Origin of the sequence: Sporosarcina luteola (assembly GCF_007991495.1) — a bacterium.
Taxonomy (GTDB): domain Bacteria; phylum Bacillota; class Bacilli; order Bacillales_A; family Planococcaceae; genus Sporosarcina; species Sporosarcina luteola.
In genome coordinates this window covers 115343-173013 of record NZ_BJYL01000003.1, presented here as the reverse complement: position 1 = coordinate 173013, position 57671 = coordinate 115343, and the positions used below count along the sequence as shown (strand labels likewise).

Genomic DNA, 57671 nt, shown 5'->3' with positions numbered 1-57671 from the left:
GCTCTAGGTTAAATCTAAATTCAGCTGTTTGACCATTTTGCACAGTGACAGGACTAGACACAGTTTTGCCATCAATAGTGAATTCAGTATTCTTTATTACGGATTCCGGCATTTTGCCTGTTTCAATTTCATTTAGGGTTGATTTCTTACCTTCTGCGTCCGCTTCTTCCCCGTCTTCGCCATTCGCTATATACGTATTTCCACCAAACGTGATTTCTTCCTTTTCACTGCCAATCACAATTGTTTCGATTGAAATTGTTTCTGATACAGGTTGGAATTTCCGTTTAGTTTCAGTCGCTTGAGCTACTGTTTTTGTCCCACGTAGAGTATTGGAAGCCGTCTCAGAGTCATCACTCTCAGTGTCAGAATTTGCGTTTTCATCGTTATCCGTGTCTTGCTCGTCAGCTTCGAGGTCATTAGGACTCCCATCTGTATCAGATTCCGTGTTTTCCTCATTACCATCTGCTGTTTCATCTGTGCTTTCGCCAGTTCCATTGTTGTCATCTTCCTTTAGCTCTGCTTTATAGGGATTTACAGAGACAATAAGCGTATTGCCTTCAGCTATATAACGACCGATTTCCTTGCCCTCAATGAAGAGTTGACCTTCTTGGACTTTTGAAGCCTGTAACTGTTCCGGCAAATCAATTGATCTTGAAATCCCTTCTGTTAAAGGACCCGAAAGCGACCATTCATAATTCAACGTAACTGTATCGCCTTCTTTAATACTCCGGCTTTCGTCAGCAACTATTAGTGTACCTTCCTTCAGCGAGAATGAAGATGATTCAATGTCCTGCGCCATCACCGTCCCCATCGGTCCCAAAATGGTCTGGCCGATCAGTAGTAGCATGAGCATGAATACATAAATCTTTTTCATAACGTTTTGTTTCCCCCTTCCTTCATTCTTGTTTTGCAATAAACTCGTTTTTCTGTTGTCTATGACTGATGCAACTCCTTTGGTATGATTCAAGTAAGTCTTGGTGCCATTCTTTATAATAGTTCAGTGTTCTTAAAGAACTCTTACACTTCTCTTAAAGCTTAGTTTTGGGCATATAAAAAACAACACTCCCAACGCGAAACTGCGTTTAAAAGTGTTGTTTTCATTTTAGTTTTTTATAGAATCACTTACCGATGAAGGATTTGTGCTTCTCAACAACATTCTCAGCCCTAGAAATATTGCCCAAGCGTTGTTTTCTTCATCAAAAAAGAAACGGATTGGCTTTTCGACGGGTAGCATAACGAGCGTTCTTTCATCACTTGCCCGTAGTTTGTATGTCTTATCGGAAATTGTCGCTATGGCTGTTTGATTTTCTATAGCAATTTTCACTTCAGCACCCTCTCCTGATCGGTATGTGCCGACCATGCGCTGGAGCAGTTCCGGTTTTATTTCAAAATAAGGCTCTTCGCTTCGTTTTTGGTCAATTGGGAGATTGAGAGCTGTATTGACAGCTGCAAGCCATATGGCGTTTGCACTTACATCACTCATGTTTGTTAATACGGCTGCTACAATTCCTCGCTCCGGGATAAAGCCGAAATTGGACGATACTCCAGGTTGCCCACCGCCGTGCTCGACCAAAGTCACACCTGAGTAATGAGGAGTCGTTTGAAGGCCATATCCATAATAACTATTTCTATTTATGCGATGGATAGGTTCCGTCATTCTCGCAATATATGGCTGAGAGACTAATTCTTTTTCATTCGCACCGACAAATACGTTCCCGTACTGAAGCAAATCAGTGACTGTCGATCGGATGCCGCCACCAACTGCATAGTTCCCTAGTGTTGGCCATGCACACGTTACTGGTTTACCATTTTCCAAAACATAGGGCGTCGTCACATTTTCAAAGCTATGTAATTCACGTAGACTGTAAGTTGTGCGGTTCATTTTGAGTGGCGCTACTAACAGCTTACGGATATAATCCTGATAATTCTCCCCGGTCACCTGTTCAATAATTGCACCTGCTAATAAAAACAGATCGTTGTTATAGCAAATAAAATCCCCGGGCTTGCCTAAATATGTTCGTTCCCTTTCATTTAGATAGCTAAGATGTTCTTCAAATCCGCGTATTTGTTCCATTCTCTCCATTGTGGCGATCCCTGTTGTATGCGATAGAAGATGGTGGATTTTTATTTCGTCAATATTGTCATATCCGACTAATCGAAAACCCTGGATATACTTGGTAACCGCATCTTCCATTTGTAATTTTCCTTCTTCCACAAGCTTCATGATGGCTAGCGCAGTAAATGATTTTGAGACGGAGGCGATGCCAAAAATCGTTTCAGAAGTGACAGGTTCGTTCGTTTCCAAATCCCTTTTACCAAAGCCCTTCTTGTAAATCGTCTTTCCATTTTCGGACAGCGCAACCGCAACTCCAGGTATTTGCTCCAATTCCATGATTTCTTTCACGTATGCTTCAAATTCTTCCCATCGACTCATTTGCACCCATCCTCCCAGTACTTTTTAAGTTTTCCCTTTATACCCATTATATCATTATAATTATTGAAAACGTATGAACATTAACATTCCTCAGTATTCAATATCTGAATTCAATTCTATTATGAACTTAAGGGTTTCGCGTAATCATGCCAATTTAACAGGAGACGATGAACTATATCCTCCATTTGGGCACCTTGGATATAGGGAGTCAGTGGTGCAACCGGCCTCAATTCTACGGAGCATTTTGAGTGGGAGGTTTTCGAATGATGAAAATTGTATTGGCGAATGAACAAATACTCATTCGCAAAGGACTAATCTTTACACTGTCATTGCCTGACGGACTTGAAGTAGTCGGTGAAGCAAAAAATAAGCAAGAATCTCTTCAATTAATTCAAAAAGAAAAACCTGATTTGTTGATCATTGATTTCATGTTGGGGCATGAAAGTGGATTGGAGATCATCGCTGAAGCGAAACTGATGAATGGCGCTTGTAAGTTTGCAATCTTGACCGATTCCCAGGACCTCATTCTGTTCGATCATGCAAGGGCAATGGGGGTGGATGGCTTCATCTCTTTAAAGGCACAACCCGAAGAGCTTATATACGCACTTCATGTGATTCACCGAGGAAGGAAGTATTATGATCCTGATATGATTGATTTGCTCCTCCAGCCACAAAGAGAGCCGTTAGTGGACAACCGTCTAATTGAACAATTGACGTTAAAGGAAAAGGAAGTACTAGGAAAGTTAGGGATGGGATTTTCCAATAAACAAATCGCCCACAATCTCTTTATTACGGAACACACGGTAAAGAAACATGTAAGCCAAATCTTAGCGAAGCTTAGCCTTGGCGATCGTACGCAGGCCGCTCTTTACGCAAATGGGATGGGATTAGTTCAATATCAGTTTGACCTACTAGTTTGACGGATAACATCTATTCATACTACAAAAGAGAGCCGATAAGCGAGCTCTCTTTTGTAGTTTTCTATGTAGACAATAAAATAATAGAAGTGTAAAATTAGAAATAATTAGTAATTATAGATAACTATTTTAATCACAGGGAGGGACGATATGACGACTATTCTTCTGTCTGCAAAAACAAAATTACCGCATCCCCTTTTGGATAGCGTTAAAAGGACGAGATTACATGATATATTTCATACTCAACGCGTAAAAAAAGTAACCATTCTTCGGGCTCCGGCGGGCTATGGCAAAACAACGCTCATCAGCCAATGGTTTAAAACGTTGGAACACGATCAGGTCGCCTATCTGTCCATCGATCCTTCTGACAATGATCCATCCCGCTTTTGGGCATATGTATTTCACGCTGTGGAGAAAGCGTGCCACTCTGATATCGGACAGGTATTAGCACCACTTTTGTATACACCGGACAACGCGGGGAATGATTTTCTAATCGAATCCTTTATTTATGAAATGAGTTTAACGGCTAAACCATTGCATATCGTATTGGATGATTACCATCTCATTGACAACGTGGTTATTGATCAAATGATGACAAAATTGGTTGAACAGTCACCGGAGCATGTGCATATATATATTTCCACTCGGACAGAGATTAATTTACCGATTGCCAAATGGCGTGCCAAACAATGGGTATATGAGCTTGACACCCCTCAACTACGATTTACACCACTAGAAGTGAAGCAGTTTTACTCCACGAAAAACTTACCCTTACCAGATCAAACACAATTAGATCTTATTTTAGATAAGACGGAAGGATGGATTGCTGGACTGCAGTTGGCAAGTTTAACATCCAACCATGGAAACCCAGTGGAATGGGAACATATTTCTCGTTCAGCTATATTCGACTTCTTATTACAAGAAATCATGGATCCGCTTCCTAAGCCTACACAAGAATTTCTCTTACGTACATCTTTGATCAATGAATTGGAGCCCTCCATCTGCAATCAACTTACACAAAGAACTGACAGCTACCAGTTACTTGTGGAATTAGAGGAGAAAGGATTCTTCGTCATCCGCCTCCAATCAAACAACCCGGTATTCCGCTACCATCATTTATTTGCCGAGGCGTTAGGATCAGAGGTCAAAAGACGCTTAACGGCTGAGGAAGTGTCAAGTCTTGCACATGACACAGCAGCTGTCTTATATGAACGCGGGGATTTCACCGCGGCAATCGAACTCTCATTGAAATATGAACTTTACGACTTAGCTGTGTCTTGGATTACCGAACATCTTGTCCAGCTCTTTGCGTCAGGACAAATCTCTACCTATTTAAGGTGGTTGCATCATTTGCGCAGCGAGCACGTTACGGCTCCGTATGAATTTCTTGTAATCGGTGTCATTGCGTCCATGTCATCATTGGATACAGATACAGCAAATTCACTTATGCAGGAACTCGAAACACGACAAATCACCGATCGGTGGATGGAAAAGGAAGAACATGCAGCTATGGTGTTTCTTTATGAGCACGCAAAAGCCATGGCAATCGTTTCAACTGGCGGGAACTTGCAAACCGCAAAGGCGATCGTTGAAAAACAGTTCAACAATAAAAACATACCTTCTCGATGGGATCAGTTGCATATGCGCTTTAACATTTTTGAGTATAAATTGTTGAGAACAAGCATTGCCTCAAAAGGAAAAATGCCATCTATGGAGGACGGAATGGCAATCGCTGAAATAATCCGCAAGCCGTTTTACCTAAAGAGAGGAATTGGGGCCTATTCCTACGGCACGTCAGCCGAATCCTTATATGAACGGAATTTACTGGACTATGCTAAAGCTGAACTTGACGTTGCGATGCAACACGGTCATGAACTCCAAGACCCCGGCTTATTCATCCCTATGTATTTATTGAAAGCGAAGATCTATTTAACTGCTAAGAAAACCACTTCAGCTCTCGCCTTATTAACGCAAGCAAAACAACTAGTAACGGAAAAGCATTGGCTAACAACACTTAGCATCATGCAAGCCGCTTGTCATATTGCAGATGGCGACATTGCCAATGCAGAAAAAGAATTGCAACCAACAAAGTCAAACCAACCTTTTTGGATGCTTGTCTATGCACGTCTATTACTGGCAAAACAGCAGCCCGACAGCGCTTTAACCATTCTGATTCAGACGAAAACGAAAGCTCAGCAAGAAATGCAAATCGCAACAATTATAGAAGCAACTGTTTTAGAGGCCATCTGCCATCAACGACTCGGCGACATGGAAACAGCACTTTCCACTTTGCTGGAAGCAATGAAAACAGCTTCCCCCTATTACTATATTCGCACGTTTTTAGACGAGGAAGAGATTTATCCTTTATTGAATAAAGTTCGGCAATTGCATAAGAACGATGAAGAAGTAAGAACATCGATTTCCGCCCATTATTTAGATCACTTTCAAGTCATCGAAAGCATTACTGAAGCGCATCCTTTGCTCACACCAAGAGAAAAAGAAGTCTACGACTTGCTAGCAGACGGCATCACCAACCGCGAAATTGCAGAGCAGCTTTTTTTATCGGAAGGTACTGTAAGGGTCTACCTCACTTCCATATATAGTAAAATAGGGGTCGATTCGCGTGCCAAGGCGATTCTTCTAAAATATAAATAGTGTAGTAGCGGGGATGTGCCTCGCTACTTTTTTCTTTGGAAAATTCACAGTTGAAACTTGGCTGTTTCATTGTGTTGAGGGAGAGTTCTCGTTTACCCCAGAAGAGTTCTCGTTAATACTTTCGAAGTTCCCGTTTATCCCGGAAGAGTTCTCGTTAATACTTACGAAGTTCCCGTTCACCCTCGAAGTGTTCTCATTTAATCCGGGAGAGTTCTCATTCTTCATTAAGAAGTTCTCATTTAATCCCAAAAAGTTCTCCTTTCTCTTTAGAGAGTTCTCATACATCACGAAAAAGTTCTCAGTATCAGCAATCCTTACGCAGCTCTCCCTTTAAATGAAGTGAAAAAAATCCAATCACAAATTGACGTGATTGGATTCTCTCCTTCTTATGCTTTTAAATGTCACACAGACACGCTTCCCCACTCATTTTTTTCAGCAGCCATCACTTCCTCATCATGCAAATGACAAGCGACAAAATGGCCTGGCTGTCTTTCTACAAATGCGGGATCCAATTTAGAACATATATCCATTGCTCTTGGACATCTTGTGTGGAAGCGGCAGCCGCTTGGAATATCGATGGGGCTTGGGACGTCGCCTTTTAAGAGAATTTGAACTCGAGAGCGCTCCATTTTAGGATCGGGCAGTGGAATCGCTGAAAGTAATGCCTCCGAGTAAGGATGCATTGGATTTTCATACAGATTTTCACTATCCGTCAACTCCACAATTCTTCCTAAATACATGACCGCTATCCGGTCGCTGATGTATTTCACCATCGACAGGTCATGCGCGATGAACAAATAAGTCAACTCTTTTTCTTCCTGGAGTGTTTTCAATAGATTAACGATTTGGGCCTGGATGGACACGTCGAGTGCTGCAATCGGTTCATCCGCCACAATGAACTGCGGATTTACGGCAAGTGCTCGTGCAATGCCAATTCGCTGTCTTTGTCCCCCGCTGAATTCATGCGGATAGCGCCCCGAATGACTTTTGTTCAAACCTACAAGTTCCAGCAACTCATTCACTTGTTGTTCGCGTTCCTTCACGGATGCATCTGGTGTATGAATGACCAGCCCTTCCGAAATGATTTCCATAACCGTCAAACGTGGATTGAGGGATGAGTATGGGTCTTGGAAAATCATCTGAATATCCCGCTTTTTCTGTTTCACTTCCGCCTTACTAAATTTCCCATGGACATCTTCATGCTCAAATAGTATTTCACCGCTTGTCGGCTCATAAATTTGAGAAATGGTTCTTCCAACTGTTGACTTACCACAGCCCGATTCACCAACAAGGCCAAGCGTTTCACCTTTTTTAATTGTAAAGCTGATGCCATCCACTGCCTTCAATGTATCTTTTTTATTGATTTTAAAATGCTTTTTCAAATCATTAATGACTAGCAAATCTTCATTTTTCTTCATCGCTGTGCACTCCCAACTGTTTCAGGTGCATGATTTTCCGGCGTACGGGAATCTTGTAACCAACATAATACAGAGTGGCTCTCACTTAACTCTGTTTTTCGTGGATGATAATCATGACACACCGCCATCGTATACGGACATCTTGCCGCAAAAGGACATCCTGTCCCCAATGTTGCTAAGTCCGGAGGGGAACCGGGAATCGGGATAAGTGGTTCTGACCTTTTGGCATTTAAATTTGGCATTGAACCGAGTAGCCCCAACGTATAAGGGTGTTGTGTTTCGTAAAATATTTCATCCAACGTGCCGTACTCCACAACTTCTCCTGCGTACATAACTGCTACTTTATCTGCCATATTTGCAACGACACCAAGATCATGCGTAATAAGGACAATTGCCGTATCCATTTTCTCTTGCAAGTTTTTCATAAGTTGCAGGATTTGCGCTTGGATGGTCACGTCTAGTGCTGTTGTCGGTTCATCGGCAATCAATACTTGAGGAATACATGCTAGTGCCATCGCGATTACGACACGTTGCCGCATCCCACCCGAAAACTGATGCGGGTAAGCATCGAGTCTTTTTTTAGCGTTCGGAATTCCAACGAGCTCCAACATTTCCAACGCTCTTTGCCTTGCCTCACTTTTGGTTAACGTTTGATGTTTCTTAAGCCCCTCCATAATTTGCTTTCCAATTTTCATTGTTGGATTTAATGAAGTCATCGGATCTTGGAATACCATTGAAATCTTGGAGCCTCGTACTTGTTGCATATCTTTTAATGATAATTCCAGTAAGTCCTGACCTTCAAACTTGATTTCGCCTTGCGGAATAACAGCACTATGTTTCGGTAATAACCGCATGATCGATTTCGCTGTAACAGACTTTCCAGAACCCGATTCACCGACAATTGCGAGGGTCTCCCCTTTTTTCAGAGAAAAACTTACGCCTTTCACCGCAGTGATTTCTCCGTTTCGGGTCTTGAATGAAACATGCAGATTATCTACGTCCAGTATATTCTCTTTCAATTTTTGACCCTCCCTATCTTCTCATTTTCGGGTCCAGCGCATCACGAAGACCATCTGCCAGCAAGTTAAACGAAATCATGATCAAACTGATAACAGCTGCCGGGAAAATAAGCTTGTATGAAAAATAACGCATAGACTTATAGCCATCTTCAATTAACACCCCAAGTGAAGCGAGCGGGGCCTGTAAACCGAGGCCAATGAAACTTAGAAATGCTTCAAAAAATATCGCTGTAGGAATCGTGAACATGACCGTCACAATGATCGGCCCCATGACGTTTGGCAATAGATGTTTACCAATCAATCTTGCGTTCGATGCCCCAAGCGTTCTAGAAGCAAGGATGAATTCCTGACCTTTTAATTGCAGGATCTGCCCACGAACGACACGCGCCATACCTACCCATCCGGTAACGACAAGCGCCAAGATGATGGAAGTAATCCCAGGTTCCAAAATGAGAATGAACAAGATAATCACAATCAAATTAGGGATCCCGACAAGCACTTCAATAATTCGTTGCATTATATTATCGAGCCGCCCTCCATAAAATGAAGAGATCCCTCCGTATAGAACGCCGATTGCCAAGTCAAGGGCGGCCGCAACAACGGCTATGAATAAAGAAATCTGTGTCCCTTTCCAAACCCTTGTCCACAAGTCCCTTCCAAACTCATCTGTTCCGAACCAATAATTTTCTTCTATATTTCTTGTTGCATAGACGTCATTACCTTTTACATCTTTCCCATCAAAACCAAGCCACTCTAATCCGGCTACTTTTGGCGGAAGGTTGGAATGTGCTATGTTTTGACTCCGATATGAGTGCTCATTAATTGCCGGCCCCACTAAAGCTAAAAGGGTTAATAAAGCAAGGACAATGAGAGAAAAAACCGCACCTTTGTTTTTAAATAGACGTTCTCTTGCTTCTTGCCAAAAAGAAATAGAAGGAGTCATGATTTCTTCACTAACGTCCCGATCCAATGGAGCAGGTACGAATAATTCATCAGGAGGCTCAGTTAGATGATTCAGCCTCGAATCGATAGGATTCACATCTTTTTTCATCTTCACGGTCATGACTGTTCCGCCCCCTTATAGTCAATTCGGGGATCAAGGAGCCCGTAAAGAATGTCAACAAGGAAAACGACTAAGATGAAGAGCCCGCTATAGAAAAGCGTAATTCCCATAATCACACTATAATCGAGGACAAGAATCGATAATGTGAACTGCTCCCCAAGTCCGGGAACGGAGAATATCTTTTCGATGACGAGCGTACCTGTCATGATAGACACCGCCAAAGGACCGAGCATTGTGACGACCGGGATGAGTGCATTACGTGTGACGTGTTTGACAATAACTGTCCACTCGCTCAATCCCTTTGCCCTGGCAGTCGTAACGTAATCTTGTCCAAGCACCTCGAGCATTTCACTTCGAATGAACCTGGCTACCGTCGCGATAACCGTTACCGACAAAGCAAACGAAGGGAGAATTGTGCTGGAATAACCTTCCCAAAGAGCAACTGGCAACCATTCCAGTTTTACCCCTACATAATATTGCAAAAGTGCTGCAAATACGAAGGATGGAATAGACATACCGAGAACCGCAATTGTTACAGACAGATAATCATATACAGAGTTATGTTTCAAAGCGGAGAAAATACCAAGTAAAAGACCTATAATTGAGCCAAAAATAAGTGCTTGCAGGCCAATAAAGGCTGATGGTCCGATTCGATCTCCAATCATGCTGAAGACAGTCCGCCCCTCGTATTGGAACGAATAGCCTAAGTCTCCTTGTAATAAATTACCGATGTATTTCAAGTATTGAATTGCTACAGGTTGATCCAATCCATATTTCGCATTAAGAATTACCAACTGTTTCTCTGTTAACTTTTCGGGATTCGTAAACGGCGTTCCCGGTATAAGCTGCATAAGAAAAAAGGTGGCGGTCACAATGACGAAAAGGGTGACAATCATGAATCCCACTCTCTTAAATATGTAACCTTTCACATTGACCCCCCTATCTTTAAATACCACTGTTGCTGGACTAATTCTGACCATAAAACAAAAAGAGGGGTGCACCAGTTGGTCACCCCTGCTTTTCTGATGCTTTCGTTTCTATTATTCTTCGATGTAAGCCCATTTGTAAGAGAATTCAGCGCCTGATGGGTGTTTGACTAAATCTTTAATGTTGCCGCGCTTAAGAATTGCAGATCCCGTTTGGTAAAGCGGTGCGATTGCAGCGTCTTCAACTAACAAGATTTTTTCAATTTCCAGTAACATTTCAAAACGTTTGCTTAGATCCGTCTCGCTATAGGCTTGCGAAACCAAATTGTTCAGTTTTGGATTATCATAATCCATACGGTTAGCCGATCCGCCTGTCACCCACATATCCAAGTAAGTCATCGGGTCACTATAGTCTGGTCCCCATGATGATAAGGAAATGTCATATGTGATAGCTTTTTCAATTTCAAGTCGTTGCGCAAATGGCACAGCCTTTATTTCCAGCTTAAATCCAGGAAGGTTATCCTCAAGCTGTGCTTGCAAGTATTCAGCAACTTTCTTATGTGCTTCAGAGTCAGCAATGTTAATGGATACGGTAACTTCTTTTTCGCCAATTTCTGCTAACGTATTTTCCCATAATGTCTTAGCTTCTTCTATTGACCCTTTATTGATATCACCGTTAATTTCGCGGTAATCTTTTTGATCTGGAGAGAAATAGTATCCTCCTGCCACAAGTCCGTATAATGGTGTGGATCCATCTTGCAAGATGATATCCGTTAACCCATCACGATCAATGGCCATATTGATGGCTCTACGGATTTCTGGATTTCCGAGAATCGGGTGATTATGGTTGAATCGTAAAAAGATGATATCGGATTCTTTTTCAATTTGGAAGTCCTCATTGTCTGCGTATTGCTGAACGAGAGCAGATGTGAGTAGAGTACGATCAATTTTTCCAGTTTCATAAAGATTTGCCCCAGTGGAAGGTTCTTTCACTACAATCACTTCAACTTTGTCGAGCTTTACATTGTCAGCATCCCAATAGTCTTCATTCTTTTCTAAAACCCATCCTTGCTCATGAGTCCAGCTAACAAGCTTGAATGGTCCGTTTGCTAAAACATTTTCCGCTTCAAGTGCATATTGGTCACCAAGCCCTTCAACAAATTCTTGATTTTGTGGAAGGAATGTCGGGAATGCAAGCAATGTGACAAACAACGGATTCGGACTTTCGAGTGTCACTTCAAGCGTCAAATCGCCTGTCGCTTTAATGCCGAGCTCATCCGCATCCATTTCTTCATTCATAATCGCCTCTGCGTTTTTAATGCCAGCTGTAGCAAGCATATAGTTATATGCACCGGCTTCCCTCATAACGCGTTTCCAAGCATACTCAAAATCAGCAGCCGTTACAGGGTCTCCATTGCTCCATTTCGTATCTCTCAATGTGAATGTATGAACGACTTCATCTTCACTGACATCATGTTTTTCAGCTAATGCTAAAATACTTTCATTGTTTTCATCTTGTCGATAAAGCCCCTCATTGGTATTGTTCAAAACGTTGAAAGCAACACCATCATGCGCTTTCGTTGAATCCATCGTCGGAATTTCCGCAGAAGCGGATAATTTCAGTACTTGTTCTACTGTTGCTGCTGTATCGCCTTCCTTAGTACCTTCTTTCTCCTTCTCACTCCCTTTATCAGTATCTGGCGAATTGAAGTTACAGCCTGATAAAACAAGAGCAAAAATTGTTAAGAAAATAAACCCCAACCATTTCTTATTCTTCATTTTTCCGTTCCCCCCTTGTAATATTTCTTTAATATTCATATAATTATAATCGCTTACATTCTAAATATCAATAACAATTTAAATTATCAATTTACTATTTCAGAGCAGTTTCCTAATAATAGAAAAGGAGTTTAACAACCTATGAAAAAATTAGTTTTCACCTTCTTCATTGCCGCGCCTTTCCTGTTGTATCTCTGTACGCTGCTATTCTTGCCATCAAACCTTGTCCGTTTATTGGATTTCATCTTTTTTAGCGGTCTCTTCTTTCTAATGATCGGAAGTGTGATGTTAATCATTCAGGCCGGTTTTTTCAATGCTTTCATTTCTTCTTTCAAACACTTCTTTTCCACTATTAATAAAAGGGAGCAAGCAATACGGGGGTTTGAAGGAAATAACAGGGAAAAAGTGAGTTATAAAAAAGAATATCCAAGTTTGAAAAAGATATTATTGGTTGGTGTTGTTTATTTTTCATTTGGTCTTATCGCTTCGAGTATTGTTGTCTTTTTGAGAATCTAGTTTTTCAAATTAAAGAAGATGAGAAGCCCCCGGCAATATTTCACCGCAGGGCCTCCCATCTTCTATTTCGTAAATAGAAACGATCGCAAATTGAAAATAATCGAAACGCTTCCCCGTGTATCCGACAACTGGTACCCTAAACTAAAGTTGCATCCCTAATCGCGTCCTCAAGCTCTATAGCATAACGGACAGCTTGCTCTTCCGTCCAATTGAACTCTTGTTCCAAGAATCGGCAGACTGTTTCTTTATGCGTTTGCACCCACTGGAGATCAAAGTACAAAGCACCTGTCCGCCTGATGAAGAAGTCCGTTGGTTTGTAGATGAGTTCGTGGTCAATTGAATAGCGCAGTTGCGCATATACAAGAGGATCCATGTCCTTAGTTCGTGCTATACTTTTACCATTCTTGAAGAGAAAGAAAACGGTATCGACATTGGATCCGTAGCGATGGATTAGTTTTTCAGACAGTTCTTTTGACAGTCCGAGTATCCTTCCCTCCTCCACTTTCTCGGTGACAAACGTACGGAACCCATCTGCGCCTCCTAAATCTCCACCTGAAATTGGCAGATGCTTCGTCCGGGAGCCGGGATATTGCCTTCCTTGCTCTTCATTCAATTGCATTACAACTACATCAAGGACGTGTTCAGCCATTTTGCGGTATCCGGTCAATTTACCGCCTGCTATCGAAATAAGACCTGACTCGGATACGAATATTTCATCTTTCCTCGAAATTTCGGTTGGTGATTTTCCGTCCTCGTGGATTAATGGACGTAATCCTGCCCAACTGGATTCTACTTCATCAGGTCCGATATTCACCGAAGGGAACATGAATCCAATTGCTCGCAATATATAATCACGATCTTGAACAGTCACTTCTGGATGAGCAATATCGCCTTTGTAGACGGTATCGGTCGTACCGACGTATGTTTTTCCCTCTCTCGGGATAGCAAAAATCATCCGGCCATCCGGACCATCAAAATAGATCGCCTGCTGCAACGGGAATTTCTTCCCGTCAAACACGAGATGAATCCCTTTCGTCAATTGAAGAGATTTCCCTTTCTTAGAATGATCCATCTCACGTAATGTATCCACCCACGGCCCTGAAGCATTAACGATCTTCAATGCTTTCACTTCTAAGTCCCCACCGTCAATCAGATCTTCAACTTTGACACCGACTGCCTGCTTGTTTTCATAGATGAGATCTGTCACTTTCATATAATTCAATGCAACCGCGCCTTCTGCTACGGCCTTCTTCATCACTTCAATCGTCAGGCGCGCGTCATCTGTCTTGTATTCAACATAGTAGCCTGCACCTTTTAAACCATCTTTTTTCAATAAAGGCTCATGAACTGCAGCAACATCCGGCTTGAACATCTTTCTACGTTCACTTTTTTTGACGCCTGCCAGAAAATCATAGACCCGCAATGCAATATTTGTTGTGAATGGACCGAACGTTCCCCCTTTGTAAAAAGGCAACAGCATCCATTCAGGAGTTGTAATATGCGGTCCATTTTGATAGACGATTTCTCGTTCTTTACCGACTTCCGCAACCATCTTCACTTCCAGTTGCTTCAAATAGCGTAACCCTCCATGGACGAGTTTCGTTGATCTGCTCGAAGTGCCTGCAGCAAAGTCCTGCATCTCCAATACAGCTACCTTCAAACCTCTTGTTGCAGCATCCAGTGCGATACCCGCGCCCGTAATGCCGCCCCCAATGACTAGTAAATCGTATGTCTGCTCCTCAAGCTCCTTTTTCAATCCGGTCCTGTCCACATTTGAAAATCGCATGTATCATCCACTCCTATCCATATTTTGCAAATAAAAAAGAGAGACCACAAATCACCTCCATTTCCTGAACGGAAATATGGAGTGAAGTGGTCTCTCGAATTCTCTACCAATTTATTAACTTGTTTTTAGAATACCATGAAGTACTTTCATTTAAAAGTATTACTGCTTTACTTATATTCCCTCGTAGCAGCAACCGCTTTTTTCCACCCTACATATAAATCCTCCCGCTCTTCTTCAGAAAATGCACTTGAAAAAGTCGTTTCCACTTCCCATTTTTGCACAATCTCCTGTTGGTCTGCCCAATACCCGACTGCCAAACCTGCCAGAAATGCAGCACCCAGCGCAGTAATTTCATTGACAACCGGACGTTCGACAGGAACGTTTAAAATATCGCTTTGAAATTGCATAAGGAAATCATTTGAAACCGCACCGCCATCAACACGAAGTGACTCCAGACCAATGCCCGAGTCAGTGACCATCACTTCAAGCACATCCCTCGTCTGATAGGCCAATGATTCGAGTGTCGCCCGGATGAAGTGTTCTTTTGTCGTCCCGCGCGTTACTCCGAATACGGCACCGCGGGCGTCGCTGTCCCAATATGGCGTTCCGAGACCGACAAATGCAGGGACAACATATACACCATCGGATGAACTGACTTTTAATGCATATGCTTCACTATCTGAACTCTTGTCGAACATGCGCAACCCGTCTCGGAGCCATTGCACGGCAGATCCAGCAACAAAATTACTGCCTTCAAGAGCATATGTCACTTCACCATCGACAGACCATGCAATCGTTGTCAGCAAACCATGTTTGGACCGGACGCACTCTTCTCCTGTATTCAACAACATGAAACTTCCTGTCCCGTACGTTGTTTTAGCCATCCCTTTTTCGAAGCATGCTTGACCGAACAATGCCGCTTGCTGATCACCTATCACACTCGCAATCGGAATACGATGACCCGTAAATGGATAATCATCCGCATAAGCATAAATTTCCGATGAGGATTTCACTTCAGGAAGCATGCTTGCAGGCACGTTCAATATATCGAGCAATTCTTCATCCCACTTCAATTCCTTAATATTGAACAGAAGGGTGCGGGACGCATTGGAATAATCCGTGACGTGGGCACGGCCACCCGTCAACTTATAAACCAACCACGTATCGATCGTTCCAAATAATAAATCACCAGCAACTGCCTTTGCCCTTGCCCCTTCGACATTGTCCAGAACCCACTTCACCTTCGTCCCTGAAAAATAAGGGTCTATCAACAGCCCTGTTTTATCAATAAACAGATCACTGTACCCATCGTTACGCAATTGTGTGCAAATCTCTTCGGTCTGTCTGGATTGCCAAACAATGGCCTTATGGACGGGATTTCCGTTGTTTTTATCCCAGACGACAGTCGTTTCTCGTTGGTTTGTAATACCGATTCCTGCAATCTGTCCGGGAAGCACATCAGCCTTGCGCAGCACTTCCGCTATACATGACAGAATCGAATTCCATATTTCATTTGCATCCTGTTCAACCCACCCCGGTTGGGGGAAAAATATTTCAAACTCCTGCTGAGCCGTTTCAACTACTCTTCCTTTTTTATCAAACAAGATTGCACGTGAACTTGTTGTCCCCTGATCCAGGGACAAAATGTATTGTTCCAATTCATTTACCTCCGTCCGTTGCTAAAGTGACGCCCGAAAAAAGGAGCTCAGGACTCCGTGTCCCTTACTCCTTATTAACGGGTTTAGAATATCGTGAAAAGCGTTGTATTAGCTATCGTCACCATCGTCATTACCAATGTGTTAATAAAGGCGCCGACATAGACGTTGCCCGTAATTCTGAACAGATACCGGTTGAAGATCGCAGCTATCGCTAAAATCGGGACTAGGCCGATAACAATTATAGAGGATAGAGATTCACCCGGATAACCTGCTGTTCCTGTTATGAACAACAACCCGTATTGATAGATCAGGTAAAGTGATAAGCCGCCAACGAAATGAAGAATTGAAATGACATACCCTTTTACGCCATCGTATTTTTCCCCAGCTGTATTCATATTGACGGACATGCCCACGATGAAATAGTAAACAAAGAATAATGGTGCGTATTTCAAAAGCGCGATGAGGTGTTGCACTTCGAACGTCTTGACAGCGACGGTCCAAAGACGGAAATCCACTTTAAATATTGCGTCCACAGCAAACAATATGCCAAAACCGATTGCCGCAGCCAGGACAGCTGTTACAAGTGAAGCAGCAATCGTTTTAACGTTTGCCTTCACGCCATAATTCGCAATCGTCGCACCTTCTGACTTCTTGGAAACGTAATGATAGCAAACCGCCACCATCAGCATGACGACTGAAACGTTCAGCGCCCAATAAACAATTGGATTCACGGTAGGAGCGCCGAAAAATGGTGTTGTTTCAAGGAACTTATCTTGGCTCCTCAATAAGACATATTGAATGACACTTAACCCCAACAGAAGTAGTGAACCTGTTTTAGCATTTTTACTGTAGTTCTTTATCAACGAGAAGATATAGACGATCGCAGACAGGGCAATGAAAATCATACTCACCTGACGCAATAACCGCATGCCTGAGACATCAGCTCCGTATAACGCTGTGAAGAACAGTGCAGGGTACAGGCTGCCAAAAACAATGAGCAAGTAACTTGTCAATTTAGATCCATCTGTCTTCGGTTCCGGCAGTGGAACTGTTTTCGCCGTATAAATCGAATTGAAGAACGGCAGTTTGGACAACAGAAGAATGACTGGGATGAAGAGCATAAAAAATCCAATCAGTGCAACAAATGAAGCAAACTCTTTGAACATCCATGACTGTCCCGCCTCATCGACTTTTACAAGATTGCTATAATCGGCAAACGCCATATCATAAAAACCGATGGCATCCCCTGTAGATTCCTTCGAAAAATGATTCCATGGGTGCGTTTCATTCGGCTGATAAATCACTCTTTTGCCGCCATCCACTTCATACACTTTTCCTGCTTCGGGATTCTCAGGATTGCCGAGGAAGCCTTGACCTTCTTCCGTTCCCACATAGTCCTTTTTCACAACTGATTTGCCGGCTCCCGCAGCAGCCGCGTCAAAAAAGAATTCGTCATACTGTCCGGCAACTTTACCGGATAATCTTGGTCCATATGCTTTGTTAATATCTTCTTCACTGAGCCCTAACACTTTAAGCCATTGGTAATCAGAACCCATCGTGAGAGAAGTGAAGATCTTTCTGACGCCGGATTCTGTAAAATCGGCTTCATCGAGTATGACTGCATGCGTAGATGAAAAACCACCCATGGAATGACCTGATACGGCAATAAGTCCATTCCCGCTTTCATCTTTCAGTACATACTCCTGATTATACATATACTGAACGGCATCATAGATCGCATGGGGCCAGAAGGAGAAAAACGGTACCGGTTTCTCCATCGTTCCTGTGGAATGCCCATGATCATATTGATCCAACGCCAATACAACATAGCCTCTTTTAGACATCTCGATTGCTTGCGCATCCTGCATTTCCCCTGAATTCAAGTACCCATGTGTCGCAATCAGGGTCGGTCTCGGTTGATTGTCTGCACCTTCAGGTTTATACAACAGGCCGGACAGTTCTCCCCTAGGCGTATCAAAATAAATGCGTGAAACATCGACATCTCCACCAGAACTATTAAACTGGGAAGCAGTCATACTTCCAATTAAAATTAATACTAACGATATAACCAACCATACGACCGGTTTCTTGAACTTGTTCATAATATCCCCCTCATTTTTAATTTTTGGCCTTACATTAAACTGCCTATTACTGCCTATTAAAGTATACGTCTACTTAAATGGACAATTACGTAGTCAACCACTACACAGCTAGGTTCATCGCCCTCACAATGAAGCCACCCCCAAATGTACATTGTTATAGCGGACGAAAAAAAGACACATTAAATATCCCCAGTCGAATCTCCGAGGAAAGCAATGTGTCTCATCATCTCATCACGAGCTATTAACTTATCAAGAGTATACAATTCTTTGAAAGCGTTGTCAATTCTCTATATGTATGAACACCTAACTGCGCTACAGGTACTCATACCCGGTTTTCATCTACATATGGTAGGATAGATTTAGGTCGCATAAAAAGTGAGAATCATAAAACAGAATCAGCCAGGAGTGATGATATGGGTAAAAAGATCATACCCGCGATACGCAACATGAAAGATTTTGATGATGTGCTCAAGACCGATCATGAACTGATCATCTTTTTAGAGACGCGCCTCTCCCAATTGGAGAGCACCGTCAAATATGCAAAGCAACATAAGAAGAAGGTGCTAATCCATGCAGACCTCGTGCAAGGATTGAAAGTGGATGAGTATGGGCTTGAATATCTGATTCATAATGTCAAAGTCGACGGCATCATTTCAACGAAAGCAAACGTGATCGCCTCTGCAAAAAAGCATAATATTATCGGTATACAGCGTCTGTTCGCACTGGATAGCCATGCGCTCAATCACAACTTGAATATATGCAAAAAGATTAAACCCGACTACATTGAAATCTTACCCGGTGTAATCCCGGATATCATTAAAAAGATCTATGACGAAACAGGGATTCCCATTATTGCCGGCGGCCTGATCCGTACCGAGAAAGACGTGGACAATGCCATCAATAGTTCCGCTTACGCAGTCACGACATCCAATAAGGATTTGTGGTAAGGCAATTGTAAAAATGGATTGCCCAAATTAGGACAATCCATTCCCCTATCACTTATCCAATTCCACCGTTTCATTCACATCTGTCGACTCTGCGTCCTTCCCTCTTATCCTCTTGTACATAAACGCAATGTTTTTAGCTAAGTTCCCGGTTTCCCAGTATTCTGCGGCTTCTGCTTCGATTTTAATTAGAATGACGTCGGGGTCGTCGTAGGTCGTTTGCATGATTTTCTCGTAGGCTTTGCTCCAAAGTTCCTTTTTCTTGTTGAGGTCCTCGACGATTTCAGCTCGTCCGCGGACGGATACGTAGGATTTGCCTACATAGGCCACGTTCACGTCTTTCTCATGCAGGATTTCCCTGTATTTATCCGTCTCCTTCTTCGTGAAAAACCATAGATCGCCGTCAAACTCCACTTCCTGTGTCTTCATGGGACGGGAGACAAGCCCCTCATCCGATACCGTCGTCAGCATCGCCGTGTCGATGTTTTTGATTAGACCTCTTAATGTCTCCAGTTCTTCTTGCTTCATTATCTATCACCTCATTTAGGATATATAAATAGAGTACCCTTTCTATGAATTATTATTCGCTGCATATTTTCAAGCTAAAACTTCCATTCCCGAAGTATATAGTTAGCAATTTAACAAGCAATTCAATATAATCGTATTATTGTAGTCTATTTGTTAACTACAATATCCACTACAAAGAAAGGGAGGTTTCCATTAAGTAGATCGGCAGTTCATAAACTACTACTATTAAGGGAGTGGGATGATGAAGAAACGATTGAAATGGTTGTTTGCAGTTCCATTGAGTTTGTTGCTGATGTTTAGTATGTTGCCCGTGGGGATGGCGAAGGAATGGGATATGAATTACGAGAATTATCGCCAGGTGGCAACTGGTATGGATGGCATGGTGACGACAGCGCATCCGTTAGCGAGTCAAATCGGAGCGGAAGTTCTTAAAAATGGAGGAAATGCAATTGATGCTGCGGTTGCAATTCAATTTGCATTAAACGTTACTGAACCGATGATGTCGGGTATTGGTGGCGGTGGATTCCTTATGTATTATGATGCGGAGGCTGATGAGACACTCATCTTGAACAGCCGTGAGCGAGCGCCTGCAGGAGCTACTCCGGATATGTTCCTCAAAGCCGACGGAGAGCCGATTCCTTTTGCGGAAAGAGCGTCTGGCGGGAAAGCTGTCGGTGTGCCAGGAACGTTGAAAGGTCTCGAAAATGCACTTGAAAAATGGGGAACGATGTCTATGGAGGAATTGATCGACCCTGCCATTCAACTTGCCCAAGACGGTTTTCCGATTGACTCCGTACTAGCGAGTGCCATCGAGGATAACAAAGCAATGCTCTACAAAACGGCGGCGGGAAATGTATTCATTCCTGACGGAAAACCATTGCGTGAAGGAGACCTCCTCGTACAGAAAGATTTGGCAAAGACATTTGAATTAATTAAAACTGAAGGAACTGATGCATTTTACAAAGGGGAAATTGCCGAAGCGATTGCAGGTGTTGTCCAACAATACGGCGGCTCCATGACAACAGACGACTTGGCAGCTTACGACACAACATGGGATAAGCCTATCTGGGGAGAATACAAAGGCTACCAGATTGCAAGTATGCCACCACCAAGTTCAGGCGGAGTCTTCTTGCTTCAAATGCTCGGCATCCTTGATGGAGTGGACTTGTCTCAATATGACGTAAAGTCTTGGGAAAAGTATCATTTACTTGCGGAAGCGATGCACTTAGCTTATGCGGATCGTGCGGCTTATGCAGGAGATCCTGAGTTCATCGACGTTCCGTTGAAAGGGTTGTTACACCCTGACTATATTCAAGAGCGATTGAACTTGATCAGCCTTGACTCGATGATTGAAAAACCAACAGCCGGAGACCCTTGGGCATATGAGAATGCTACTCAGGAAACGGAGATCGTTGAACAGCCAGACGATAAAAATCCTGGCGAGACAACCCATTTCTCCGTTGCAGACCAATGGGGCAATGTCGTTTCCTACACTACGACCATTGAGCAATTATTCGGTACAGGAATCATGGTTCCAGGCTATGGCATCATGCTGAACAATGAATTGACTGATTTCGACGCCGTGCCAGGCGGAGCGAATCAAGTCGAACCGAATAAGCGACCACTTAGCAGCATGACACCAACTATCGTCTATGAAAACGGCAAGCCGGTCATGACTGTCGGATCGCCAGGCGGACCGACGATCATTACATCAGTGCTGCAAACAATCATCCATTCCATTGCCTATGATATGGAATTAAAAGCGGCAGTCGAAGAACCAAGAATCTATACGAACAACACCTCTTCTTACCGATATGAAGATGGCATTACTGAAGAAGCGATGGAACAATTACGGATGAGAGGCCATCAATTCGGGGAAAACTCGACAGTGATCGGGAATGTTCAAAGTATCTGGATTGATCAGAAAGAAGGCATTTTCAAAGGAGTTGCCGACTCAAGCCGTAATGGAGCAGCGATTGGGATTGATTTTTAATAGGTAGTTTAAATTTAACTATGCTATAGTCAGACCAGATTATCATCTCCTTTGATAACTCGTCTTTAAAAAAGTATAAGAGGACAACCATTTGTAAATCTGGTTGTCCTCTTATTTTCATCTCTAGAGTAGAGAAATAGCTAACAGAAAGAAAATAAAATCGTTAAGAATGACGCAGTCACCACATTATTTATTTACTTGGCCATATTTTCGCGTCTGGCTCCAACATCCATTTATGTTCCTCTTCAAATATACGTTCAGTCCAAGGATTATTATCAATATGACGGATCATCCAACAAAAATACATCGCATATCCTGGAGCTGTAGCTTGCGGATGGTCTAATCCTCCTGGTATTTCTAGATAGCTATTATGTTCAACACGATATGCATGTGGTCCGACCATAGCGCACCCAAATCCTTGTGGCTTATCAAATCTGTAGTAATAGACTTCCGGTTGATCATGGTGATGAGGTGGATAGCTTGACCAACGACCCGGATAAGAAATCACCTCACCGATAACTAGGTTTGAATAGGGGGCATTCTCATAATCAAATATTCTACGAATTACACGCTCTGCGGTACCGTCCCATACTCCCTCTCCTGTATTCGCACATTCACAGTCTTCCGGTCTGTACAATTTTGCTGCAAATTCATTCGTATTGTCTGTTGATTGTACAAGCACTTCACTATTTGCAAAAGCAGTTACTTTAACTTCAACTCCACATGGAACATGGAGACACCAAGGTAGTTCTTCAAATACAGATTCTCTTGTTATTTCCCGAGAATGATTGTTCCATTCTAATCGTACGGAACCTTCCAGTAGAAGAATAGCCTGCTCCTCTTCAGCTTCCAGTAATTGAATTTCTGTTCCAGCAGGTATTGCATATATTCCGATGTTCATTTTAGAGTTTTCATTATCTATTTTTGTTAACTCTACATAACCTTCATTCATTTTATCTAGCTTTTTATAGTACATTATGATTTCCTCCCAAATATGAAAATTCAGATGCGGTTTGCACTTTGAAACATTTCCATATGTACTCTAACATTTTCTGCTGCCGCTTGAATGACTTTATCATGGTAAATAAAATAATTGTCGAAAGGCACATTATCATTTACATTTTTTATTACATTATTGAATGTTGAAGTTGCTACATTAATTTTGCGGATTCCGCTTTGTATTGCTTTACGGAAATCTTTCTGATAAATTCCTGAACCTCCATGTAGAACTAAAGGGATGTCAGTCACATCATCAATTTCCTTGAGCCGATCCAACCGCAATTCCGGTTTCCCCTTGTAAACGCCATGTGCATTGCCGATTGCAATTGCTAGTGCATCTACTCCCGTTTCTTCAGCAAATTGTTTTGCATTCTCGACAGAAGTAATGGCAATTTCGATATCCACTAAGCCATCTTCACTTCCACCAACTCGGCCTATTTCGCCTTCCACTGTAGCATCGTATTTCGATGCAAGTTCAACAATTTTTTTTGTTTCAGCAATATTTTGTTCAATGGGTAATAAAGAACCGTCAAACATCACAGAAGTAAAGCCTATTTCTAAAGCTTCCTTTATTTTTTCTTCAGTCTCTCCATGATCAAAATGTACAGCAACTGGCACACTTGCTCTCTTTGCAGCTTCAACCATCATAGGTCCAATTAAATGAAGGGGTGATGGCCCAAGCCTAACTTCAGCTATTTGCAATATAAGAGGCGAGCGTAATTCTTCTGCTGTTTGTATAGCTCCAATGACCATTTCCATATTCGCTACACTGAATGCCCCAACCCCATAGTTTTCTTTTTCTGCCATAGTTAGTATTTCCTTCATTTTCACAAGCGCCATATTTCGTCTCCTTAAGGGAATTTTTCATCTGAATATAGGAAAGAGGATGGACTGTACAAAGCAGCCCTTCCTCCAACAAAATTATTTCACATAGCGTGCTGTGACCATTTTCTTTCTTGTATAAAATTCAACCCCATCTTTGCCATTCGCATGAAGATCTCCATAAAACGAATTCTTATAACCAGAAAATGGGAAGAATGCCATTGGTGCCGGCACCCCCAAGTTAATGCCTAACATTCCAGCATCAATTGTCTCTCTAAATTGTCGAACGTCCGCTGCACTATCTGTATATAAGCAAGCACCATTCGCAAATGATGATGCATTTGCCACTTCTATTCCTTCTGCAAGATCCTTCACTCTAACTATCGAGAGGACTGGTGCAAAAATTTCATCTTGCCAAATTTTCATATCTACTGTTACATTATCAAAAATTGTTGGGCCAACAAAATAACCTTCGCCATCAACTTCCTTGTCTTGACGACCATCACGGATTAACAACGCGCCTTCCTTTATTCCTTTTTCGATATACCCCAAAGTACGATCCTTATGTGAATCGCGGATTACTGGACCAAGGAACACACCTTCATCAAGTCCGTTACCGATAACAATTTCATCTGCTGCTTTTTTGATTCTTGCAACCAATTCATCAGCAATTGAATCTTCCACAGCAACTACCGCAGCCGCCATGCAACGTTCACCAGCAGAACCAAATGCTGCACTAATAATTTGCGTAGTCGCAACGTCAAGATTTGCATCGGCAAGAACGATCGAATGGTTCTTAGCTCCAGCTAAAGCTTGTACCCGCTTCGAATTTGCAGCACCAGTTTTATAGACATATTCGGCAACTGGCTGGGAACCGACGAATGAAATCGCTTTGATCTTTTCATGTTCTAAGATTCCGTTAACCACATCATGTGCTCCGTGAACAATGTTCAATACGCCATTAGGTAGACCGGCTTCTGTAAACAACTCTACAAGTCGATTAGCCAGCAAAGGCGTACGCTCGGAAGGCTTTAAAATAAATGAGTTACCACACGCGATTGCAAGTGGGAACATCCATGCAGGAACCATCATGGGGAAGTTAAATGGTGTAATTCCAGCAACGATGCCTACAGGATATCGGTACATTCCCGATTCAATACCCGTCGCTATATCAGGTAGTTGTTCGCCCATCATTAACGTCGGTGCACCTGCTGCGAACTCCACACATTCAATGCCACGTTGCACTTCTCCATACGCTTCCGAGAGGCTTTTCCCATTTTCGATTGTAATTAATTTTGCTAGTTCGTCCCAATTTTCGACAAGAAGTTGCTGGTACTTGAATAATATACGGGCACGTCGCGGTACAGCAGTTTTCGACCAAGTTTTAAAAGCTTTATCTGCAGCTAATACAGCTTTTTCAACATCCTCCTTTGATGAAAGAGGTACTTCAGCGATTGCCTCACCCGTCGCAGGGTTAAAAACTGTTTCATAATTAATTGAATTGGAGTCTACCCACTCTCCACCTATATAGTTTTTCAATCTATCTACTGTTGTTATTGTCGTCAATTTTTATCTCTCCTTTGTTATTGAGCCGGTTCATAAATTGCCATCTCAAGATACTCCAAAAGCTCTGTTTCAGTTGGCATTGCTTCTGAACAACTATGCCTGGAAATTACTATCGAAGCTGAAGCACTTCCCATTTTCATTGCTTCTGAAATACTTTTTCCGTTCATTAACCCATAAATAAATGCGGAAGCGTACGAGTCTCCGGCACCAAAGGTCTTTAATACATTTGTACGGAAAACGCCGCTCCGATAGGATTTTCCATCCTTTTGATAAGCAATAGAACCTTCTCCACCATGTTTGATCACCACTATGTCTGCATTATAAGAAAACCAGCGGGAAGCAGTGTAATGATCATCAGATTCATGTACATTCAATAATTTCTCCATCATGTCAAACTCTTCACGTGTTCCAATTAAGACGTTGCATTTCTCAGCGGCCAAATTATAATAAACAGCTGTTTCTGCATCATCTACCCACGAATATGGACGATAATCTAAGTCGAAAAATACAACGACATTATGTTTCACAGCGTACTCAAGAGCTAGGAACACAGCCTCTCTGGATGGACTTTGTGCAAGTGCTGTACCAGAAATAATCATTGCTTTTGATCGCTTAATATATTCCTCATCTATATCAGACGGATGAAGTTTCAAATCAGCGACATTATCTCGGTACATGAGGATACTGCAATCTTCCGGACTTTTGATTTCAGTAAATGCAAGCCCTGTTACAGCTCCTGTTTTATCAATTTTAACGCCTGTGGTGTCGATAGCGTCTTTCTCCAAATAATCGACAATAAAACGTCCCATCTGATCATCCGAAACTTTGCCAATAAAGCCCGTCTTCTGTCCAAGTCTTGCCGAACCGATCGCAATATTCGCAGGTGAGCCGCCTACATATTTTGTAAATGTATTTGTCTCTTCCATCGGACGGTTTATTTCATTTGCATTCAAGTCGATGCAAAGCCTACCAATAGCAATAAGATCTAATGATCTCCCATTTGAAAACACAAGTGGATTCAAAACTTCTCCTCCTATACTACGTTGCTTCTATCTAGATTAGGTTAAGCGCTTAACTGAAATGCAAAAATTTAAATTGCCAACGTTATTTCAGAAACGCTGGCAACCAAAGTGAAATTGCCGGTATATAGGAAATAATCAGTATGTCAATAATCAATATGACAATAAACGGTAGAACCGCTCTTGAAAGTTTCGCAAAAGAAATTCCGGAAATTTGGGCTGCTACAAACAAATTCAACCCTACTGGAGGTGTTACTAACCCGATTGCAAGATTTACAACAATAATGACACCAAAGTGTATTGGGTCAATACCAAAAGCGATTGCAGCAGGCAAAAATAAAGGCGTAAAGATAAGAATTGCCGCAGCACCATCGAAAAACATTCCTGCAATCAACAAAACCAAATTAATAACTAACAGAAATATGATTGCATTTGTCGTAATACCTGAGATTTGAGACATGATCATATCAGGAATCCCTGTAATACTAACGTAAAAGCTAAATAATCCAGCCGTTCCAATAATAATCATTACAATTGAAGTCGTGACTGCTGAATCTATGAGCACTTTACCCAATTGCTTTATATTAATCTCTTTATAAATAAAAACTCCAACTACAAAGCCATAAACCACTGCAACTACCGCTGCTTCTGTGGGGGTAAAAATACCTCCATAAATTCCACCTAAAATCACAACAGGCATCAATAGAGCAAGAATTGACTTTCTAAAAGAAACAAAAATCTCTTTTGGAGTGCTTTTCTCAACACCTACATAACCATTTTTCTTACTGACAACATAGGCCATAATAAGTAAAGAAACAACGATTACCAATCCTGGGAAAACCCCGGCGATAAATAAATCACTTACCGATACGCCTGCAACTACACCATATAAAATCAAGGAAATACTCGGCGGAATAATGACACCTAGTGCCCCCGACACCGCTTGGTTCGCACTTGCATATTCCTTGCTATAACCTTTTGCAATCATAGCTGGAATAAGAATTGCCCCTATAGCGGCTGTTGTCGCTGCACCCGAGCCTGAAATAGCAGCAAAGAACATAGAGGTTATAATTGCGACCATTGCCAATCCACCGGTAAAGTGACCCACCAATGAACTTGCAAAGTTGACTAACCTTTTTGACAAACCTCCGACTTGCATCAAATTACCGGCCAGAATAAAGAATGGTATAGCCATTAAGGGAAATGAATTGATTGATATAAAGACCCGTTGAGCTACGGTCATTAATGGCATGGTGTCATGCATCCATATTCCCAATGCCGTTGCCAGCCCGAGAGATACTGCAATTGGTACACTCATAAACATTAGAATGACAAGAGAAATAAAAAATATTACTAGCATAGGAACACCCTATTTCTTCATGAATTTTTCGATGATCAAATAAAATGTGTTTAGTATAAATAGAATACCTCCAGCAGGTAAAGCTAAATATACCCAGAACATTGACAGACCCGTTCCTGGTGCTATTTGCACTTTGACGGACTGTGTAATTTCCCAACCATAAATTGTTAAGATTATATAAAAGACCAGTGAAAACAGGCTGACAAATACCAAGAGGATTTTCTTTCCTTTTTCACTTAGCAATTCCGGTAGTAGCTCTACAGCAATGAGCTCCCCTTTTTTCAAGGCGTAAGCAGCACCAAGCAGAACTACCCAAACCATTAAAAAGCGAGAAATTTCTTCAGACCAGGATAACGATGAACCTAGAACCTTTCTAGCCAACACTTGCCAGAAAATAAATATACTCATTAAGGAAATCATTATTGCGAGAATCCACCCAATAACTCTATTGAGGGAATCGACACCGGCCATATATTTCGTAAGTACCAATTTCATATTGTTCACCTCATTATGTATAGGTAGATGACAATGGATTCATCTACCTTTCTATACACGCCCTCATTGCAAATTAGAAATTTCTTACCTTCTCAATGAATTCAACACCAAATTCAGGAGCCCATTTCTCATATACAGATTCTGCTCTTTCTTTAAAAGAATCAACGTCGATTTCGTCTGTTTCAAGAATTTCCATACCTTTTTCTTTCAAGATCTCTGTAGCTTCTTCATCCAGTTTTTCAAAACCTTTACGTGCATGGTCTACAGAATTCGCTGCTGCTTGTAGAACAATTTCCTGGTGTTCCTTGGATAGAGAATCGAATTTAGGCTTACTTATCATTAATAAGTAAGGTTGATAAAGTTCAGGTAGCTTTGATACGTATTTCTGAACTTCATAAAACTTCATCGTATTAATTGAATCTAGCGGATTCGACTGACTATCGATAACACCTTGTTGTAGGCCAGTAAAGACTTCAGTCCATGCCATTGGTGTTGGGTTTGCCCCATAGGCTTTCCACGTATCAATTTGTACCTGATTCTCTTGTACTCTCTGCTTCATTCCTGCGACATCCGAAACATGCTTAACCGGTTTGATGGAGTTTGATAAATAGCGATAACCTGCAGTCCAATAGCTTAAAATCTTCACATTTGCGCTCTCTTCAAACTTCGCAGCTAACTCTTCACCAATTTCACTATCAAATACTTTATATGCATGTTCATGGTCCCTAAAAAGATAAGGCAGATCGAACATATTAAATTCTTGTGTCCATGTTCCAAGTGCTCCACTTGAGGAAGTTGCCATGGCTAGTGAATTGATTCCCATCATCTCTATTACTTCACGCTCTCCACCAAATGTGTTGTTGTAATAAACCTTTAATTCAATCTCTCCATCCGACAATTTCTCCAACTCTTCTTTAAATTTTTGAACCCCTACATCCGCAAAACTGCCTTCTGCCAAGCTAAGGCTAATATCCAATGTCACTTTATCAGTGGCAGCGCTTACATTGCCGTCACTTGATGCTTCTTTATTACAACCCGCTAATACTAAAACCAATGCGACAATTAAAACATATCCCTTAAAAAACTTCATTTTCTTCAAAACATGACCCCCTATGTAATTAGTCAGAATTGCAACCTTTAACGAAAACCTAATTCATCGTCCAGCAACAAATATTATTGAAAACCGCCACCATTCCATCCAATCAAGGTTAAGGTAAGCGCTTAACCTAATGTTTTTTCTATCTTAATCTATATATTTATAGAAGTCAATCAATATTTAAAATAATTTTTTAATGTTTATTTAAGTTAAAAATGCCGCCCTAGTGTAATTAAATGGGTTAGGGCGACATCAAATCGTTAATCTAGCTTCTTCTTCAATCATCGATTTCATTGGTCAATATTCCTGTTGATTTCCTTATAATCAGTTCGGGTACTAGAATAACTTTCCTTTTACTTTTTTCCCCTGTAATTTCCCCAACAGTTAAATCCATGATCTCTTTCCCCATATCCCCTATAGGTTGTGATACTGTCGTAAGCGGAGGATCGAAGACTTCGGCAATGATTGTGTTATCAAAACCAATGACTGAGAGATCCCTCGGCACATTAAGCCCTCTTTGCCTCGCCGCCTGTATAACGCCAATAGCCAACAAATCATTACTTGCAACAAATGCAGTAGGTGGCATCGGGGAGTCGAAAATTTCCATAGCAATTTTTTGTCCAGTTTCAACATTGGACTCAGGAGCAAAGCAAAAATCAAATTTATAATCTAGCTCATAGTCCCTTAATGCCTGATAATAACCTCTCAATCTCTCGCGATTACTATAAACGTCCCTAGCAATCATAGCAATCCTCGTATGACCAAGTTTTATCAGATGAGTAGTGGCTATATAGCCGCCTTGAAAATCATCAATAGCAACAGTATTAATTGAGATTGAGGGGAAGTTCTTTGCTACAATCGCTATAGGCAATCGCTCTTTTAGTAAGTTATTTATAACTTCCTCATTTTCGAATCCGGATGCCAAAATGAGAGCATCTACACTTTTGCTTTTTAGTAGTTGTATATACTTTTTCTCCTTTTCTTTTTTATAATCCGTACTACAAATCATAATGCTGTAGCCCAGATCATGACCACGATCCTCTATTTTTCGAGCTAATTCGGAAAAAAACGGATTTGCAAGATCAGGAAGAATTAGTCCAATACTTTTAGTGTTTTTTCCTGTGAGTGCAGTTGCCATCACACTAGGCTGATACCTAAGTTCTTCCATAATTCTAAGAACATTTTTTTTCGTTTTCTCACTAATACCCCCTTTATTGTTAATGATTTTAGAAACTGTTGCGATAGAAACTCCAGCCTCTTTGGCAACATCATAAATTGTTGGCTTCATAGAATTACTCCTTTACGAATAGTAAGCGCTTAACTCATTCCATTCTTACATGATTATGATTAATTGTCCAAGCAATTTAGGATAATAAAAAGACCGGAATATATCCAGTCTTTAGCTAACAATAAAGTTTTGGTCTATTTTCCAAGGAGAGTAAGTGCTTCTCGAATAAAATCTTCCATATCGGCTGATGTTCGGCTTGTGACAAGTTGATTTTGGCATACGACTACTGCTTGATCTAAAAATCTCGCTCCTGCATACTCCATATCTACTTGAATCGATTTATAACCTGTTGCGTCTCTCCCCGCTAGCGCTTTTGCAGTTATTAATAATTGCTGACCATGACAAATAGCAAATACCGGCTTTTTCGAATCCATGAATTCTTTTGTGAACTTCACAAAATGGTCATCGGCGCGAAGTATATCAGGTGAATAGCCTCCTGGCAGTAGCAAAGCGTCAAACTCTGCATGGGAAACATCGTCTATACCTATGTCGATTTCCACACTCCCCCTCTTTTTTCCAGTTACAATTACACCCGCTTCTTTCTCAATAGTCACCACATTATGTCCCTTGGCTTCAAACTCTTTCGCTGGTTCAAAGTACTCCGAGTCTTCAAATAGATTTGATAGCAGCGTTGCAATTTTCGCCATAATGATCCCCCTTTATTTTCTTATAATTACAATACATATAATTGTGAAAATGCACAACTTTCCTTAAGGAATTTCTTAAATTTACTACCCTTAACCCCATATCCAAAAATGGATTGCCCCTAAACAAGACAATCCATTCCACTATCACTTCTCTAATTCCACCATTTTATTCACATCTTTCGCTCCACGGCTTCTACTGTGAATTTAATCAGATTTTGACCAGATTAACGCTGGAGTTGTCAAAGATGGTTTTCATAATTTTCACGTTGGATTTCCTCCAGATTTCCTTTTTCTCGTTTGGTCTTCGACGATTTTGGCTTGTCCGGAGACAAATACGTAGGATTTGCGGGCGTAGTCCACGTTTACCTCTTTCCCATGCAGGATTTTCCGGTGTTTATCTGTCTCTTTCTTAGTCAAAAAACATAAGTCGAAGTCAAAATTTACTTCCTGAGTCTTTAGCGGACGAGAGACGAGCCCCTCATCCGACTCGGTCTTAAGCATCGTCGGGAATTGCGATTGAAGCCTCGGTTGCAATTCAAATTACTAAAATAGTAGCTTGAATTAAAGATTTTCTAAAATAGCTATGATTTCTATTGCATTTCTATAATTCATCATTTTACAAGACATACCTACGACAGATATAAAAGTCGTTCTTAATGGTTTTACTACCAAAGAAGAATAATGATAGATGAGTTTGAAAGTGCAACATTGGATACATTTCACTAACCCTCAGAAGGGTGTTTAAATATTGTATTTTTCTACCATTAACTTTATAATTATAGTTCAGACTTATAGTTCGTCTTGATAGGAAATCCTATTTCTCCTTTTCGTAGTATGGCAGACAATTTCTTTGCATCATTTAATGACAAATTTGGAGGGAATTATGAGTAATCGAGACGCTTTTTATATAGAAGATTCAAATCGTTTTTGTGAAGAGGCCGGCATGGATCCGCATGTCGTGGCCAAGCCAAAGCAGTTTTTATCACAACAGGAGCTTGCCGAAAAAAGGAGCTCTTATAGTGAAATTTTATCCATTGTTAGTTATTTTTCCAATAAATTATTGGACTCATTAAGAGGTACGCCAATTCTTGTTGTTGTGTCAGATTCCAATGGGTATCTTTTAGATATCGATGGTGATGAAAACATTAAGGGGATGATCCAGCAATTTGGTATTCAACTCGGCAGCTTGTTCGTCCGTGAAGATACGGGTACGAATGTTGTCAGTCTTGCTTTGGAACAAAAACATCCGATCAGCATTATCGGCATCCAGCATTATCATACATTCCTTCATGAGATCGCTTGCTACGGAACTGCCTTTCATTATACGGACGACAACAATCTGTTAGGTAGTGTATCCATTATGATGCCCATCCACTTTCAGAACCCCCTTTTCCTGACGATGCTCTCACAAACGGTTGATTCGATTGAGCGTGAGCTTTTATTGCGGAAACAGAATCGAAAGCTCAACGTTCTAAACCAAATCATGTTGAGCAGGACTAACAATGCAATTGTCCTAACCGATGAAAATGGAATCACGACTGAATTCAACGATTTCGCCCAACAACTTTCGAAAACAAGTCGAGATGCAGTCATCGGGCGAAATATTCGTGAATCCCCAATAACGGGGACTTATTTCAGAGAAGTGCTGGAACTGGGGAAAATTTTCAAAGATGTAGAAATCCAATTCATCAATCAGGACGGGAAACTGATCGTCTGCCTGTTCGATGCACAGCCGATCTATGAAGATGGTAAGATGATTGGGGCCTTCGGACAATTCCGAGACATTTCTGACCGCCACTTCCTGCAGGAAAAGTACAATTATCTTGCTTATCACGATGATCTGACAGGCCTTCCAAACCGCAGATTCATTAACGAGGAAATAGACAAGATCATAGAGGAAATTAATGCCGGCCATAAACGGGCGCTAGCTCTCCTTTTCATCGATTTGGACAGATTCAAAGTGATTAACGATAATTTCAGCCATGTTTCGGGGGATATTTTGCTTAAAAAGGTAAGCAAACGGCTTGCGGGTTGTCTCGGAGAAAATGATATACTCGCTCGAACAGGGGGAGATGAATTCATTTTCATGCTGAAGGATTTTGAGGGTTCCGACTATGTTACAAAGAAGGCTGAAGAAATTTTACACGCTTTTGACGCCCCTTTCCATATTGAGCGTCACGAATTGCATACGACAGCGAGTGTAGGCATCGCCATCTATCCGGACTATCCCATTACAGCGGAAAAACTCATGATTTTTGCAGATAACGCAATGTACGAAGCCAAAAATCTGGGGAAAAATCGTTACAGTCTCTACACCTCAGATTTACTGGAAGGGGCAAAGGATGAATACAGGCTTGAGACAGATTTGCGAAAAGCCGTGGAGCAAGAAGAATTCGTCCTTCATTATCAACCGCAAATCAATCCCCATACCGGCAAAATATTTGGTGTGGAAGCGTTAATCCGTTGGCAACATCCGACGCTCGGTCTTCTATCTCCTGACAAATTCATCAAGTTGGCTGAAGATAACGGGTTGATCAACCAAATTGGCAAATGGGTTATTAAAGAAGCTTGTTCTCAAAATAAAAGATGGCAGGATGCCAATTACCAACCACTTAAAGTATCCGTCAACTTGTCCACACAACAATTCCTGACGAATGATCTCGTCACGTACATGGAAAATACCCTTCGAGAGACTGGACTTGATCCGCAGTATCTCGTAGTCGAAATCACTGAGTATATGGCCATGGAATATGAATATTCCTTAAAAGTATTGAAACAGTTGAAGAAAATCGGCATCGGAATTAGTATAGATGACTTTGGGACTGGCTATAGCTCGCTCGCGTATTTAAATAACTTTCCGATTGATTTCATTAAGATCGATAAATCATTCGTTTTTGAAATCGTCAATGACCAACCAAGCGCATTTATCGTAAAAGCAATTATCACGCTCGCCCATAACCTGCAGATGCAAGTGATTGCTGAAGGGGTTGAAACGGAAGAGCAGCTCGATTTTCTAATTAATCAACAGTGTGACTTAGTACAAGGGTTTCATTTCAGCAAGCCTCTTTCGGCTACTGAAATCGAGAAAACCTATTTGCTCTGCAAAAATAATGAGAAGAGAGAGAATACGAAATGAGAACAGTAGCTTCTGTGTTAGCATCGAATTTTAAACAGTGGGGAATTCAGCATATTTTCGGCATTCCTGGAAAAGCGATATCCCCCATTCTTTTTGAGCTCTTAACCGAAGAAATTCAATTTGTATTAAGCAAGCACGAAGCGGCGGCAGGATTTGAGGCGGCCGGTTACGCTTTACTGAACGAAAAAGTCGGAGTCGCCATTGGGACGTCAGGACCTGGCGGAACGAATCTTATAACGGCTGCCGGTCAAGCAGCCGCCTCACATTTGCCGTTATTGATCATTACGGGACATCCTTCCATGAAGGATACAGGCAAAGCGTTGGGACAAGACTCCAGTTCATTCGGCACCGATTTAGTGAACATGTTCAGCCATGTTACAAAGTTCAGTGCCCGAGTCGAACGGGGAGACATGTTGAAGCCTTACTTGCAACACGCCCTCGAGCAAGCACTGGCGGGAGTAAAAGGTCCAGTCCATCTATCCATTCCATTTGATGTATTATTAGAAGAGATTGAGCCGTTCACATTGGATCTTCCGACGCCGTACGAAATGATTTCGCCGAATTTGTCGGATGTGATGGATAGATTGAATGAAGCAACCCGACCCCTTCTTTTCATCGGAAAAGGCGTGCATTCCAGCAAAGCATACGAAGAAGTGCAGCATCTTGCGGAGCTATGGAATATTCCGGTCGTCACTACGCCAGGTGGCAAAGGGGCATTTCCGTCAAACCATTCACTATCGTTAGGCGCATTCGGATTAGGCGGAGCGCCGGAAGCGATGGACTATTTTCAGGAGGACGTAGATCTGTTACTAGTCATTGGATCCAGCCTAAGTGATATGTCCACAGCTGGTTTAACTGAAGCTATGTATCCAAAACATGTCATCCATTTTGACTACAATCCGACGTTCATCGGAAAGTCGGTCATCGTTCCAACAACACCTGTACTTGGTGACATCAAATCGAACTTGAAGACAATGCTTAAAGAAATGCCTGCAACAAACAGCGAGGCGTTCCGAACAACTCCAGAGCCAATGCCTCTACAAGAGAATGTTCCAGGCGAACGAATGTCAGCAATTCAAGTATTGCATGCGATGCGCAACACGTTACCGGAAGACGCCATCATATTCGGCGACGACGGAAGTCACTCCTTCTATGGGATTAAGCACTTTGATATTTACAAGCCCGGCACTTACTTTTTCGATGATATTTTCGGGGCCATGGGCAACGGTATCGGCTATGCGGTCGGTGCACAACTAGCTGCTCCCGAGAAGACGATTGTCTGTTTAGTCGGAGATGGCTGTATGTTCATGCATGGCACTGAAGTGTCGACCGCATACAACTATGACGCGCCCGTGCTCTTTATTGTCGTCAATAACGGACGATTGGATATGGTGGAAAAAGGGATGCGCAAAATGATCGGCACATCCATCGGAGGCATTTATGAAACGCCGCTAGATGCGAAACTTTTCGCGGAATCGATGGGCGCCCAAGCGTTCACTTGCCTAACCCCTTTCGAATTGGGCCACCGTATCGAGGAAGCCCTTCAAATCATGAAAGAAAGAAACAAACCAATCGTTATCGAAGCTTTAGTTAATGAAAACGAAATTCCACCAACGATGGGGAGACAATGAAAATGGAAAACAACAAACGCTATGAAGCCGGCATCAACGTTATGGAAGAACTTTTCTCACAAGAAGTACGAACCGGCATGGAAGAAATCAAAAAAATATCGCCCGACTTCTGGAACATACTCGTCTCGTTCGGCTTTGGGGACCTTTATGCAAGAGAAACATTGTCCCTGGCACAACGGGAAATCGTTACACTTACTTCACTTATTACACAAGGGGCATTCGGGCAGCTTAAAGTCCATTTGCAGGCAGCACTGGACAACGGACTATCGAAAAATGAAATCATCGAAATCATCATCCACTGTGCGGGATACGTCGGATTCCCAAAAGCCGTTCAAGCCATGTCAATTGCTGGCGAAGTTTTTAAAGAAAATGAGTGAAGATACGCAAATAAGGACTGTCATGGAATTTTCATGACAGTCCTGTGTGTTTCCTCTTTTAGCCCCGGTCTTAGATTCATACTACAAGTCCGATTTGAACTATTTTGTAATGCTCGTATAGGGATTTCTGTTACATTTCGATGCATGCGGGTTTGATTGTGTTGCGATCATGTTTCATTGTTTTGCGAGTTAGTTTCATTATGATGCGAACCGATTTCATTGTGGTGCAGAGGTTTCGTTGTGTTGCGAAATGGTTTGATTGTCTTGCCGGTCAACTTTGTTGTGATGCGGAGCAGTTTCATTGTTAGCAGTATTTTCGGTACAAGAAAATTAATAATACAGGGTAGCTTGTTCCAGTAGTAATAGCATATATTCTATTCTTTATGAAGAAATTTTCAGGTAGTTCTAAAGTCAATTAGAAGTGTTTAACATGAATATTTATAAATGGAAGGTCAATCATAGATTGCTATGATCGACCATCCATTTTATTGCCAATATTCTTATTCACTTAAAAACCAAGGTTTTCCCTCATTAACTTCCCGATACCGGAAATCGCCGTATCTTCGCTACTTAACAAAGCTTGTGCGATTCTTTCTTGCTCTTTTGTTGATTTATCCTGGTTAAGCTTAAAGGCTCCTTCTATTTTCGTGACGTTTATTTCAAATCCTACAAGTTCTTTCGCTAATTTACTTTTGTGTTCCATTGGGATTTGGTTATACGCATTTTCAAAACTTGATTCGTAGTTTACAATCGTTTTTCTTAATAATTCTAATGTTGCACGATCATCCGTCACGATATGCGGAGTTCCATATACGTGAACAGAAGCGTAGTTCCACGTAGGTACACTTCTATTGCTATCATAAAACTTCGGTGATATGTAGCTATGAGGTCCTTGAAATATGATAAGAACCTCTTCAGTTTCGTTAAAGCTTCTCCATTGTTCATTGGCTCTCGCCATATGGCTTGTAATCTCTACGGTGTCACCTTTTTGTTCAATAAGAAATGGCAAGTGCGTCGCGATAGGCTTTTGATCAGCCCAACTGATAATTGTAGCAAAATCAAATTCCTTCATAAATGCAACTAATCTATTTAAATCCATCTCCTTATAGTCTTCCGGAATATAAATAGGAATCACTTCTTTCTTTTAACATTAGCTTTCTATTAATCGAGAATAAAAGATATTTCGCAGCTCCTTAACCGTCTCATCCAGCGCAATTTTACTCTGGTCAACTTCACCTGAATAGTTAAAAAAGCTGTGAACCATTCCCGGATAGCATTTCTTTCTTACCCTAACACCAAACGAAGCCAACCGATCGGCATACTGTTCCCCTTCATCTCGAAGCGGATCAAATTCTGCTGTTACGACTAATGCAGGAGGGAGTCCCTCTAAGTTTTCAGCTAGAAGTGGTGAAGCTAATTTGTTTGTCATTTGAATGTTGTCTGAGAAATAATGATCCCCAAACCATTTCATTTCACTTACTGTCAAATTGTATTTCTCCCCGCAGTCAATCATTGATTGCGTTTCCATCCCAAATTGAACACATGGGTAGATCAGTAATTGGAACTGCAATGCTGGGGTTTTATTCGTCCTAGCTAGTAACGATACGACCGCAGCTAAATTACCACCTGCGCTTTCTCCGCCTACGGCAATTCTTAATGGGTCACCTTTGAAAGTATAGGCATTCTTCTCGACCCACTGAGTTGCAAAATAGGCATCATCTACAGCTGCAGGGAACCTATGCTCAGGTGCTAATCGGTAATCGACAGATACAACGATACATTCAGCACCATTGGCAAAATACTTACAAATATTATCCGTAGCATTTAAATCTCCTAAAACAAAACCCCCGCCATGAAAGAAGACCAGTACAGGAAATGGGCCATCGCCTTCAGGTGTATAGATTCTAATAGGTATCTTTCCATAAGGACTGTCTATTGACAGATTTTTCACCGATGAAACGGTTTTAACGATTTCTTTAAAGTTGTTTCTTGATTCTGAAAAAACCCTTCTGGCTTCGGCAACAGTCACTGTTTCCGTGGAATCGGTTCCCGAATCAGTTTGTCTACTCAAAACTTTTTTTACTTGTGGATCCAGCATTTTACTCTCTCCTTTAATTACTGTCAGCCGTATTAAATTGAAAGGCCTTATGCATATGCATCAAGGCCTTCATTTGACAATACTTCAACCATTCTCGATGTCAGAACCCGCTTTCCAATTGAATCAGAAACTTATTTAGCGATCTTTTTCTTTTGCAAATGATCTGCCAATATAAGCCCGCATTCCAATTGTATTGCAACAAGCTTTTGTATGGGTACGGCTTGATAATTGATCTCCTGTTCCAACTTATCACTTAGCTCTTTCAGATGTGCTAAGGCATTTTGATAAGCTGCTTCCAACACCGCCTCTTTTTCTGCATCTTCTTCAGGATTTTCTTTCAGCTTTTCTAATTCCGATTCGCTCAATCTTACTAACATTCCATAAGATAGCATTTTATAAAACTTAGAGACGAGCAAGTTGTCGAACTCCTCAGCGACAGTCGCTTTTTTTGCATATACTGGATCAGTTAATACCATTTCTCTTGTTGCCGCGTTCCCCTCTTTGTTATCAGTGAATGCTTCCAGTGCTAATCTAAAAGGGTTATCCTTAGATGTATATTGGTTCGTTTCTTTCAACACTTGTAGGATAAACTTGTCCGACTCCTCAGCAAACTCCAAGTTACTTAGAACTGCCTCTTTTCTGCTTATAGCAGATTCTGACAAATCTTTTATTCTTTCATCATAAAAATAAGGTAACTCCGTCAACAAAGTGAAACTATCATACTTCTCCATGGCGTAATCCGCGCTGCATGTTCCTACATTAATGTGTTCTTCCGGCTTTTCCACGCCGTATTTTTCTAGGTAATCATAGTTTTGACGAATACCTAAACTTTGATAGATCGCTGGTGAATATGCTTCACAAAAAGGTGCTTCTGGTTCACCTAGACTAAGAGGTACACCGTGTTTAATAGCAGTTTTGCGCAAGTCATCGTAGACATCACTCGTTTCATGTGTAATATACCAATACGCGCCGCCAAACCCTGCATTATGCAATGAATAAATAAATTCAGGTTCAATCTGGTCGATTAATTTCATCATCGCGGTTGTTTCCGGTATAGAATCATTGAATTTCAGTTTTTTGTAATCAATTGGAAATGTCCAATCTACTTGTTGATGTCCCGCAGGTCTGAAGAAGTTTCTTGCATAATTGTATAAAGTAAATGGACCTTTAAACCAGCCTTCATTTAACTTTGTTCCATCCGCATCCCATGCTTTAATGATATACCATGTATAATCGAGCTCATTTCTCAATTTTTCATTCGTAGCCAACTCTTGAGTAAAATACTCTAATAGCATAGCGCCAATTGGCTCATTGGGATGAGGCAGTCCAAACATAAGAGCATTTTTGGATCCTTCCCCGATTTTCAAGCAATACAATGGATGGTTCTCTCTAGTTCGCCCGACTTCAAATATATCTACGACGTCAGGGTACTCTTCAGCTAATTTACGACTGTTTGCATCCATTTCATCCACTGTTAAAAACTCTGTGTAATTAGGTATATTTTGTACAACCTCTTCAAAAATTTTATTCATTTTTTTCCTCCTATTAAAAAGTTATTTACGTTCTGTAAAGGTATACTCTGCCCATCCCCATTTACCAGTACCGTCAATTGGCAAATTGGTGAATGAACTATTATTTGCATCGTATCCAGCAAATGTAACAATAGGGATGAATGGAAGATCTTCGGCTAAGATTGCTTGAGCTTCTTTGTAGTATTGTGCTCTCAATTCCTGATCACCCGTTGACCCCGCCTTTTTGGTTAATTCATCAAATTTTGTATTACTATATTTCCCATAGTTGCTCCCTACATCAGTGCCATATCTTTTTTCTAAAGCAGCAGGGTCCGGTCCCATAAATCCACCTTGAAGTTCCATTACAAAGTTCTGATCCACACTTACCTTCTGGTTCCATGCATTAAATTCACTTACTTTGACATCAATTCCGATTCCTGCTTTCGCTAAAGTCGCTTTCATAAGATTAGCCATGTCGGGATAGCCGCTTCCTTCAAATACTTCCAACGGAATCCCTGAAACATAAAAACCGTTTGCGTCTTTTTCATACCCTGCATCTATAAGAATTTGCTCTGCCTTTTCAAGATTGAATTCAGGTGAGGTTTCTTCTGTATTCGCTGCCCAATCAATCAAGGAAGGGTACATACTATATTCAGGTTTCTGGATGCCGCTATATACTTTCGTCGATATTTCTTCCTTATCGATAGCTGTGGCAATCGCTTTCCTGAGGTTGACGTCTGACACTTCTTCTTTTGTAAGGTTAAAAATAATTCTTGCTGGGGATGGATACTCATTAAGTTCCAATCGAACATTATCCCTGCTCTTTAATTGTTCAACGCTTGATGAAGGAACATTTTCGAACACGTCAATTTCACCATTTACTAAAGCTTGAATAGCTGTTTGTTCGTCCGGAATAATCGAAAATACTAGTTTATCTATTTTCGGTTTTCCATCATGATAATCTTCGTTCGGCAATAATGTTACGTTCACGCCTTGCTTAAACTCCCCAAACTTGAACGGCCCCGAGCCAATTGGTTCTTTAGACGCGGCATTATCATCCCACGAAACATCTGTATTAAAGACATGTTCAGGCAAGATAAATGTTGCATACCATCCAAGGTCCGCTATGAATGATACATCCGGGGACTTCATATTGAACACGACAGTATGCTCATCTGGAGTCTCAATCGTATCCACAATTTCCGATCTCGAACTGAAGTAATAGGTTTTGTTTTCTTGGATTGTTTCGAATGTATATTTCACATCTTTACTTGTGACCGGCTCACCGTCATGCCATTTGGCGTTTTCTTTTAAGTTGAAAGTGATTGTCAATCCATCTTCACTCACATCCCAATCCTTCGCCAAGTCAGGGATAATTTGTTTAGAAGCGTCTAGCTTCACCAGTCGATTAAACAAGTTTTGCACGATTGGATAAGCATTATCATCAGCTGTCGTATCCGGGTTAAATGACATCGGATCACCTGTTGCCCTTACAATCAGAACATTTTCACCATCTCCCCCTGAGTTTGAATTGCTTGCGTCAGAACAGCCTGCCACAAAAACAGCTAACAATAGACTAAAAACAACCGAAACAAAAACTCTCTTTCTCATAGTTCCCACACCCCTTTTATGAATTTTTAGTTAATTAAACCCAGAAATAGATTAAATCTCTGAACAACTGACTAAATGCCCCGACTCCAACTCGACTGTATCCGGATAATGTTTAAAACAATTTTTCGTCGCTTTAAAGCAACGCGGTGCAAAATAACAACCTGGTCCGGGATTCACAGGAGTTGGCGGCTCTCCCTCTACTTTAATGGTCTCCCTTATTTCATCGAGATCTATTGAAGGTGTATTTGAAATTAAGGCTTGCGTATAGGGATGTTGTGGTCGATTAATAATCGTTTCAGAGTCCCCATATTCAATAATTTTCCCTAAATACATGACGGCGATTTTATCTGATATATATCTTGTGAGCGCTATATCATGGCTGATGAAAACGACAGTGGCATCCTTTTCCCGGCTTAATGTTACTAGCATATTGATGATTTCAGCCCTTACAGAAACATCTAACATCGAAACAGGTTCATCCGCTATGATAAATTGAGGATTAAAAAGCATGGAACGTAAGATGGAAATTCTTTGTAATTGCCCTCCAGATAATTCATGAGGATACCTTTTCATGATTTCCTCTGCGGGTTTCAACCCACCTGATTCTAATATATCGATGCACTTTTGCTTCCTTTCCTCTTCGCTTTTCCCGATCCCATGTAGTTTGAGAGGCCTCATTAATATCTTTTCTATCGTATCTCGTGGTGTGAATGTATCAAAGGGATTTTGGAAGACGATTTGGACGGTTCTTCTGAACTTCCGCTGATCCTGTTTGATTAGATTTTGTGTGGATACATCATCGATGAACACATCACCTTGAGTGGGATGTTCTAATCTTGCCAATGCTCTTCCCAAAGTAGATTTTCCGCAGCCACTTTCACCAATGACTCCTAAAATCTCCCCCTTTTGTAACTCAAGTGATACATTGTCAACCGCTTTCACCCACTGCTTTTCCCTTTTAATCACTTGCGACAATGATTTGCTTTTTTGAGGGTACCACATGGAAATATTATTAATTTTCACAAACGGCTTTTTCTCTTCCACTTATCTGTTCACCTCCGCCAAATTTTTACTTATATCTAGTTGTTCACCTCTATCAGATTGGGAATATAAATGACACCAAACTCTATTTTCACCAGTCAACTGCGTTTCAGAAGGCTTACTTTTCCCACATTGTTCCATTGCATGCTCGCATCTTGGAGCAAAGATGCATCCCTCATATTTTTGAGATAGATCAGGTAAATGACCTTTGATGCCTGTCAAAGTTTCCTTCTCTCCGCTCAAAGATGGAATAGACGATAATAACCCCTTTGTGTATGGGTGTTTCGGTTCTTTTAAAATATCTTTGACATACCCTACCTCCATTAGTTCTCCGGCATACAAGACTGCTATTTTATTGCAAGTCGTTGCTACCACAGAAATATCATGGGTAATCATAATTCTTGTAACGTCCAACGTCTGTTCCATCTTCACAATTTCTTCAAGAATCTGACCTTGTGTGACGACATCCAGCGCAGTAGTTGCTTCATCCATTATTAAAAGTTTGGGATCATGTATTAAACTGATTGCAATGGCAACCCTTTGCAGCATACCCCCTGATAATTCATGCGGGTACATCTTAAAAACCCTTTCTGATAGGTTCACTAATCTCAGCAAAGCTTTTATTCGATCAAATATTTCCTCTTTACGTGCATTCGGTTTATGCACCCTATAAATATCTTCAATTTGCTCTCCGATTCTATGAACAGGGCTAAGCGCATTCATCGATTTTTGAAAAACAACGGATAATTCCTTCCATCTGATTTCTTTTAATTCCTTTTCGCTCGCTTGAACTAAATCCTTGTTAGCGAAATTTGAGCTTCCAGTAATCTCCGTATTCCTTTCGGGCAACAACCTTAATATTGCCATAGCTAAAGTCGATTTCCCGGACCCCGATTCACCAACTATCCCCAAAGAATCTCCTTTGTTGATTGTTAAATTAATGTCTTTCACAGCATAAACTTTTTTGGTTTTGTTCTTATATGTGACATTAAAATCTTTAAGTTCCAGAACTCTATCCATTTTAAGCATCCTTTCTGCTTTTATGCTTCGGGTCCAAAACATGATTCAAGCCATCACCTAATAAATAGAAGACAGTCACTGTGAAAACAATTGCGATTCCTGCAAAAGTTGAAATCCACCAGGCTGAAGTCAAATACTGTTTCCCCATAAAGATCATTTGGCCCCAGCTAATCACATTCGGATCGCCTAAACCTAAAAAACTTAAGCCCGCTTCAGTCAATATTGCATTGGACATTCCAATTGTCGTATTTGCCAAAACGGGGAAGATGCCGTTCGGAATAATGTATTTGAACAAAATCTGCAAATTTGTTTCTCCCATGGCAACGGCACTTTTTACATATGTCCGTTCCCTTATCGAAAGTGCTTGGGCCCTTATCAATTTTGCGTTGCTCGGCCAAGTCGTTAGACCGATAACGATCATGACATTTGTGATACTGCTGTCAAAAAGAGCAATGATTAAAAGTATAAGGAAGAAAGTCGGCACCATCATAAAAGCATTGATGCATTCAGTAATTACTAAATCGATTTTTCCGCCAAAATAGCCTGCAATCCCGCCTACCAATATACCAATAACCGCTGAAATCAAGGCAGAACCAACAGCGACCATAAGGGACGTTCGCACACCGTATAAAATCATGCTGAATATATCTTGTCCAAGGTGGTTAGTGCCTAAAATATGCTGATTCTCACCTAATTTATTTAAAACATCGGGACCGAAAAAATAAGGGTCAAATGGAACAAGCAATGAAGCAAATACAGCCACAAATACTAAAAGAGACAGCCCGATCAATCCAAACTTCAATTCCGTATCACTTTTTACTTTCAGTAAAGTTCTGTTCAATTTGTTATTATTTTTTCTACCTACATACCAACCCTTCTTTGTTGTCACCATGAGTACATCCCCCCTTTTAAAATCTAATCCGCGGATCTAATGTTGCATAGATAATATCGACAATCACCATCACGAGAGCAACAGAAACTGACATGATCAAATAGATTCCCATCAAAGTCGGATAATCCCTTTGGTTAATAGCAGTTAACATAAGATCTCCTGTCCCCGGCCACGCAAATACAATTTCAATCAATGCAACACCTGTTATCAAGTAGCCCATTGAGATTCCAAAAATTGTAATGGTAGGTAAAATCGCATTTCTAAGTACGTACTTATTGAAAATCTTCCTTTCACTCATACCGGTAGCTTTCAACGTTACGATGAAATCTTCGTTCAACGTTTGAACAATGGATGATTTGGCAATACGGAAATAAATCGGAATTTCGACGAGTACCAATGTACTTACGGGAAGGATCATATGTTTTAAAACATCTAAATAATAGTCCACCCCAGTTAACGTCGTTCTTGAACTAATCATTCCATAGGAAGGCAACAATCCGAATACGGAAGAGAAAATAATAATCAATATCAATCCTAACCAAAACGCTGGCATCGAATTGAAAATATACGAAATGCCCGAAAAGAATACATCCACTCTTGAACCTTCATGTTTCGCTGCATACATTCCCATAAATGTCCCTATCACAACAGCTAATAGTGCCGCTGTTAGAACTAATAAGAGTGTTGGGACGAGTCTTTCTGCAATAATGGCCAAAACCTCTTTATTGTAAATAATGGACAAACCCAAATCCCCGGTTACAGCGTTTTTCAAATAGATGAAGTACTGTAATATGAGCGGCTGATCAAAACCGTATTTCGCTTCCAATGCAGCCCTTAATATTGGATCATCATTGTCCTTTCCCATTATTGTAGAGATCGGACTTCCCGGGGCTAATCGTATGATGAGAAAATTAATTGAGAACACCACGAAGATTGTTAACACACCCATGAGCACCCTTTTTGTAACGTACTTTTTCATCGTACCCCCACCTTTAGAAATATTTATCTTTAAATGTGAACCTGTTCATATTATAATTTGAATCATAACAAGCACAATGTTCTATGTCAACGACTATTTTTAGAATCTTTGATATTATGTTTTATATCAGTTACTTCGGAGGGAAAACTATGCCAAAGCAAACGTATTTCAATTTATCAGATGAAAAAAAGGAAAAAATTCGTAAAGCGACATACGAAATATTTATCAATACGGACTATGAAGAGGTACATATTAGGGAGATAGCAAAAAGGTCTGATATCTCTGTCGGGAGTTTTTATCAATACTTTTATGATAAAGAGGATTTATATTTACACTTCTTCACAGAAGTAGAAATGAAGTATATGAAAAAACAAAAAGAATGCGATCAAGATATTTTATTCAGCGAAAGAATTATTCCGATAGAGGAGATTTGCACAGAGGAAGAAGTGGAGTTTAATCAAACTTGGTATAATGTTCCTATGCTTGTCATGCAGAAATTTTACTATGGTGAATATAGTAAAAAACTACATTCCTTTTTAGGTGAAGAATTAATGGAATATAAAAATTCCAACAAACTGAAAGAAGATTTGAATTTAGATTTTGTCTTCTATTTATTTACCACTTCAATGTTTACAATTCATAACTACTTTCGTGAACATAAGATAACTGATGTTAAAGAGAGGCAGGACATTAAAGACCATTACTTTAGGGATATATTTTTGAATGGTATTTTAAAGAAGTAATAATTTGTGAAAAGCACATGGATCCACAACAGCATACTGCGAACTAAACAACCACCCATCTCACATCAGTGATGGGTGGTTGTTGTTATTAAGCCTGCGTAAATTTCAATGCGGATCTTTTATATGCTGCTATGCCCAAGCAATTTGGGGAAGTCTCAAATATTTTAATCAAATAATCACCCCAGTAATAACAGCAACGATCGTCATCACAATCGTTGTACCGAAAGCCCATTTGAAGACGAATTTCTGATGGTCGGCTAATTCAACACCCGCAAGACCGATCAGTAGGAAGGTTGATGCTGTTAACGGACTGAGTGGAAAACCTGTTGTCATTTGCCCTAAAATTGCTGCGCTGCCGATATGAGTTGGGGCAACTCCGTAAGCCGCTGCCGTTTCGCTAATGATTGGCAGGACACCAAAATAATAGGCATCTGGTGTAAACAACAAGCTTAACGGCATGCCTGTCACAGCTACGATGATCCCCATCATACTTCCCGTCCCATTTGGAATGAAGCCGACGAGAGCGTTTGCCATTTCTGTGATCATGCCTGTACCTGATAATATACCCGTAAAAATACCAGCAGCGAAGATAATGGACACAACTGTAATCATACCAACCGCCTGGCTTTTCACCTGTTCCATTTGGTCATCAGGCTTTGGATAATTGACGATAACTGCAATTGCAAATGCAATCATGAAGATAATCGGAAGTGGCAACCATACTTTTACAAGTGCCACGATAGTAATAATCGTCAACAGTAGGTTGAACCAAAATAATTTAGGGCGCCTCATTGCTTTGTCTTCATCCGATAGCTCAGCTTGAAAGTCAAACTCTACATCCGCAATGCCCAATCGCTTTCGCTCTTTTCTACCAATCCAAAATGCTACGAACAATACCCATACAATTCCTGCTACCATGGCAGGTATGACCGGATTGAAAATCGCGCTCGTATCCACTTCAAGTGCAGTCGCTGCCCGTGCTGTCGGGCCTCCCCATGGCAACAAGTTCATAACACCCGCCCCAAGCGCCACGACTCCTGCCAGTACAATTCGACTCATCCCCAATTTATCGTATAACGGCAACAATGCGGGAACGGCAATAAGAAATGTCGATGCCCCGGATCCATCCAAATGTGCGAGCATCGCAATCACAGCGGTACCTACAACAATCTTCAAAGGATCACCTTTTACAGCCCGTAAAACACGGGAGATAAGCGGATCGAACAGTCCGGCATTATTCATAACACCGAAATAGAGAATTGCAAAACCAAGCATAATCCCCGTCGGAACAACGCCTTTCACACCTTCCAGCATGAATTCCCCCATCTCCGCCCCAAACCCACCTATCAAGGCGAACACGACCGGAACGAGAATCAAAGAAACAATAACGGACATTCGTTTCGTCAAAATAAGTGCTAAAAAGACAAAAATCGTTAAGAAACCTAATAATGCCAACATACTAGAATCCCCCTTTTTGTTAGAACTACAAATCTACTTCCATTTCCAGCAATGCATAGCTTAACGTTTTTCCGTGCGTATCCATTCCGGGAGAAGTTGTCACTCCTCCTAGCAAAGCCCCTTGGCAGACGAACTGCAAAGCCGCTATGTTCGGCATCTCGTAGCGCGTCACTTCCCCTTTGACAATATGATTCAAATGATGCTTTACCCGGTCCGCCGTCACTTGTTCGCGCAGTGCCTCGTATATTCCTTCCTCGTAAGGAATGAGCGACAACATAAGGACATCCCCCTTATCCCCTGCTCTGCTGTGCGCCAATTCATACAGTTTACGCGCCATTTGTTTTCACCTCCATAACCTTCAATTCTGCTTTCACACTCTCTCTAGGCACCATTGTCGAGACGATGCCGACAACCTCATTAAAATATTTACGCGCACCGCCTCCCCCGGCAGGTCCATTCGTATAAAGTGCTTCCACCTCTTCACCAATCCAATTGGCTTTCTCTCGTTCATATGTCTTGCCCGCGACCCGAAGGCGGACTTCATAAGGCCTTCCCTTATAGGCAAATGAACCACGATGCGCAGAAGTAACCCCTATATAATCTACTGTTATCTCCTCAAAGTGATTTTGCAAACGCTCTTGAACGATAACGCCCGCCAGTTCCGCACGACCAATCGCATTTTCACCTGCGTATGTAATTTCCCCTTCACCGATAAAGCCAGCATCATAGCCAATACTCGCCTTCAGCTCGGATGGCCATTCCTTCCCACCCCCGCCTGTCACTAAAATGCGATCATCTCCATCCTCTTTTAAAGAGACAGTTGTGAAATCTGCAACCACGTCAGGCGTCACATAAGAAGAAGGATCCATCACTTCATACAAAAGCTGTTCTTTCACCGTACGAAGTGTCAACGCTCCACCAGTACCAGGCAATTTCGTTAAAAGCGCAGATCCATCCGGTTGTACTTCTGCCAACGGAAAACCAAGATGCGAAAGTCCACTGACATCTTTTTTCCCTGGATCGGCAAAGAAGCCCCCTGTCAATTGCCCGCCACATTCAAGCAAATGGCCGATTACGGTCCCTTTCCCCATCAGATTAAAGTCTTCAGTTGACCACCCAAAATGATGAATCATCGGCGCCAGGAACAAAGAAGGATCGGCGACTCTTCCCGTAATAATCACATCCGCCCCGGTTTCAATTGCCGGTACAATCGCAGATGCCCCCAAATAGGCATTTGCCGACAGAATGGGAACGCTTTCAGAAAGCTTTGGATTGAACTCAAATGATTCACGGTTTTGAAGAATATATGGCAGGACATCATCACCAATAACAGCAGCCACTTTTACCCGCAATCCCATTTCTTCCGCTATCTCAATGATTTTCTTAGCACCGCCAACCGGGTTTGCTGCCCCCATATTCGTTATAAGCCGAACGTTATTTTCCAACAACGTTGGCAATAACGACCGGATCCGCTTTTCAAGCAATGGATCGTATCCAAACGCAGTATCTGCTTTTTTACGTTTTTGGGCAAGTGCGATAGTACGCTCCGCTAAGCATTCCAAAACTAAGTAGTCAAGCTTTCCTTTTTCAGCAAGTTCGATAGCCGGATCAATCCGATCCCCGGAAAATCCAGCTCCAGATCCAATTTTCAGCATACATTCACCCCGTTATGTAATAAGTCTGTCACTTCTATCATTTTAGCAAAAACAAAAGAAGAAATGCCGGAATTACAGGCATTTCTCCTTCTAACAACATGGAATATACAACAGGTATAATCGGGATTCCATCTATATAAAACCGTATCGCTATCATCATTCCAATTTTCTAGAATGAAATTTTCATTAATAACAAATAACTAGAATCATTATCTAATATTATATTTCTTCATTTTATTATATAAAGTAGCAAGCGAGATCCCCAACGTATTAGCAATCTCCTGCCGTTCCTCCACTGTCGTTCCACTCGATTGTAAAGCGGATTCAAGAACAGTTCTTTCCGCCGCCTCTACCGCCTCATACAGTGGAAAGACTTTCGTTTCCTCTTCATATAATCGATGCTGCTTTTGCATAATATCAGGAAGATGATCGATAACAATCTGCTCATTCTCATTTGCCATGCACATAGCAAAATCCAACACATTTCGCAGCTCTCTAATATTACCTGGCCAATCATACTTCGTTAAAAAAGTCATAACTTCCCGGTCTACCTCATATCCCTTCAAGACCGACTCTGCGATGAATGGAATATCCGCTTTTCGTTCACGCAAAGGCGGGATTTTCAAGACGACCGCATTTAAACGATATAGCAAATCTTCTCGAAAAAGGTCTTTCGCGATAAATTGATGCAAATCTCTATGAGTCGACGCTACAATCCGTACGTTCACTTTTCTCTCTACCGCCTCACCAATACGCCTGATTGCGCCTTCCTGCAAGACACGCAAAAGTTTCGCCTGGACATCGATCGATAGATCACTTATCTCATCTAGAAACAGCGTTCCCCCATCAGCCATTTCAAACAAGCCCGCCTTCCCTTTCTCAGAAGCGCCCGGAAAAGCCCCTTCAGAATGTCCGAACAATTCGTTCTCAATCAACTCTGACGGAATCGCTGAGCAATTCACAGCGATGAACGGCTTTCCTGAACCTAAGCTTGCATGGTGGACAGCTTGCGCAAACAATTCCTTCCCCGTACCGCTTTCGCCTTTTATCAGGATTGGCAAATCGGTCGCAGCAGTTTTCTTCGCGACTGAAATGAGCTCTTCCATCTTAGCGTCATTCGTGATGATATCTTCAAATGTATACCTCACCTTATGAAGCGCGCTAATTTGCTCTTGCAGCTCTTTCACTTTTTGACGTTGCTTCTCAAGCTCCCTCGTAAGAAGCTGTACTTCATTCAAACTCTTGCAGACAGAAACCGCCCCCACAATTTCACCCTCTACAAAGATGGGCGCCATATCGACAACATATTCCCGATCATGCGTTTTCCTGTACACCCCAACCTGACTTTCCCCACTGGCAAGCGTCTCCGGCAACTTTGCCCCCGGACGATATGAAATTAAAGGCTTGCCGATAATATCCGGAGTGACCCCAGTAATCCGCGTATATTCCGGATTAATAATCTTGACTACACCAGCCCGATCGATGACAAGCACCCCATCATTCATCGATTCCACGATCGCCTTCCACCATTCGACTGTTTCTTCGATTGTCCCCATCCCCTTATGTATATTGCTGGATTTCTTTAGTTTAACATATTGGTTGCTTCAATTTATTCAGAACTTCAACAGACAATTGGATTTTTCTTAACGGTAATACCATTTGCTGTGTCTCTGTTGCGGACGGAAACGGCTGTTCAAAAAAGCATCGTCCGCGCTAATTTCCCTTACATAAATAAACTGAGGAAAAGAAAAGACATCTCTTGTCGTCCATTAGCACTGGTCGACAGGAGATGTCTCTCACAGAGAGGATAATCGTACTCACTCGTTCAATCCAGTAAATGGATGTCCTGATCAGGAAACACCTATTACTGAGATACTGGAACTTCTTCAGCCTCTACTTTTTCGGTTTTATCAATCATGACAGCTCCAGCCAAATCACCCATGCAATTGGCTGTTGTAATACCCATGTCAAATAAGCGGTAAAACGCTGCCGCCATGGCTCCAATTTCAATCGGCAAACCGAATGCTTCCACAACAATCATCACTTTGATGATACCTGAACCCGGTATACCTCCACCGCCAGACGAAATCAAAGTTCCTAACAATACAAGTTTGATAAGAGTGAAGAATGTCAAATCAACTCCTGTTGCTTGGCTTGTGAAAACAACAATACATGACAACAGAATTGCATTCCCATCATGATTGATCTGGGATCCTAGCGGTATGATGAAGTTGGAGATACGCTCTTTCAGTTTGAATTTGTTTTTGGCGACATCTAGGTTGACTGGAATGGATGCAACACTACTTGTCGTACTGATTGTGAACAGCCATAGAGCAGAGCTGTCTTTAACAAATCGAAGCGGGGATACTTTCGCCGAAAACCATACAACTATTCCATATACTAGGAAGATTTGTGCAAGGATTCCGAGATAGAACGTACCAATCAGTTTAGAGAAAGACCCAAGCAATTCAGGTCCATACTGACCGATTGACCCAGCCATCAAAAAGAAGACCCCTATCGGTGACAAACGGATGACCATCCATACGAATGAAAAAATCAGCTCCGTCATGTAATTAAACCAAGATAGTACAGAATCCCTTTTTTGGACATCCTCTATTTTCAATGCAGCAATACCCAACAGGATAGCAATGACAATAACCTGAATCATATTTCCTTCGCTAAATGATTGGAACATGTTGCTGGATACTAGATTCATGAAAAAAGATTCAACCGTAAGATCATCCGGAAGTTCAATGGCCGCCCCTTCGCTCACCATTAAATCAAATCCTTTACCCGGCTTCAGCAAATATGATAGCAATATGCCTATAACAGAGGCCACAATCGTAGTGAGTCCGAAGTAGACCATCGCCTTTAAGCCGAGTCGCCCCAACGAAGACGTATCTTTCTGACTAGTAATGCTAGATATAACCGCGAATAGAATAAGAGGAATCAAAATCATCTTGATGAGATTAACCCATATTTTACCGATAAATTCATACGGCAACATGCCTTCACCAAAGATAATTCCAGCAAGTATACCGGCCCCCAGACCGATAAATATTTTTGTTGCCAACGAAGTTTTTCCAGAGACTTCGCGCAGTTTTTTGAACATTTTCCCGCCTCCCTTTATTTCTTACTGGCTAATCAATAATCAGTAAGTGTTTCATTAATGATTTCCACCACTTTTTCTACGTCCTTTTGACTGATCCCTTTATAAGTCGTCATCCTGATACTGTTTCTCAGTATCTTTTTGACCCTTACGCCTTTTTCCTTCAGTATTTCAATTAGTGCAGCAGCATCATACAGCGGGTGATCCAGCTCAAATGTAACAATATTTGTTTGCACAGATTGAGTATCTAAACGTATATATTCATTCGCGGCTATGCCTTCTTTTAGTATCCTTGCATTCGAATGATCTTCTTCCAAACGTTTGATATTCGACTCTTCCAAAGCGATCAATCCGGCTGCCGCAGCAACTCCCGCCTGTCTCATCGTCCCACCGAGCAATTTGCGTATACGCCGCGCTTTCAATATCATTTCCTTGTTTCCACAAAGCAACGAACCGATTGGAGCACCCAATCCTTTTGACAGACAGAACGATACAGCATCCACGTTTTCACATAGCTTCTCCACCGAAGTATGTAGACTGACAGCCGCATTGAAAATCCTCGCTCCATCCATAAAGATGGGTATCTCATCACCCGCCAGATTTCTGATTTTCTTTATTTCGTCTGGAGAGAGGCATATACCTCCGCCATAATTATGGGTGTTTTCAATGCAAATGAGAACCGGAGAACGGGTCTTGACCAACTCCCAAAGTGAATCGATGTCCGGTTTCTTTCGACTATTCAATTCATAAAAAGCCGGTTTCATCCCAAAATAATCATCATCGAATACGATTTTCTCACTGATGTACATATGCATAGTAGGGTCAAGGGCAAGAGAGTTACCCCGTTTACAAAAAGACAGCAATGCAGCATGATTTGCCATTGTCCCTGTCGGAAAAAATAGCGCAGCTTCCTTCCCGGTCAACTTGGCCGCAAGGTTCTCCAGTTCGTTGACAAGGGAATCTTCCCCTCTACCGAAGCAATCGTCCCTACCATCGTCACCCAACTTCCGGATGTCAATATTGTCAATCATCCTTTTTTCTGGAAGAGTAAGCGTATCGCTTCGCAAGTCTATCATTTAATCATCACTTCCTTTCGAGTTATCAATAAGAGAATGATTCAATCACTTATTGTATAATTGTATACAGTACTAATTATTCTGTCAATACTTTTTTTATGAGTTGAATGATATCCTTATATTAATGAATTATTCAACTATCCAAATCTATCTTCTATCGACATTTACAACATTGACAAAGGAGACGAAGTAATTGGACAAAAGAAGAAGTACCAGTGACTTTGTATACGATGAAATGAAAAATAAGATTGTTCAACTTGAATACGAACCCAATGAAAGACTTGTTGAGGATGTTCTTGCTTCTGCCTTTGAAGTAAGCAGAACACCGCTTAGACAGGCAATTGCCCGCCTGGAGATTGAAAAACTGGTCATAAGGAAAAGGAACGGAAGAATCTATGTAGCCTCCCTATCCATTGAAGAAGCAATTGAGATTTACAAAGTACGAGAGGTACTGGAAGGCCTTGTTGCCAAAGAAGCAACTTTGAATATGACACCAGATATACTGGCGAAACTGGAAGATACACTTTCGTTGATCGACCGGGCTTACGAAGAGGATCGCAATGCTGATGCCATCAAATACGGATTCGAGTTCCATCACCTGCTGTATAAGCCAAGCAATAATCCAACGGCTGTCCATTTTTTGAATCAGATAAAAAACCGGATTGAAAGGTATCGTCAAATCGGAGAAAGCAAACAGTTCCGCTATTTGCACCATCTCCCTAACAAAGAGCATTACGAGCTCTTCAACTTAATCAAAGAAGGGGACGAAAACAAAGTGGAAGCCGAAATGCGTGTCCATATTAGAAGAAGTCTTGAAACGACAATTGATTCACTAAAAGACTTGGTATGAAAGTAGAAATGTTAAAGAGGCAAATTCGAGAAAAGCACTGAGGCCCAATTTCCAATAATCAAAGTTAGGATACAACAAGGCGCGACTAAAAGATCGGCACGCTTCATAAAGAGCGTGGGATGAACTAATTAATTTGGATTGGTAAAAAACACTATTCTATAATTCTAAACGACCTCATAAAATACCGAATAGCCATTATCAATTAATAAAAGTTAGGAGTTTGCAATTGATAAGAAAAAGTTATCAAAAGATGTTCCAGGCAGCCATTATAGCCACGGTTGCAGGTGGGGCGATCGCAGTAGGCGCACCGGTCCAAGTCCACGCAAAGGCACCTGTGTTTTCGGATGTGGAAGATAGCCCGGCTCATCATTATTTTGAAGCCGTCATGAAATATACAGCGCGTGGCATGATGAGCGGCTATCCGGACGGCACATTCAGACCGAATGAAAGCATTACACGGCAAGACGCTGCGAAATTGCTGTCGATGGTATTGGAGTTGGATACGAAAAACGTACGTGATCCAAGGTTCAAAGATGTGAGCCAATCGAGTCCGTATTATGGCTATATCGCGGCACTTGTTCAGGCAGGCATCATTACTGGTTATGAAGACAACACGTTCAGACCCGAAGAAAGTTTGACAAGGGCACAGATGTCGAAAATCCTATCGATCGGGTTTGATTTGAAAGATGATCCGACAACGTGCCTGCCGTTTACTGATATTAATCAGAACCAATGGCATATGGAATTTGTCAGGGCTCTTTATGCAAATGAAATTACGACGGGTACATCTCCGTCTACTTTTTCTCCAAACACTCCTGTGACGCGTGGTCAGATGGCATCTTTTGTTTTACGTAGTGAAAAGCTTGGAACTCCAAAAGGTGATAATGAAACAGCGGAAAAGCGTTTGAAGGCTTTTGCTCAGGTAGTGGTTGATGACGAGACATTCGGCTATTTCTTGGGTGGTCCTATTGAGCTGACCGGTGGAATTGGAAATCTGTCTATCGAGTATTTTCCAGGCTTCGAACGAACAGGATTAAGCAAGGTATTTCCCTACCAAGATGGCATGTCTCTGACGGAGCCGGGTTATTATGAGGTGGTTGATCGAAATGGTAATCTATACACGGCGTATGCTCTGTTGGAAGGAGGCAGGAATAGTAAGCAATTTACTGTCGACTCTTCGGATGGTTCTGTCACCATTACGATTGTTGGCGGCGAGGAAAGCGGCGATGGGTTAACCTATCAGGCAGATGAGAAAAGGAGCAATATACAAGGCGCTGTGCTTCGGACAAATGACGGTGTGACATTAACTTTAAGCTATTCTGGAATTGTTAACGTAGGAGATCAAGCAGCTTTTACAGCAATTGCGAGTAATGGCGAAGCAGGTGGATTGGAAGTTGGGGAGATTGTGTTCATTAAAGCAACTAATAGCTGGAAGATGAAGATTGTTCGTTTTACGAAATAGAGGATGACATAGCCCCTTTGTGGATAGATTGCCAAGGGATGGGTTATTGGATGGTCTATATTGCCCCATTAACCTAATCTGAATATAATGTGTCGATTGGACATGAAAAGCGTAATAATATCATGACTAAAGTAATTAAAATGCAAATGTGATGAGGCCTGTTAAATAGGTCTCTTTTTTTATTTCGCAACCAAATAGCCCCCAACATATTAATCTACCCCCCTGAATATGGTGAACTAACAAAACTATAGAGGGGGGATTAGATGACTACAGAAGGGAAGAACGACTTGGATGTATTTGCTCAAGAAGATGGCGAGTATATGCTTTCTCCTGTACCAGAGTCAGAGCGGCGGCCGACATGGAAGCAGGTTATGGTGTGGGTGGGCTTTGGATATGTCGTAACTGGATTATTTGTTGGTGGGGTCCTTGCCGGATTCGGCGGGCAGCCTGGGGTACCGCCGGGTATGGCGTTGTGGGCGATTGGAATCGGAATGGGCGTTTTGCTTGTTCTGACGACATTGTTAGGCATCATGGCACAGAAAACAGGATTGAATTTGGCGTTGATCAGTCGGTATTCTTACGGTTCCATCGGTAGCAATTTGCCTCTTTTCATCATGGCGTTATTAACATTAGGTTGGTTTGCAAGCATAACCGGAATGGTTGGACAAATTTGGAGCTCTTTGATTGGCAACCCAACAGGAATAACAGTGTTCAATCCGGCCGCTTTGGGCTATACGGATATACCTGCGATTACACTTGAAAATTTCCTGGCGTGTGCTGTATTCGGACTAATTTTCACGTATACCGCTTATAAAGGAATGAAAGCGATTGAAGCGGTCGCGATACCAGTCGCTCCTGTCATTCTGATCATTGCAATCATTGTTGGAATCGGCATGTTAAATGAAGGTGGCGGGATGGGCAACTTTTTGACGGAGGCCAATAAAATCGGTGGTCTTGGAATGGGGAGCGCCATCACAATTGTAATGGGAAGTTGGATTGCCGGAGTCGTCATGGGTGTTGATCTCTTTCGGTTCAACAAATCTATCAAAGCGGTATTCGCTGGGGCAATCGCCTGTTTCGTTCTCACAAATCCCTTGCTTAACATTGTTGGCTATATCGGCGCAGTTTCAGTTGGTCAATTCAACTATGTTGAATGGATGATTGATAAAGGGATCATTTTTGCATTAATCGGAGTCGTCGCGTGGACAACATCCTTATGGACGACCAATAATGCTGAGTTATATTGCAACTCACTCTATGTCGGACCAGTCATTTCATCCTATAAGAAGAAAGTAAATCGACAAAAAATCGTATTGGTTACTGGTGTAGTTGGTACCGTCATCGGTTCATTAGCATTCTATCAAATCTTTTTTGCAGATTTCATCACAATATTAGGTGCCGCCTTCCTTCCTTTGGCTGGCCCGCTAATTGCGGACTATTTCATCGTTAAGAAAGGTGCCTATAAGATTGAAGAATTAAATTCTCAGGCGAAATATAAAATGGCAGGCATCATATCATTTTTAATCGGTGCAGTTTTAGGATTGGTGTTTGAGTATGGTTTAGTATTGCCATTCGGCCTGCCTTCTGGACTGGTCGCGTTGATCATCACAATAGCATTATATCCAATCATCTACCGCTTCACAGCCGACTCAAAAGAGCTTACTGCTGAAGCCTAATTAAATGGAGGTAATACTTATGACAACTATTGGAACAAACATCACCTATCACCAATTTAAAGAAGCCAAAATCGATAAGGTGGTTTTTGGCGTGGGTGCATTCGAAACCCATGGTAGCCATATGCCGTTCGGTACCGATGCCCTTATCTCCAACATCCTTTCGGAAAAACTCGCCCAGCGTGTAGAAGGTATGATGGTGCTGCCGCCAATCAATTATGGACTGAGCGAACATTATAATGATCTCCCATTCACAATAAGCCTTAGGCCGGAAACTATTGTCAATGTCATTAAAGAGGTGTTGCAGGAAATCGTAAGG

The 57671-nt window shown here is 41.5% G+C and carries 48 protein-coding genes and 1 riboswitch (2 of these 49 running past the window's edge); of the genes, 13 read left to right on the top strand and 35 right to left on the bottom strand.

Annotated features, from left to right (window positions below):
* Both SLU01_RS18310 and SLU01_RS01150 read right to left on the bottom strand, forming a co-directional pair.
* On the bottom strand, positions 1–874 hold the beginning of the coding sequence (locus SLU01_RS18310; RefSeq protein ID WP_147054446.1) for a collagen binding domain-containing protein. The gene continues 4550 nt to the left of window position 1, outside the view; only the first 874 of its 5424 coding nucleotides appear in the window; its start codon is at positions 872–874; its stop codon lies off the left edge, out of view.
* Positions 875–1102: 228 nt separating this feature from the next.
* Positions 1103–2434, bottom strand: a complete 1332-nt coding sequence (locus SLU01_RS01150) for a serine hydrolase domain-containing protein (protein WP_147054444.1) — start codon at positions 2432–2434, stop codon at positions 1103–1105.
* A gap of 151 nt (positions 2435–2585) precedes the next feature.
* Positions 2586–2666: riboswitch (cyclic di-GMP riboswitch) on the top strand.
* Positions 2667–2697: 31 nt separating this feature from the next.
* Between SLU01_RS01150 and SLU01_RS01145 the strand changes: the two genes are divergently transcribed.
* Both SLU01_RS01145 and SLU01_RS01140 read left to right on the top strand, forming a co-directional pair.
* The gene (locus tag SLU01_RS01145) at positions 2698–3354 is read left to right on the top strand and encodes a LuxR C-terminal-related transcriptional regulator (RefSeq protein ID WP_246110828.1); all 657 of its coding nucleotides are present in this window, start codon (positions 2698–2700) and stop codon (positions 3352–3354) included.
* A 147-nt stretch (positions 3355–3501) separates the two neighbouring features.
* A complete protein-coding gene (locus SLU01_RS01140; RefSeq protein WP_147054442.1) occupies positions 3502–6006 on the top strand; it encodes a winged helix-turn-helix domain-containing protein in 2505 nt (834 codons plus the stop codon).
* Positions 6007–6407: 401 nt separating this feature from the next.
* Here the strand turns inward: SLU01_RS01140 and SLU01_RS01135 are convergent, their stop codons facing one another.
* From SLU01_RS01135 to SLU01_RS01115, 5 genes are all read right to left on the bottom strand, one after another.
* Entirely contained in the window at positions 6408–7424 is a 1017-nt protein-coding gene (locus SLU01_RS01135) for an ABC transporter ATP-binding protein (RefSeq protein ID WP_147054440.1), read from the bottom strand.
* Entirely contained in the window at positions 7421–8443 is a 1023-nt protein-coding gene (locus SLU01_RS01130; RefSeq protein ID WP_147054438.1) for an ABC transporter ATP-binding protein, read from the bottom strand. Before SLU01_RS01130 ends, SLU01_RS01135 begins: the two co-directional genes overlap by 4 nt.
* Positions 8444–8456: 13 nt before the next feature.
* Positions 8457–9506, bottom strand: coding sequence for an oligopeptide ABC transporter permease (opp3C, locus tag SLU01_RS01125; protein WP_147054436.1), 1050 nt, complete (start codon positions 9504–9506; stop codon positions 8457–8459).
* Positions 9503–10435, bottom strand: a complete 933-nt coding sequence (locus SLU01_RS01120) for an ABC transporter permease (protein ID WP_147054434.1) — start codon at positions 10433–10435, stop codon at positions 9503–9505. Before SLU01_RS01120 ends, opp3C begins: the two co-directional genes overlap by 4 nt.
* Positions 10436–10546: 111 nt before the next feature.
* The gene (locus SLU01_RS01115) at positions 10547–12211 is read right to left on the bottom strand and encodes a peptide ABC transporter substrate-binding protein (protein ID WP_147054433.1); all 1665 of its coding nucleotides are present in this window, start codon (positions 12209–12211) and stop codon (positions 10547–10549) included.
* Between the two features lie 141 nt (positions 12212–12352).
* On the opposite strand from SLU01_RS01115, the gene SLU01_RS01110 reads away from it, so the two are divergent.
* Positions 12353–12727 carry a DUF3899 domain-containing protein gene (locus SLU01_RS01110; protein WP_147054431.1) on the top strand — a complete coding sequence of 125 codons (375 nt, stop codon included), beginning with the start codon at positions 12353–12355 and terminating at the stop codon, positions 12725–12727.
* 136 nt (positions 12728–12863) lie between these two features.
* Here the strand turns inward: SLU01_RS01110 and SLU01_RS01105 are convergent, their stop codons facing one another.
* The 3 genes from SLU01_RS01105 to SLU01_RS01095 all read right to left on the bottom strand — a co-directional run bounded on the left by SLU01_RS01105 (position 12864) and on the right by SLU01_RS01095 (position 18273).
* On the bottom strand, positions 12864–14513 hold the full coding sequence (locus SLU01_RS01105) for a glycerol-3-phosphate dehydrogenase/oxidase (RefSeq protein WP_147054429.1): 1650 nt from the start codon (positions 14511–14513) through the stop codon (positions 12864–12866).
* A gap of 167 nt (positions 14514–14680) precedes the next feature.
* Positions 14681–16171, bottom strand: a complete 1491-nt coding sequence (gene glpK / locus SLU01_RS01100; protein WP_147054427.1) for a glycerol kinase GlpK — start codon at positions 16169–16171, stop codon at positions 14681–14683.
* 83 nt (positions 16172–16254) lie between these two features.
* Positions 16255–18273 (bottom strand): alpha/beta fold hydrolase, encoded by a 2019-nt coding sequence (locus tag SLU01_RS01095; RefSeq protein WP_147054425.1) that lies wholly within the window; start codon positions 18271–18273, stop codon positions 16255–16257.
* 413 nt (positions 18274–18686) lie between these two features.
* Here SLU01_RS01095 and SLU01_RS01090 point away from each other — a divergent pair, with 413 nt between their 5' ends.
* Complete coding sequence (locus tag SLU01_RS01090) at positions 18687–19220, top strand: glycerol-3-phosphate responsive antiterminator (RefSeq protein ID WP_147054423.1); 534 nt, start codon at positions 18687–18689, stop codon at positions 19218–19220.
* 48 nt (positions 19221–19268) lie between these two features.
* Here SLU01_RS01090 and SLU01_RS01085 read toward each other — a convergent pair whose 3' ends face one another.
* Positions 19269–19745 carry a pyridoxamine 5'-phosphate oxidase family protein gene (locus SLU01_RS01085; RefSeq protein ID WP_147054421.1) on the bottom strand — a complete coding sequence of 159 codons (477 nt, stop codon included), beginning with the start codon at positions 19743–19745 and terminating at the stop codon, positions 19269–19271.
* 241 nt (positions 19746–19986) lie between these two features.
* On the opposite strand from SLU01_RS01085, the gene ggt reads away from it, so the two are divergent.
* Positions 19987–21738 carry a gamma-glutamyltransferase gene (ggt, locus tag SLU01_RS01080; RefSeq protein WP_147054419.1) on the top strand — a complete coding sequence of 584 codons (1752 nt, stop codon included), beginning with the start codon at positions 19987–19989 and terminating at the stop codon, positions 21736–21738.
* A gap of 190 nt (positions 21739–21928) precedes the next feature.
* Here the strand turns inward: ggt and SLU01_RS01075 are convergent, their stop codons facing one another.
* The 10 genes from SLU01_RS01075 to SLU01_RS01030 form a co-directional block, all read right to left on the bottom strand.
* A complete protein-coding gene (locus SLU01_RS01075) occupies positions 21929–22714 on the bottom strand; it encodes a 5-deoxy-glucuronate isomerase (protein WP_147054417.1) in 786 nt (261 codons plus the stop codon).
* Positions 22715–22740: 26 nt separating this feature from the next.
* Positions 22741–23577, bottom strand: a complete 837-nt coding sequence (locus SLU01_RS01070; protein WP_147054414.1) for a class II fructose-bisphosphate aldolase — start codon at positions 23575–23577, stop codon at positions 22741–22743.
* 81 nt (positions 23578–23658) lie between these two features.
* Entirely contained in the window at positions 23659–25125 is a 1467-nt protein-coding gene (locus tag SLU01_RS01065) for a CoA-acylating methylmalonate-semialdehyde dehydrogenase (RefSeq protein WP_281288351.1), read from the bottom strand.
* Positions 25126–25142: 17 nt separating this feature from the next.
* Positions 25143–26147, bottom strand: coding sequence for a 5-dehydro-2-deoxygluconokinase (gene iolC / locus SLU01_RS01060; RefSeq protein ID WP_147054412.1), 1005 nt, complete (start codon positions 26145–26147; stop codon positions 25143–25145).
* Positions 26148–26229: 82 nt separating this feature from the next.
* Complete coding sequence (locus SLU01_RS01055; protein WP_147054410.1) at positions 26230–27504, bottom strand: TRAP transporter large permease; 1275 nt, start codon at positions 27502–27504, stop codon at positions 26230–26232.
* A 9-nt stretch (positions 27505–27513) separates the two neighbouring features.
* Entirely contained in the window at positions 27514–27999 is a 486-nt protein-coding gene (locus SLU01_RS01050) for a TRAP transporter small permease (RefSeq protein ID WP_147054408.1), read from the bottom strand.
* Between the two features lie 73 nt (positions 28000–28072).
* Positions 28073–29089, bottom strand: a complete 1017-nt coding sequence (gene dctP / locus SLU01_RS01045) for a TRAP transporter substrate-binding protein DctP (RefSeq protein WP_147054469.1) — start codon at positions 29087–29089, stop codon at positions 28073–28075.
* Between the two features lie 283 nt (positions 29090–29372).
* Positions 29373–30383 carry a LacI family DNA-binding transcriptional regulator gene (locus SLU01_RS01040; RefSeq protein WP_147054406.1) on the bottom strand — a complete coding sequence of 337 codons (1011 nt, stop codon included), beginning with the start codon at positions 30381–30383 and terminating at the stop codon, positions 29373–29375.
* Positions 30384–30517: 134 nt separating this feature from the next.
* A complete protein-coding gene (locus SLU01_RS01035; RefSeq protein ID WP_147054404.1) occupies positions 30518–31033 on the bottom strand; it encodes a type 1 glutamine amidotransferase domain-containing protein in 516 nt (171 codons plus the stop codon).
* A 258-nt stretch (positions 31034–31291) separates the two neighbouring features.
* Complete coding sequence (locus SLU01_RS01030; protein ID WP_246110832.1) at positions 31292–31531, bottom strand: pyridoxamine 5'-phosphate oxidase family protein; 240 nt, start codon at positions 31529–31531, stop codon at positions 31292–31294.
* Between the two features lie 382 nt (positions 31532–31913).
* On the opposite strand from SLU01_RS01030, the gene SLU01_RS01025 reads away from it, so the two are divergent.
* From SLU01_RS01025 to SLU01_RS01015, 3 genes are read left to right on the top strand one after another with little or no spacing between them, the layout of a single operon-like run.
* Entirely contained in the window at positions 31914–34166 is a 2253-nt protein-coding gene (locus SLU01_RS01025; protein ID WP_147054402.1) for an EAL domain-containing protein, read from the top strand.
* On the top strand, positions 34163–35797 hold the full coding sequence (locus SLU01_RS01020) for a thiamine pyrophosphate-binding protein (protein ID WP_147054400.1): 1635 nt from the start codon (positions 34163–34165) through the stop codon (positions 35795–35797). Before SLU01_RS01025 ends, SLU01_RS01020 begins: the two co-directional genes overlap by 4 nt.
* 2 nt (positions 35798–35799) lie before the next feature.
* On the top strand, positions 35800–36174 hold the full coding sequence (locus SLU01_RS01015) for a carboxymuconolactone decarboxylase family protein (protein ID WP_147054397.1): 375 nt from the start codon (positions 35800–35802) through the stop codon (positions 36172–36174).
* A 508-nt stretch (positions 36175–36682) separates the two neighbouring features.
* Here SLU01_RS01015 and SLU01_RS01010 read toward each other — a convergent pair.
* The 8 genes from SLU01_RS01010 to SLU01_RS00975 all read right to left on the bottom strand — a co-directional run bounded on the left by SLU01_RS01010 (position 36683) and on the right by SLU01_RS00975 (position 45326).
* Positions 36683–37309 carry an FMN-binding negative transcriptional regulator gene (locus SLU01_RS01010; protein ID WP_281288350.1) on the bottom strand — a complete coding sequence of 209 codons (627 nt, stop codon included), beginning with the start codon at positions 37307–37309 and terminating at the stop codon, positions 36683–36685.
* Positions 37310–37324: 15 nt separating this feature from the next.
* Positions 37325–38272: a LipP1 family hormone-sensitive lipase gene (lipP1, locus tag SLU01_RS01005; protein ID WP_147054393.1), complete on the bottom strand. Its 948-nt coding sequence runs from the start codon at positions 38270–38272 to the stop codon at positions 37325–37327.
* Positions 38273–38403: 131 nt separating this feature from the next.
* Complete coding sequence (locus SLU01_RS01000) at positions 38404–39804, bottom strand: M14 family zinc carboxypeptidase (RefSeq protein WP_147054391.1); 1401 nt, start codon at positions 39802–39804, stop codon at positions 38404–38406.
* Between the two features lie 21 nt (positions 39805–39825).
* Positions 39826–41394 carry an ABC transporter substrate-binding protein gene (locus SLU01_RS00995; protein WP_147054388.1) on the bottom strand — a complete coding sequence of 523 codons (1569 nt, stop codon included), beginning with the start codon at positions 41392–41394 and terminating at the stop codon, positions 39826–39828.
* 51 nt (positions 41395–41445) lie between these two features.
* The gene (locus SLU01_RS00990) at positions 41446–42438 is read right to left on the bottom strand and encodes an oligopeptide/dipeptide ABC transporter ATP-binding protein (RefSeq protein ID WP_218029683.1); all 993 of its coding nucleotides are present in this window, start codon (positions 42436–42438) and stop codon (positions 41446–41448) included.
* Positions 42439–43455: an ABC transporter ATP-binding protein gene (locus SLU01_RS00985; protein WP_147054386.1), complete on the bottom strand. Its 1017-nt coding sequence runs from the start codon at positions 43453–43455 to the stop codon at positions 42439–42441.
* A gap of 1 nt (position 43456) precedes the next feature.
* On the bottom strand, positions 43457–44347 hold the full coding sequence (locus SLU01_RS00980) for an ABC transporter permease (RefSeq protein WP_147054384.1): 891 nt from the start codon (positions 44345–44347) through the stop codon (positions 43457–43459).
* Positions 44348–44363: 16 nt separating this feature from the next.
* Positions 44364–45326 (bottom strand): ABC transporter permease, encoded by a 963-nt coding sequence (locus SLU01_RS00975; RefSeq protein WP_147054382.1) that lies wholly within the window; start codon positions 45324–45326, stop codon positions 44364–44366.
* A 149-nt stretch (positions 45327–45475) separates the two neighbouring features.
* Here SLU01_RS00975 and SLU01_RS00970 point away from each other — a divergent pair, with 149 nt between their 5' ends.
* Positions 45476–46069 carry a TetR/AcrR family transcriptional regulator gene (locus tag SLU01_RS00970; protein ID WP_170232543.1) on the top strand — a complete coding sequence of 198 codons (594 nt, stop codon included), beginning with the start codon at positions 45476–45478 and terminating at the stop codon, positions 46067–46069.
* A gap of 168 nt (positions 46070–46237) precedes the next feature.
* Here the strand turns inward: SLU01_RS00970 and SLU01_RS00965 are convergent, their stop codons facing one another.
* From SLU01_RS00965 to SLU01_RS00940, 6 genes are all read right to left on the bottom strand, one after another.
* Positions 46238–47527 (bottom strand): CitMHS family transporter, encoded by a 1290-nt coding sequence (locus SLU01_RS00965; protein ID WP_147054378.1) that lies wholly within the window; start codon positions 47525–47527, stop codon positions 46238–46240.
* 25 nt (positions 47528–47552) lie between these two features.
* Positions 47553–47864, bottom strand: coding sequence for an AtuA-related protein (locus SLU01_RS00960; RefSeq protein WP_147054376.1), 312 nt, complete (start codon positions 47862–47864; stop codon positions 47553–47555).
* Complete coding sequence (locus SLU01_RS00955) at positions 47854–49182, bottom strand: acyclic terpene utilization AtuA family protein (protein WP_147054374.1); 1329 nt, start codon at positions 49180–49182, stop codon at positions 47854–47856. Before SLU01_RS00955 ends, SLU01_RS00960 begins: the two co-directional genes overlap by 11 nt.
* Before the next feature lie 209 nt (positions 49183–49391).
* The gene (locus SLU01_RS00950; protein ID WP_147054372.1) at positions 49392–50738 is read right to left on the bottom strand and encodes a sigma-54 interaction domain-containing protein; all 1347 of its coding nucleotides are present in this window, start codon (positions 50736–50738) and stop codon (positions 49392–49394) included.
* 308 nt (positions 50739–51046) lie between these two features.
* Positions 51047–52294, bottom strand: coding sequence for a dicarboxylate/amino acid:cation symporter (locus SLU01_RS00945; protein WP_147054370.1), 1248 nt, complete (start codon positions 52292–52294; stop codon positions 51047–51049).
* Between the two features lie 32 nt (positions 52295–52326).
* Complete coding sequence (locus tag SLU01_RS00940; protein WP_147054368.1) at positions 52327–53367, bottom strand: GntG family PLP-dependent aldolase; 1041 nt, start codon at positions 53365–53367, stop codon at positions 52327–52329.
* Positions 53368–53560: 193 nt separating this feature from the next.
* On the opposite strand from SLU01_RS00940, the gene SLU01_RS00935 reads away from it, so the two are divergent.
* The 4 genes from SLU01_RS00935 to SLU01_RS00920 all read left to right on the top strand — a co-directional run.
* Positions 53561–54217 carry a GntR family transcriptional regulator gene (locus tag SLU01_RS00935; protein ID WP_170232542.1) on the top strand — a complete coding sequence of 219 codons (657 nt, stop codon included), beginning with the start codon at positions 53561–53563 and terminating at the stop codon, positions 54215–54217.
* A 226-nt stretch (positions 54218–54443) separates the two neighbouring features.
* Entirely contained in the window at positions 54444–55679 is a 1236-nt protein-coding gene (locus SLU01_RS00930; RefSeq protein ID WP_147054364.1) for an S-layer homology domain-containing protein, read from the top strand.
* Positions 55680–55942: 263 nt separating this feature from the next.
* Complete coding sequence (locus SLU01_RS00925; RefSeq protein ID WP_147054362.1) at positions 55943–57355, top strand: purine-cytosine permease family protein; 1413 nt, start codon at positions 55943–55945, stop codon at positions 57353–57355.
* Positions 57356–57374: 19 nt separating this feature from the next.
* A protein-coding gene (locus tag SLU01_RS00920; protein ID WP_218029682.1) for a creatininase family protein crosses the window boundary here: on the top strand, positions 57375–57671 show its 5' end (the start). It continues 462 nt past the right edge of the window; the window shows 297 of its 759 coding nt (coding positions 1–297); it begins with the start codon at positions 57375–57377; the stop codon falls past the right edge of the window.

Bases quoted from the DNA above. Each gene is read 5' to 3' on its own strand.
- SLU01_RS01150 (WP_147054444.1), bottom strand. From the start codon at position 2,434: ATGAGTCGATGGGAAGAATTTGAAGCATACGTGAAAGAAATCATGGAA.
- SLU01_RS01145 (WP_246110828.1), top strand. From the start codon at position 2,698: ATGATGAAAATTGTATTGGCGAATGAACAAATACTCATTCGCAAAGGA.
- SLU01_RS01140 (WP_147054442.1), top strand. From the start codon at position 3,502: ATGACGACTATTCTTCTGTCTGCAAAAACAAAATTACCGCATCCCCTT.
- SLU01_RS01135 (WP_147054440.1), bottom strand. From the start codon at position 7,424: ATGAAGAAAAATGAAGATTTGCTAGTCATTAATGATTTGAAAAAGCAT.
- opp3C (WP_147054436.1), bottom strand. From the start codon at position 9,506: ATGACCGTGAAGATGAAAAAAGATGTGAATCCTATCGATTCGAGGCTG.
- SLU01_RS01115 (WP_147054433.1), bottom strand. From the start codon at position 12,211: ATGAAGAATAAGAAATGGTTGGGGTTTATTTTCTTAACAATTTTTGCT.
- SLU01_RS01110 (WP_147054431.1), top strand. From the start codon at position 12,353: ATGAAAAAATTAGTTTTCACCTTCTTCATTGCCGCGCCTTTCCTGTTG.
- SLU01_RS01105 (WP_147054429.1), bottom strand. From the start codon at position 14,513: ATGCGATTTTCAAATGTGGACAGGACCGGATTGAAAAAGGAGCTTGAG.
- SLU01_RS01095 (WP_147054425.1), bottom strand. From the start codon at position 18,273: ATGAACAAGTTCAAGAAACCGGTCGTATGGTTGGTTATATCGTTAGTA.
- SLU01_RS01090 (WP_147054423.1), top strand. From the start codon at position 18,687: ATGGGTAAAAAGATCATACCCGCGATACGCAACATGAAAGATTTTGAT.
- SLU01_RS01085 (WP_147054421.1), bottom strand. From the start codon at position 19,745: ATGAAGCAAGAAGAACTGGAGACATTAAGAGGTCTAATCAAAAACATC.
- ggt (WP_147054419.1), top strand. From the start codon at position 19,987: ATGAAGAAACGATTGAAATGGTTGTTTGCAGTTCCATTGAGTTTGTTG.
- SLU01_RS01075 (WP_147054417.1), bottom strand. From the start codon at position 22,714: ATGTACTATAAAAAGCTAGATAAAATGAATGAAGGTTATGTAGAGTTA.
- SLU01_RS01070 (WP_147054414.1), bottom strand. From the start codon at position 23,577: ATGGCGCTTGTGAAAATGAAGGAAATACTAACTATGGCAGAAAAAGAA.
- SLU01_RS01055 (WP_147054410.1), bottom strand. From the start codon at position 27,504: ATGCTAGTAATATTTTTTATTTCTCTTGTCATTCTAATGTTTATGAGT.
- SLU01_RS01050 (WP_147054408.1), bottom strand. From the start codon at position 27,999: ATGAAATTGGTACTTACGAAATATATGGCCGGTGTCGATTCCCTCAAT.
- dctP (WP_147054469.1), bottom strand. From the start codon at position 29,089: ATGAAGTTTTTTAAGGGATATGTTTTAATTGTCGCATTGGTTTTAGTA.
- SLU01_RS01040 (WP_147054406.1), bottom strand. From the start codon at position 30,383: ATGAAGCCAACAATTTATGATGTTGCCAAAGAGGCTGGAGTTTCTATC.
- SLU01_RS01030 (WP_246110832.1), bottom strand. From the start codon at position 31,531: ATGCTTAAGACCGAGTCGGATGAGGGGCTCGTCTCTCGTCCGCTAAAG.
- SLU01_RS01025 (WP_147054402.1), top strand. From the start codon at position 31,914: ATGAGTAATCGAGACGCTTTTTATATAGAAGATTCAAATCGTTTTTGT.
- SLU01_RS01020 (WP_147054400.1), top strand. From the start codon at position 34,163: ATGAGAACAGTAGCTTCTGTGTTAGCATCGAATTTTAAACAGTGGGGA.
- SLU01_RS01015 (WP_147054397.1), top strand. From the start codon at position 35,800: ATGGAAAACAACAAACGCTATGAAGCCGGCATCAACGTTATGGAAGAA.
- lipP1 (WP_147054393.1), bottom strand. From the start codon at position 38,272: ATGCTGGATCCACAAGTAAAAAAAGTTTTGAGTAGACAAACTGATTCG.
- SLU01_RS01000 (WP_147054391.1), bottom strand. From the start codon at position 39,804: ATGAATAAAATTTTTGAAGAGGTTGTACAAAATATACCTAATTACACA.
- SLU01_RS00995 (WP_147054388.1), bottom strand. From the start codon at position 41,394: ATGAGAAAGAGAGTTTTTGTTTCGGTTGTTTTTAGTCTATTGTTAGCT.
- SLU01_RS00985 (WP_147054386.1), bottom strand. From the start codon at position 43,455: ATGGATAGAGTTCTGGAACTTAAAGATTTTAATGTCACATATAAGAAC.
- SLU01_RS00980 (WP_147054384.1), bottom strand. From the start codon at position 44,347: ATGGTGACAACAAAGAAGGGTTGGTATGTAGGTAGAAAAAATAATAAC.
- SLU01_RS00975 (WP_147054382.1), bottom strand. From the start codon at position 45,326: ATGAAAAAGTACGTTACAAAAAGGGTGCTCATGGGTGTGTTAACAATC.
- SLU01_RS00970 (WP_170232543.1), top strand. From the start codon at position 45,476: ATGCCAAAGCAAACGTATTTCAATTTATCAGATGAAAAAAAGGAAAAA.
- SLU01_RS00965 (WP_147054378.1), bottom strand. From the start codon at position 47,527: ATGTTGGCATTATTAGGTTTCTTAACGATTTTTGTCTTTTTAGCACTT.
- SLU01_RS00960 (WP_147054376.1), bottom strand. From the start codon at position 47,864: ATGGCGCGTAAACTGTATGAATTGGCGCACAGCAGAGCAGGGGATAAG.
- SLU01_RS00955 (WP_147054374.1), bottom strand. From the start codon at position 49,182: ATGCTGAAAATTGGATCTGGAGCTGGATTTTCCGGGGATCGGATTGAT.
- SLU01_RS00950 (WP_147054372.1), bottom strand. From the start codon at position 50,738: ATGGGGACAATCGAAGAAACAGTCGAATGGTGGAAGGCGATCGTGGAA.
- SLU01_RS00945 (WP_147054370.1), bottom strand. From the start codon at position 52,294: ATGTTCAAAAAACTGCGCGAAGTCTCTGGAAAAACTTCGTTGGCAACA.
- SLU01_RS00940 (WP_147054368.1), bottom strand. From the start codon at position 53,367: ATGATAGACTTGCGAAGCGATACGCTTACTCTTCCAGAAAAAAGGATG.
- SLU01_RS00925 (WP_147054362.1), top strand. From the start codon at position 55,943: ATGACTACAGAAGGGAAGAACGACTTGGATGTATTTGCTCAAGAAGAT.